Origin of the sequence: Mucilaginibacter aurantiaciroseus (genome assembly GCF_024055595.1) — a bacterium.
GTDB lineage: Bacteria > Bacteroidota > Bacteroidia > Sphingobacteriales > Sphingobacteriaceae > Mucilaginibacter > Mucilaginibacter aurantiaciroseus.
In genome coordinates this window covers 921,683-979,353 of sequence record NZ_JAMXOF010000001.1, presented here as the reverse complement: position 1 = coordinate 979,353, position 57,671 = coordinate 921,683, and the positions used below count along the sequence as shown (strand labels likewise).

The following is a 57,671-nucleotide window of genomic DNA, read 5'->3' as shown; positions in this document are numbered from 1 at the left end:
ACAAAAACGCAATCAGATAGATTCAAAATACCTTTTCAATTCCCAGTCGCTTACACTTTTAGCGTATTGGCGGTGCTCCCAAAGGCGGGTTTGGGTAAAGTGTTGTACAAAGCCTTCACCGAAGAGTTCTTTTGCAACAGATGAATTTTGCATGGCGGTAGCGGCATCCAAAAGGTTGGCATGCAGGCTGCCGTTAGTTTTGTTTTGATAACCGCTGCCTACAGTTGCGGCAACATCCAGCTTCATTTTGTTTTTTATACCATATAAACCAGATGCTAAAGCGGCCGCGATAGCAAGATATGGGTTCGTGTCCGATCCCGGAATGCGGGTTTCTAAACGGGTATGGGCTTTTGATGTATTGATAACGCGTAAGGCGGTTGTGCGGTTATCTACTCCCCACGTAATTGTAGTTGGCGCCCAGGCACCTTCTACAAGGCGTTTGTAGCTATTGATGGTTGGCGCATACATTGGCAATAAATGCGGCATACAATAAAGCTGACCGGCCAAATATTGCTTATGCAGTTCGCTCATTTTATTTACATCGTTACCATCGCAGAACAGGTTGTCGCTTTGATCTTTAGTCCACAGGCTTTGATGGATGTGGCCGCTGCAACCGGGCAGTTCCTGGTTCCATTTGGCCATAAATGTGGCGGTGATGCCATGTTTGTAGGCAATTTCTTTAACAGCGGTTTTGAACAATACGGCTTTATCTGCGGCGTCCAAAGTTTCGGAGTGCATAATGGCGGCTTCGTAAACTCCGGGCCCTGTTTCGGTATGGATGCCTTCTATCGGGATATTAAATTGCGTGAGTAAATTAAACAGATCGTAATAAAAGGCGCTGTTTTGTGAGGTACGTAATGTAGAGTAACCAAACATCCCCGGCGACAATGGCTCCATATTGGCAAATCCTTTTTGCTGTAACGATTGCGGGGTCTCCCTAAAATTAAACCACTCAAACTCTTGTGCAAACTCGGCATGGTAACCCATATCATCGCATTGCTTAACAATTTGCTTTAACAAACTGCGGGGGCATGCCGTTAATGCATCACCTTTTGGCCCGGTATAATCTGCCAAAAAGAACGGGATGTTATCCTCCCATGGCACATTGCGCATGGTTGACAGGTCTATATAACATTGTTTATCCGGGTAGCCGCTATGCCAACCGGTAAGTTCCACATTATCGTAGGTAACATCGCTGCTATCCCATCCAAAAACCACATCGCAAAAGCCGTAACCACCCTGCAAACCTTCTAAAAACTTTTGCGTGCTGATAACCTTGCCCCGCAAAATGCCGTCGATATCTGCAAACGCGAATTTTACTTTTTGGATATTGTTCTCTTTGATATAAGTAATAACCTGTTCAGTGTTCATGATAAGTAGTATAAAATGCCAATTTAAGATTATTTAACCACAGAGGACACAAAGAAAAAACACAAAGTTCAAAGAGAATTGATGCTTTGTATTTCTTCATGAAAACTTTGTGCTCTTAGTGCTTAAATTTTCAAAGAGTTTTATCTTTAAAGCATGATTGATTTGCTATTCGTTTACGGTACCCTGATACAACCCGGCAACCCAATTGCTGGTTACCTTAACCTAAACTGCACCTACCTGTTACGCGGTAAAATAAAAGGTATACTTTATGATATTGGTGAATATCCGGGGTTAATCATCAGCGACAATGCTCAAAATTACGTTTATGGCCACATCTACAAACTTCATCATACTAAACAAAACCTTTTCGTAATAGATGATTACGAAGGTGTTGGGCCAGATCAGGAGCAGCCGAATTTATATATCCGCAAAATAAGATCTGTTGAAACCGCCGACGGCATTGTTGATACCTGGATCTACCTATACAATCTGCCGGTTGATGGTTTGCCATTGATTACATCCGGCAACTATGCCGAATTTACGGCACAAAAAAAATCCCCCGGTAATTAAACACGGGGGACTTGTAAAGAAGTATAGGGTATTAAACTTTTGCTGTTTTTACAGTTTTGATGATAACCGCTGCTACTTTGTATGGATCTGCAGCCGAGTTAGGGCGACGATCTTCTAAATAACCACTCCAGTTGTGATCTACAGTATACAATGGTATACGGATTGATGCACCACGATCAGAAACACCGTAGCTAAAATCGTTAATCGAAGCTGTTTCGTGTTTTCCGGTTAAACGTAACTCGTTGTAAGCACCATATACGGCAACACACTCAGCAACTGCAGGGCGGAAAGCTTCGCAGATAGCGGTAAAGGTTTCTTTGCTGTTTGCAGTACGTAAGATAGTGTTTGAGAAGTTAGCATGCATACCAGAGCCGTTCCAGTCTAATTCACCTAACGGTTTGCAATGCCAGTTGATTGACACGCCGTAGCTTTCGCCAATTCTTTCTAATAAATAACGTGCAACCCAAATTTGGTCACCAGCTTCTTTAGCGCCTTTAGCGAATATCTGGAATTCCCATTGGCCTGCAGCAACCTCAGCGTTAATACCTTCAACGTTTAAGCCTGCTTCTAAACAAGCGTCTAAGTGTTCTTCAACAATATCGCGGCCGTAAGCATTGTTAGCACCTACCGAACAGTAGTAAGGGCCTTGCGGGCCGGGGTAACCACCTTTAGGGAAACCAAGTGGTTTGTTGGTTTCAGGGTCCCATAAAAAGTACTCCTGCTCAAAACCAAACCAAAAATCGTTATCATCATCCTGGATAAGCGCACGGCCATTTGACTCGTGTGGTTGTCCTTTCGAATCCAAAACTTCGCACATTACAAGGTGTGCATCTTTACGCTGTGGATCCGGACAAGTAAATACCGGCTTTAAAATACAATCTGAAGAACCACCCGGTGCTTGCTCAGTTGACGATCCATCAAAGCTCCAGTTCTCTAAATCTTCTACTTTACCGCTAAAAGATTTAACAATTTTTGTTTTACTACGCAGGCTTTGGGTTGGTTTGTAGCCATCAAGCCAGATGTACTCAAGTTTAGTTGCCATTTTAATGATTAATTTGTAATTTTTAAGTTTAAATATTAGTTACCTATAAGATGAGTTATAGTTTACAGTGCGAATTTAAATTATTTTTATAAATTTCATAGCAATATTTATAAATTTTATAAATATTGACAATAAATCACTTAAAATATTCAGAAATCCATTATGAGACCATCATTTAGTAACACTAATAAGTTATGCGTACATAATAATCACACATAAAACAAAAGCGGCGCAACCAATTTATTGATTGAGCCGCTTTTTAGAATAATTTTACTATTTACTTGATGCCACACCCCAAAAACATTTATTTCTTATTGTTTTAAGGTCTGGCTCGCTAATTTTTTCGTCAATTACGGTATCATCAGACATAAAAGATAGTTTTGAGAGTTTATTATTATAATTAAACGACGCCAATTTGTTTTTTACAGTTGTATTTTCAACAACATCTATTTTAAGGCTGTTTATTGGGGTGTGTTTGGTATTAATACGATCATTTGCCTTGCCCCCATTATCCCAATTAACCACATAACTTATTTTATCAGTCGCTTTATTGGCGACTATCTTTTTATAATCCGGAGTGGTTTGTATAACCTTTATTAAGCACTTTACGCAAGGCTCGGCAACGGTGGCGTTACCGTAGTTCTTTTCGGGGTTATTAAGTACGCTGTCTTTTTTACCATTTATGGTTACAGCAGTTTTACCATCTGCCGACGTTGGCTTAGGCTTATTGTTTTGGCACGATGCCATAAGAATAATAATTACAGGTACTAATAATTGCAAGCTTAGCTTTTTCATACATATTATAATTGTATTGCTACAACAAGCCCGGCCTTAATTTGTGTTATACTAAAGTATTACAGGCAGTTACAAAAACCTGCCTGCATCATGACGCTTTTTATATAAATTTTAGTAAAATTGCCTTTTGAATTTCATGTAGTAATTACACCGCAATGTCGCGACTCCATTGCAAAGAGTGTAAACTTTATATCATTTAATCAGTTTACAAGAGGTATAACCTATCAAATAATTTATTTGAATGTATCTTTAGCATTCAATAGTAATATGAATAACGGCAAATTTTATAACACAACGGTTGATGTAGTTTTGGTTGGCGCGGGCATTATGAGCGCAACACTTGGAGTAATGCTTAAACAGCTGCAGCCAGATCTTACAATAGAGATATTTGAACGACTTGACACCGTTGCCGCCGAAAGTTCTGACGCGATGAACAATGCCGGCACAGGGCACTCTGCATTTTGCGAATTAAACTACACCCCTCAACGTAATGACGGCTCGATAGAGATTGTTAAAGCCATTAAAATAGCCGAGCAATTTGAGATCACCAAAGAGTTTTGGTCGTTTTTGATTGAGAATGGCTATGTAGATTCGCCACAAAGCTTCATCAGCAAAATACCACATATGAGTTTTGTTTGGGGCGATGATAATGTTGATTACCTTAAAAAACGCCGTGATGCATTAGTGCAACACCATTTTTTTAAAGGCATGCAATATTCAGAAGACCATGCACAAATAAAAAAATGGGCTCCGCTTATAATGGATGGCCGCGACGGAGGCCATAATGTATCAGCCACGTTTATGGATATTGGCACCGATGTTAACTTTGGCTCGCTAACCCGCAGCTTAATTAGCAAACTGCAACTAAAGCCCGGCGTTACTTTAAGCCTTAACCACGACGTTGACGATATTAAACGTAATAAAGATAACACCTGGCAGGTAAAAGTGAGCGACCGTGTAAGCGGTAACAAACGCAAACTGAACGCCAAATTTATATTTGTGGGTGCAGGTGGTGGCGCCTTGCCCCTGCTACAAAAATCGGGCATACCGGAGAGTAAGGGTTTTGGCGGCTTCCCGGTAAGCGGGCAATGGCTGGTTTGTACCAATCCTGAGATTATCAAACAACACGATGCAAAAGTATATGGTAAGGCATCGGTAGGTTCGCCGCCAATGTCGGTACCGCACTTGGATACGAGGATGATAGACGGTAAAAAGTCTTTACTTTTTGGCCCTTATGCAGGTTTTTCAACCCGCTTCTTAAAAAAGGGTTCGTTGCTTGATCTGTTCAGATCTATCAAATTAAATAATATATTGCCATTGCTGGCTGTAGGACGCGATAATATGGCATTGACTAAATACCTTATAAGCCAGGTACTGCAATCTCCCACCGACAGGCTTAAAGCTTTACAGGAATATTTCCCGGGAGCTAAAGACCAGGACTGGACTTTAGACATTGCAGGCCAGCGTGTACAAATCATTAAAAAAGATGTTAAACGTACAGGCGTACTCGAATTTGGTACAGAGGTGGTTACTGCCGCAGATGGCAGCATCTCAGCCCTTTTGGGTGCATCGCCGGGTGCATCAACATCAGTACCCATTATGGTTGAGTTGATAACCCGTTGTTTTAAAGACAAAGCCCAAACAGCCGAATGGCAGGCTACGTTTAAGAAGATGATCCCATCCTACGGGCAATCGTTAACTAATGATGAAGCTTTGGCTGATGCTACAAGGACGCGTACAAGTAGAGTGTTGGGGTTAGTTTAAGTTTTGCTGATTACCCAATATAATACTGCTACCTGTTGAAGTATCAAAACTTACTGGAATACTTACGAGTGCTTTGTCAAAACGCCCATCTTTTGTGCCTGGTTTCCACTTCGGGGAACGTTTTATCGCTCGCATAACTTCGGCATCAATGGTCGCACTCACTCCTCTAATTATTTTCGCATCCTTAACACTACCGTCTTTGTCAATAGCAAATGCTAAAATCACTTTACCTGAATTTTTTTGTTCGCGATCGATCGAGGGGTATTTAATTGTGGAGGCAAGAAATTTAAAAAACTTTTCTTCTCCCCCCGGAAATTGCGGATCTGCTATAATATGTGCAAAAGGATCTTTGTTATTTATAAACTCTTTGCCAGAAGTGATTTCTCCTTTTTTGTAAACTATAGTGTAAGTAGTATCTGAAATATGTTTTTCCCAAACTCCATCCTCTTTCCCATTAATTACAGGTCCAACTAAAAAAATCTTTACACTATCATTTTTCGTTTTGAACCAAATTCCATTTCCGTTTTCGGCAAGGATTTTACCTGTAGAATCTAAACAGGATTTTAGGTACATGCCGTTCTTATTTTTTTCGGTTATATTGTACATAGTACCACTAGGATAATAAGTTATACCTTCACCAACTAATTGTCCTTTATTATAATTGTTAATACTCTTCCTTTTCCCGTTCATATAGTATTCTATACAATAACCTTGCAATCCCGGCCTGAAATCAATATCCAAAGCAAACGTTTTTCCTATAAGTTTAGGTTTATTGTTCATATAAAACTCCTCTACCTTTAACATACCCGAATCGGCCCGGGTATATAACCTTATAAATTTGGCGTCTTTTGAATCTTTTGCTAATTGATTATCGCTAACCATATAATAAAAATCAGAACCTGGTTTAGCCTGTTCTTTTATGTCTTGAGCAATTATTGGGCAAGAAATTAAAGCAAGTAAAATAACAGTAAGTATGTTTTTGAGCATTTAGTACAAGGTTTTATTATAATGCTAATATAATACATAATTATGTCATTGCCATTTCCGCATAAACCATTCCTTATTTTTTATATTTTTGCAGATAGAACGGGTGGCTGATTTGAGCACCCCGGGCATCTTTCCCTATAAATGGATATATCAGTAGTAATACCACTTTACGATGAAGTAGAATCGTTACCCGAACTTACCTCCTGGATAAGCCGGGTAATGGCCGATAATAATTACACCTACGAAATTATCCTGGTTGACGACGGCAGTAAGGATGGATCGTGGGACATGATCGTGAAACTTAAAGCGAACAGCCCTTTTATAAAAGCCTTTAAGTTTAGGCGTAATTATGGTAAATCCGCCGCTTTAAACATTGGCTTTGAGGCCGCCCATGGCGATGTAGTGATTACCATGGATGCCGACCTGCAGGACAGCCCGGATGAGATCCCCGTACTTTATCGCCGTATCACCGAAGATAAATATGACCTGGTATCTGGCTGGAAAGCTAAACGTTACGATCCGTTAACTAAAACTATACCTACCAAGCTTTTTAACGCTGCAACCCGCAAAATGAGCGGTATTGATAACCTGCATGATTTTAATTGTGGCCTTAAAGCCTACCGCAAAGCTGTGGTAAAAAACATTGAGGTTTACGGCGAGATGCACCGTTATATTCCTGTAATAGCCAAATGGGCGGGCTTTACCAAAATTGGCGAGCAAGTGGTAGAGCACCGCGCCCGCAAATACGGCAAAACTAAATTTGGGTGGACGAGGTTTATAAACGGCTTTTTAGATCTGCTATCGATATTTTTTGTAGGCAAGTTTGGCAAGCGCCCTATGCACTTTTTTGGCGCCATGGGTACGCTTAGCTTCTTCGCAGGTATCGTAATTACCATTTGGATGCTGAGCGAAAAGCTTTACCTGATAGCACATAAATTACCCTATCGTAACGTTACAGAAAACCCGCTGTTTTATATTGCGCTGGTAGCTATGATACTGGGTTCGCAGCTATTCCTGACAGGTTTTGTGGCTGAACTGGTTTCGCGTAATTCACACGACAGGAACAATTACCAAATAGAAGACACAATTTAGATATGCAAATACGAGGGTGTGTAGATACGCAGATTAAATCCTTGTACAACATCGTTACATCATACACCCAAATAATTCATTTGCACATCTGCATATTTGCATATCTGCACATTTGAGAATATGTTTTTTTCCATCATCATACCTTTATATAACCGCCCACAGGAGATTGCCGAACTACTGGCTACCCTAACGTTGCAAACTTATAAGCAGTTTGAGGTTTTGATAATTGAGGATGGCTCTATTAACCGCGCTGAGGATGTTGTAAAGGGTTATGAAGGAAAATTAGACATCCATTACTTCGAAAAAGCGAACGAAGGCCAGGGTTTTACCCGCAATTTTGGTTTTGAACGCGCTAAAGGCGACTACTTTGTAATATTTGATTCGGATTGTTTGATCCCTGCAGATTATTTGCAGATCGTAAACGACTCGCTTAGCAAGAACTGGCTGGATGCCTACGGTGGGCCTGATGGCGCGCATGCATCATTCACGCCGCTACAAAAGGCCATTAGCTACTCCATGACCTCCCCTTTCACTACCGGCGGCATCCGTGGCAGTAAAAAAGGGATTGGGCAATTCCATCCACGTAGTTTTAACATGGGTATCTCTCGCCGGGTTTGGGAAAAGGCAGGCGGCTTTATCATTACCCGTTTGGGCGAAGATATTGAGTACAGCATCCGTATCCATTCATTAGGATACAAGATCGGATTGATACCCGATGCCATTGTTTACCACAAGCGCCGAACCGATTTTTTGAAGTTTTACAAACAAATCCACTTTTTTGGGCGGGCACGAATCAACATCTATAAATTCTTTCCGTCGCAGCTAAAGTTGGTGCATTTTTTCCCCGCGATTGCCACGCTTGGCTTTATGTTTATCATTATCGCCAATATAGCGCAATGGCCATTTGCCGCGCTATTAAACATAATGTTAGGGGTTTACATTTTGTTAATATTTTTTCACTCTCTTATTAAGAATAAATCAGCAAAAATCGCATTTTTGAGCATTATAGCTGCCTTCACTCAACTCACTGCCTACGGGTTAGGATTTATGCAGGATTTTTGGAAGCGTGTAGTGTTAAAAGGATCTTAAAAACGTAGTATGTATCACCCTTTCTCTGTTGCAGATACCGTAAAGGCTGCGTGGGATATCTTCAGGAAAAACTTTGTAACTATTATAGTATACTCCGTTATTACGTTTTTTTTATTAGGCGTACTTGGTCTTATTATAGGGTTTATCTACTCTCCCAATGATTTTTGGGGTTCTACGATCGTAACATTTATTCTTATTTGGTTGCAGGCTTACACAACCCTGGGGCTTTATAAACTAATTTTTACAGTTATTGATAGCGAATATTACGACTTTGAGTTTATACAGGTTATACCCAAAGCTAAAATGGTTTGGAGCTACCTTGCAGTAGTTTTCATATTTGCCTTTTTTATAACCAACATGGGTATACTGATAGATTATTTAGATGAAAGCCCAAGCATCCAGTTTGCGGTAGAACTAATTGCAAGTGTGTTGGGGCTTTACCTTGCTTTACGTATTATGTTTTTTAACACATTTGTGGTTGATGATGCATCCGGCCCGATAGAATCACTAAAACAAAGTTTTGAGTTAACCAAAGGGTATATATTAAAGGTGGTTTTAATATTGGGCATCATTATTTTATTAATTGCCTTACCAGCCAAATTGGCCCAATACTATCCTGTTATATCCATAGCAATATTGTTCACCTACCCTTTTGTAAATATTATATTAGCGGTTACCTATCGCAAGTTAATTTACAGCCACCAGGATGTAGATGACGATATTGCGGAAACCAACTAATTATGGGTTTAAAAGTAGCATTAAGCAAGATATTTGCCTGGTATGTAAACAAGCAATTAAATACCATAAGGCAAAATGCCGAAGCGCTTCAGCAAAAAACATTTAGCAACCTAATTTATAATGCTAAAAATACCGTCTTTGGTGCCGATCACAATTTTGCTGGAATTGAAAGCTACGAAGATTTTAAAAAGCAAGTACCTGTACGCGATTATGAAGAACTACGACCGTACATAGACCGCGTTGTAAACGGCGAACCCAATGTGATGTGGCCTGGCAAACCTGCATATCTTGCCAAAACATCGGGTACAACATCAGGAGTAAAATATATCCCTATCTCTGCCGAAAGCATGCCCGAACATATTAAAGCTGCACGTAATGCCCTGCTAAGCTACATCCACGAAACTGGCAAGGCCGATTTTGTGGATGGCAAAATGATATTCCTGCAAGGCAGCCCAATATTAGATGAAAAGCACGGCGTTCAAACCGGTCGCTTATCGGGCATTGTAGCGCACCACGTGCCGGCTTATTTACAAAAGAACCGCCTGCCATCCTACGAAACCAATTGTATCGACGATTGGGAAGAAAAGATAGATGCTATTGTGCAGGAAACGGCCAAGGAGGATATGCAACTGATATCAGGTATCCCCCCATGGTGCCAAATGTATTTCGACAGGCTTTCTGCCGTTTCGGGTGGCAAAAAGATCAAAGACATCTTCCCTAATTTTAAGCTGTACGTGCATGGCGGTGTAAACTACGAGCCCTACCGTGCCCGTATGGAAGAAAGCATTGGCTTTAAAATAGATAGCATTGAAACCTACCCTGCTTCCGAAGGTTTTATCGCCTTCCAGGACTCGCAAAAAGAAAAAGGTTTATTGCTGATGGTAGATGCGGGCATTTTCTACGAGTTTATCCCGTCCGACGAGTATTTTAACGATAACCCTACGCGTATCAACCTAAAGGACGTAGAGCTGGATAAAAACTATGCCCTCATCATGAACACCAGCGCAGGTTTATGGGGATATAGTTTAGGTGATACGATTAAGTTCGTGTCGAAAAACCCTTATAAAATTGTGGTAAGCGGCCGTATAAAACATTATATCTCCGCCTTTGGAGAGCATGTTATTGGCGAGGAGGTTGAGCAATCCCTTATGGGTGTTGCTACCGAAGAAGGTGTTGATGTAATCGAATTTACCGTTGCGCCACAGGTTGCCCCGGCCAATAATTTGCTGCCATACCACGAATGGTTTATCGAATTTGGTAAAGAGCCTAAAAACCTGGAAGCCTTTGCTTTAAAAGTTGACAAGGCGCTTCAGCAAAAAAATATTTACTATTTCGACCTTATTGTGGGTAACATATTGCAACCTTTAATAGTCAGAAGTTTAAAAAAGGATACTTTTATAAACTATATGCGCAGCCAGGGCAAACTGGGCGGCCAAAATAAAGTGCCGCGCCTGTCAAACGACAGGAAGATAGCGAATGAGTTAACAACTTATATATCACTTAAATGAGAAAAGCCTTTTACATTTTAGGGTTACTTGCACTGGTAAGTTCATCATTATTTGCCCAGCAAAAAGTAGAAAAACTCACCTTTCCGCTACCTGCAGAATATAAGTTTAAGGTAGGTTCTGACCAGGAAAACGCCCAAACTCATTTTATTGAGATGATTCCCCAAAATGAAACTTTTGACAATTGGAGCATCATATTTTCAAGCACTCTTGCAAAAGGTGTAAAAGGATTAGGAATGGATAAAGCTGTTGATTACATGTATACTACTGCAAAAAATACAGCCATTGATCCTAAATTAACAATTATAGAGAAAAATGAAAGCGGCCACTGGGCGTTGTTCACTATAGAAACCGCAAAATACAAAGTAAGCCCTAAACCCGAGTCGCAACTCTTTTATGTGATAGAAGGTAGCAGTGGTTTATTTATTAATAGCATCGCGCTAAAACAAAAAAAAATCCCTTGCCGAATTTGTAACGAAATGGAGCGCGATATTTAAACAGGGTAAATTTGCCGAAGAATAACACTACGCAATTATAATTGATTAGCATTTGAGTATAGATAATAAAAAGAACATAGCCATACTTGGCTCAACAGGCAGTATTGGCACACAAACACTTGAGGTTATCCGGGATAATGGTCAACTTTTCAAGGCTTTTATGCTTACTGCGCATTCAAATGCTTATCTGCTTATTGAGCAGGCTATAGCGTTTATGCCCAAATACGCCATCATTTGCGATGAAACCAAATACGCCCAGGTAAAGGAAGCCCTCGCCCATTTACCCATCAAAGTTTTGGGCGGATACGAGGCTATTAAAGAAACCGTAACCCATCCGGATATCGACGTGGTACTTACCGCAATGGTAGGCTTTGCCGGTTTAGAGCCTACTATAAATGCTATTACAGCGGGCAAAGACATTGCGTTAGCAAACAAAGAAACGTTGGTTGTTGCGGGCGAGATCATCACCAGCCTTGCCAAAAAGCATTGTGTAAATATTTTACCTGTAGATAGCGAACATTCGGCCATCTTTCAATGCCTTGCCGGCGAGCAGGATAATAAGATAGAAAAGATAATCCTGACTGCTTCCGGCGGGCCGTTCCGTGGAAGATCTGCAGAGTTTTTGGCTAACGTTACCCGCGAACATGCGCTTAAGCATCCCAACTGGGTAATGGGCGCCAAGATCACTATCGATTCGGCATCGTTAATGAACAAAGGACTGGAAGTTATTGAGGCGAAATGGTTGTTTGATTTAGAGGCCGACCAGATAGATGTTATTGTTCATCCGCAATCTGTAGTGCATTCGCTGGTACAGTTTGAAGATGGATCGATAAAAGCGCAGCTGGGTTTACCGGATATGAAGTTGCCTATACAATATGCCCTTACCTACCCCAACCGTATTAAAACAAACTTTAAACGTTTTAATTTTATTGATTACCCAAATTTGACATTCGAACAGCCGGATATGGCTACCTTTCGTAACCTAAAGCTGGCTTTTGATGCATTAGAACAGGGCGGCAATATGCCTTGTATTATCAATGCGGCAAACGAAGTTGCAGTGGCGGCATTCCTTAAAAACGAAACAGGCTTTTTAGCGATGAGCGATATAATTGAAACCTGCATGCAGCAAATTACTTATATACAGGCGCCATCATTAGATGACTATTTGAATACTGATAAAGAAACACGCATATTTGCGCAAAATTTAATACAACAAATGCCGTTAAAGGCAGTACGATCTTAATACATAAATACTACGGATGAGCTTTTTAATAATGGCCGGCCAATTAATACTTGGTCTTTCAATTTTAGTGATACTACACGAGTTTGGGCACTTTTTAGCCGCCCGCGCTTTCGGGATAAAGGTTGAGAAATTTTACTTATTTTTTGATGCCTGGGGTGTAAGTCTTTTTAAATTCAACTACAAAGGTGTTGAGTACGGCATTGGCTGGTTACCTTTAGGTGGCTACGTAAAAATTGCCGGTATGATAGATGAATCTATGGATACCGACCAATTGGCGGGCCCGCCGCAACCCTGGGAGTTTCGTTCTAAACCGGCCTGGCAGCGTCTAATTGTAATGCTGGGCGGCATCATCGTTAACATTATAGTAGGTATTTTCATATTTTGGGTGTTAACCATCCGCTACGGCGAAACCTACACCCCTAACGCTAATATCAAATATGGTATTGTTCCGGGCAAGATCGGTACAAAAATGGGCTTAAAGGCCGGGGATAAGATTAACTCGGTAAACAGCAAACCCATTGTGAGATTCGAGGACCTGATCAGTTCCAAAGTATTACTTGATAAAACGGTACTTAACGTTCAGCGTGGTAATGATACCCTTGATATTAAGGTACCTCCAACTATACTCAATGACCTATCTGATTTTGGTATCGAAGAATTTATTAACCGTGTCCCGCGTATAAAATTTGCAATTGATACAATTGCTCATAAAAGCGGTGCCGAACAGGCGGGTTTAAAAAAGGGGGATAGTATACTTACTGTAAATGGTAATGCTGTGGCCTATTTTGACCAGGTGCAGGCTCAATTACGGGCAAATAAAAATAAAAAGGTGCAGCTTACCATAAAACGTGGTGATTCACTACAACAGGTTGCCGCGCAAATTAATGCTGAAGGAGTATTGGGTTTTAAACCTAAAGTCCAATTACCGCAAGACACTACCATAAAATATGGTTTTCTGGGTTCATTACCAATTGGGGCTACAAAAGCCTGGAGCATGTTTACCGATAATGCCAAAGGCATAGGTAAAATATTCACCGGCCAGGTTAAGGCGCGTAAAGCCATATCAAGCCCTATAGGCATAGCGGTGATGTTTGGTAGCCATGTAGACTGGATTCGCTTTTGGAGCCTTGTGGGCTTCCTTTCGATGGTATTAGCGCTAACAAACCTATTGCCGATACCGGGATTAGATGGCGGGCACACCGTATTTCTTTTAATAGAGATGATAAAGGGCAAACCGTTAAGCGACAAGTTCCTGGAACGTGCGCAGATCGTAGGTTTTGTGCTACTGATCTCACTAATGGTATTTGCTTTTGGTAACGATATTGTGAAACAGGTGATGAAAAAATAATTTGTTCGCATATCGAAAAAATAAAAAAAGCCGCTCCAGTTTTGGAGCGGCTTTTTTGTGGTAAAATTTCACTTTTTTTCGTCTTTTATTCGCCCGTGGTTCGCCCTAAAAGGGTTTGCTTTTGACCTGAAAACGTGGTGTCAAACCTTTGCCACCATTTATCCGGGAATTATAATTCTGAAATTGCTGATCGGGTACCTTAATATACGCAAATTATCTCAAATAAAAAAGCCCGACTAAACTAATAGCCGGGCTTGTATTTTGTGTCAACCGAAAACTAAACTGTTGGCTCGCTTTCTAATTCGTCATTCAGATTGAAGGTATGATTTTCTTTTTTTAGGAATGCTGCAAGTATCAGCGCTAATACAAACAAAAATATAGTATTAATAGCTACTGCCTGTACCTGCTTGCCAATTGTAGGGTTTTTTTGTTCATCAAAACTCTTTTGGATTTTGTCGATCTGTTTATCAATATCTTCCTGGCTAACTTTACTTTTTTCAAGCATTAGAGTAACTGATGCAACCATCGTGGTCTCCATTTTAGATACCATGTCCGGCTCAATAACCTTAGCGAACACCATATCCCTTACAACAAATTGTACTGCAAACGATATCAGCAGCATAATAAATATGCCGGAGGTTGCTTGCCTGAAATTCCAGAAACCACCAATTTTGGTTCTTAATTGTTTGCTATAAATAACAGCTAATATTATTGGAATAATAACCGATAATACAATTGGAGCGGCAGAGATAAGTATAGTAGATGTTGTAGACGTCATCACGTAAAACGAAAGGATACTTATTACCGTAACTATTATCCCCATGATCAACCCCACCGGAACAGCATTCTTTTTTATTGATTTATCTAATTCTTCACTCATGATAATTTAGGTTTAATATTAGGATTATTTAAAGCTATACAAAATTTCTACAACAGCCATATCAAACGGCTTGTTTACGGCATTTTCTGCTATGGCTGCTTTATCGGCATCGCCTGCTTCGGGGTTTTGGAAGAAACAGATCATCGGGTAAAACAACTCCTTCACTTCAGAATCTTCTGCTAGGGTTTGGGCAACTTTGGCTACTTCGCTAACCGGGCTTTCTACCAGTATTTGGTGCGCTATTACCGGCTCGTAAATGCGGTATTCATCCTGGAACTCGTCTTCATCTACCAGCAAAAATTCTTTCAGGTAATCTTCCAGTTCAGGGTCAATGTCTTCGTCCTCGCACTCGTTAAGGTATAAAAGCAGGTTCAACAACTCGGTTCCACGGTCAAGGGTTTGTTCTTCAATGTCTTCCCACTCCGGGGTTTCCAGGTAATCGTCTTCCAGTTTCTTAACGTCTTCGCTAAAGAAGTTGATCATTAACAGGTCAAAGAAAACCTCGCGAAGTTCTTCTAACTGTGGTTCATCGTCAAATACGCCGTCAAGCAAATCAACCTTGGTTAAAAAATCATCATCTGAAGAAAATACCGCTTCGAATTTTGCTGTAAGTGCTGTGGCATCAAAGCCACCGTATTGTGTAAAAGCCTGTAATGCGCCGGTAACGGCTAAGCTTACTTTTGGGTCGGTCATGTTTGGTAGGTGTTAGTTTTTTGAGATTTGGTTGTTATTACAGGTTAACAATACTTTTCCTTTTAAGTTCGCCCCTAAAAACGGCGAATTATAACTTTTTGAGCGGTTAACCGCGCGGCTGTACGCCCACTCGCCTTCGGTGCTGAATACAACGAGGTTGGCGGTCGCGTTTTCGCTTAGCGCCGGCACCGCAACATTTAATATTTTACGTGGGTTGATGGATAGCTTCTGTACGATCTGCTCTGCAGTCAACCCGGCTTGTAAGGCCAGCGAGAAAGCCGTTTGCAGGCCGATGATGCCATATTCGGCAACCTCAAACTCTACATCTTTAAATTCTATCTCGTGCGGGGTGTGCTGACTTACAATGGCATCGATAGTGCCATCTTTTAGCCCGGCTATCAGCGCGTCTACATCCTTTTGGGTGCGTAGTGGCGGCTTTACTTTATATAGGCTGTCAAAGCCCATCAAGGCTTCATCGGTAAGTACCAGGTTATGCGCGGCAACGTCGCAGGTAACTTTAACCCCTTTGCGTTTCGCTTCGCGGATGAGTTCTACGGCGTGCTCGGTAGATATGGTAGTGAAGTGGATTTCGGAGTTCGTATCCTGGGCCAGGTAAAGGTCGCGGGCTATCATCAATTCTTCGGCAAGCGCGGGGATGCCTTTCATGCCCAGCATGGTGCTTACCACACCTTCGTTCACTTTCGCCTTCCCGGCTATCGAAGTATCTTCGGGGTACGAGATCACCTTGGCGCCAAAGTTTTGCACGTAAAGCAACGCGCGTTCCATCAGTCCGGCATCCTGCACGGGGCGGTTGCCATCTGTAAAGGCTTTTGCACCGCTTTTAAACATATCAAACATCTCGGCCATATCTATGCCTTCACGTTTGTGGGAGATGGCCCCAAGGGGATATATATCTACCAAATTACCTTTCGCCCGGTTTATCAGGTATTCTACCTCGGCTTTTGAATGTACAGGCGGCTGGGTGTTAGGCATCAGTGCTATGCCGGTGAAACCACCTGCCGCTGCTGCTGCCGTACCAGTATGCAGGTCTTCCTTTACTTCTAAGCCAAGCTCGCCAACGTTACAATTCAGGTCAAAAAATCCCGGCGAAACGTAATAGCCTTTGGCGTCAACCGATTTCACATCGCTATCTATCAATTTTGCTATTTTGGTAATGATGCCTTTCTCAATTAAAATATCGGCAACCTTGTTATGAAAAGGCGAAGCGGGGTCTACAACAGTGGCGGATTTGATTAGCAAATTCATTTGCGCTGTTTTATGATGGGTTAGTTGATATCTGCAGATTGCGTAACGTTTGATTTGCCGGTTTTATAGTACCGGATCAGCAGCGTTTCGGCAGCCAGAAATATCAGCACCAAAATTATACAAAGTTTCCATAATTGAAGACCCGAATTTGCAGCTCCTGTAAGGCTTTCTGCATTTAATTTATTCGCGTTTAACAAAAACGCGTTTTTTGGGAACAGTTTTTCCAATTCTGCCGATGTCAGATAGCTCAGGTCGCTTTCGCTGCGGTTATCGTTAAAAGCCAAAACCGCGGCTGTGCTGTCCTGCTTTTTAAGATCATAGATCCCGGTTTCGGTCAGTTGATCGGGCAGGTAAAGCACGGTGCTGCCCTCCTGCTGTTTTACTTCGGGGATGATGGTTTGCTTATCCTTCACCAGTTTCACCAGCTGTTTCTCAGTAGATTGTAGCGGAACGGTTTCAATAGGTTCGTTATTGCCCGCGGTATAAAACAGCGGTTGGTCGTGGCCGCTCAGCAAGGCTATCCTTAACATCACCGGCACAAACAACGCGTGTACCGGCAGGTTGCTATAAACTTCATCCAAGGCTACGGCGGCTACGTAAACCCTGCCCCTGCCCAATGCTGAGCCCTGCCATAGGGTTGCGCCATCTTTCAGCTTCATCAGGTATTCGCCTTGGCGTGTACCATTGTTTAATGCATAATATTTATATACGATTGGCAAATCGGGGTTTTGTGGCGATGTTTCGAAAATGCTTTTAAAGATGCGGCTTTGCAGGTTGATGGCTGATACTTTGGTTAAGGCTTCCACCAAACCTGTTGGGTAAGCGGCACCCATCGGCTGTAAAAATGCTTTATAACTATTAAGATCCGCACCTACGGACGGGAACACCATCAGGGTGCCACCCTTGCTTACATACGTTTTTAATTGCTGCGCCAAACCTGCCGACACGGTTTTAATATCACTCAGTACGATTATCGGATAAGCATTCAGCCCCGCATAATCTACATTACCATCCGGCACCTGTTTAGGCGCAAAGAAGGCATCCGTAGCAAAAACAGCGCTTAAATATTTATTGGGCGCGCCGCCGTTTATCAGCAATACGGGCAGTTGTTTGGTAACGTTAAAAGTAAAATAGAACTTATTATCGAACGTGATAGGGTTATCCTGCAGTTGGATCTCGGCACGCTGCCAGCCATCCTGCAAACCAGAGAACGATAAGGTATCTGTTTGTGCCGATCGCTCTTTTACCGTAAAACTGCCAATGGCTTTTTGTACACCGTTTATGATCAGTTTCAGCGGGATCTTCTCTGCCGCTTTATCGGCGTAGTTGCGCAGCCTCACCACCATCTTCTCACTTTCGCCGGGGCGATGCGTGGCGTTCAGCATCCAAACCGAATCTACCGCTACATTGGGCAGCGGGTTAGCTTTTAGCTGAATGAGGCTGACCGGGAGGCCAGAATCCGTGATAGCAGAATTTCCCGCCATATTCTTTTGAAAATCTGACAGGACATATACGTTTTTTACCGCGCCTGCCTGCATGTCCAGCAAGCTATTTTGCCTTGCCAAAACCTGATTTAGCTGCCTGCTTTGCGGGCTGATCTTTACGGCGTCCACCGCGTCGTTAAACTCGGCTCGGTTGAGCAGTCGCTGGTGTTTACCTTCAAAATCCTGGGTGATTAGTTGGAAACGGTCGTTAATGTGATATGCCGCTGCTATTTGTTTGGCTTTTTGTTTGGCCTCGTCCAAAAGGCTGCCCTCGCGGTTAAGGGTTTGCATCGAATAGGAATTATCTACAAATATGCTCACTACCTGCTGCTTGCCTGCATTAGCATCGTCTTTACCGAGGATGTATGGCCGGGCGAATGCCAGCACTAAAAATAACAGGGCTAACAATCGCGAAGCTAATATCAGCCGCTCTTTAATGTTACGGCGACTCGCCTGCTGCTCCTGCACCTCCTTAAGGAACTGCACATTACTGAACAACACCTTTTTGTACCGCCTAAAATTGAACAGATGAATGATGACCGGGATGGCCAGCGTTAAACATGCAAATAAAAAAGCGGGATACAAAAAGTGCATTACGCAAATGTGCAAATTATTGAGCAGATGCAGGAACGATATCAGGTCAACTTATTTTAGGACGAGTAAACTTTGCAGATCCTTTACTGTAACCCAAATCAAAACATTAATGGAAACGCAGAGTATTGCGCCTCTACGGGGTGAACCAAATCACATTTGCACTTAACAGAACATTACTGTAAATTAGGATTCAACTCTAACACTAAAAATGAAACACTTCACCTTAAAATTAACCTTAGCCGCGGGTTTGCTTGGCGGCATACCGGCATTTGCACAAGGGCCGGATACCGCTGTTTTTAGCCGCATCCGCCGTGCCGAAATGAGCAGCTCGCAGATCCCCAAGATAGCGCATTACTTAACCGACGTGGCCGGGCCGAGGCTTACCGCTTCGCCGGGTTATAAACGTGCTGCCAACTGGGCGGTAGAAACCATGACCAAATGGGGATTGGTGAACGCCAAGCTTGAACCATGGGGCAATTTTGGTAAACAGTGGGACTTGCAGGGTTTCAGCATTATTATGAAAGCGCCTTATGTGCAGCCTGTTATGGCTTACCCCAACCCCTGGAGCGCAGCTACCAATGGCACAGAACAAGGGCAGGTTGCCTTAATAACCCCGGCACAGGCAATGGATACCACTTACATTGCGGCGCATCTTAATGATTTTAAAGGTAAATTTATCCTGATAGCCGTTGCCGGCAATCAAATGAAAGACGTAAACTTTAAACCTTTGGCCGAACGCTTAACCGACATGGAACTGGCAAACATGAAAGATACCTACATGGTAACTCGTGAGCAGATGGCGCAGTACGGAGGATATTTTAAAATAATTAGTAAGGTTGATGTGCTGATGAAAAGCTCGGGGGCATTAGGATTGATAGGCGCAGGGGAAAGCAACAACAATGGTACCGTATTTGTGCAGGGTAATGCCGAACATAAGCTTACCGCACCTGCGGCCATCCCTCAGCTAAGCATGGCTTACGAGGACGGACAAAAAATTAAACGCCTGATCCAAAGCGGTCATCCTGTAGAACTTGCCGTTAATATACAGGCAAAAGCCTCAACCGATGACATTAAGGGCTATAACGTAGTTGGCGAGATCCCGGGTACCGATCCTAAACTCAAATCGCAACTGGTGATGCTTGGCGGTCACCTGGATTCGTGGCAGTCGGCTACCGGCGCTACCGATAACGCCGCGGGTTGTATTGTGATGATGGAAGTTGTGAGGCTAATTGATTCATTAGGCCTTAAACCAAAACGTACCATCCGCATTGCCTTATGGGATGGCGAAGAACAGGGTATATACGGCTCATATAATTATGCCAAAAACCATTTTATGGGGATGGATTATAAGCTAAAACCAGAACAATCAAAGGTATCGGCCTATTATAATTTGGACAACGGCACAGGTAAGATCCGCGGGATCTTCACCCAAAGCAACAAAGCCATTATGCCGATCTTCCAAAAATGGTTTGAGCCCTTTGCCAACCTCGGTGCAAAAACAGTTACCGATAAAAACACCGGCTCAACAGATCATTTGTCGTTTGACTGGGCGGGTATCCCGGGTTTCCAGTTCATCCAGGATCCGATAGATTACGAAACCAAAACCCACCACAGCAACCAGGATAATTACGAACACCTGCAGATTGAAGACCTTAAACAGGCCGCCATCATCGTAGCATCGTTTGTATACCAAACCAGTATAGAAAAGGATATGATGCCACGCAAACCGCTGGTTAAAGAGCCGTATGTGTTTGATGAGTTTTAAGGAACTTGTTTTATAAAAAGGGGGCTTAGCGAATGCTAAGCCCCCTTTTTATTCCCTCCCGGCATTGCGAGGAGCGATAGCGACAAAGCAATCTCTTTAGGACACTTGTACACCTTGCATATTGGACTTGCCTAAAGAGATTGCTTCGTACCTCGCAAAGAAGTGCGTTTTTAGTTAGTATATTTACTCCTCAATCTTATTTATCAAAATCGCCAACCCCGTCTTCACTTTCTTAACCAGCACCGCCAAATCCTCTGCAGACATATCCTGCTGCAGGTCATCCTCGTTGATATCGTTCATTTTGTCGAGAATGGCGTCTAAGCCCAGGTCGTGTTCTTCGTTCAGGTTATCGCCATCAAGTTCTAACACTACAAACAAGCTCGAGAGGCGCTGGTAATAGGTTTCTTGTGTAAGTTTATCCACCGTATGGTGTTCAACTTTTAAGCGGTGTAAAAACTCTTCTAATATCATTTATGCTGAAAATAAAACAGGTGGTTTAGTAATATTCAGCTAAACCACCTGCGGTGAAATATCATATTTTGTTGCCTATGCCCTATGCCTGCGGCGTTTCTTTCTGGTTTCGGTTTGTTTGCGTTTTTTGCTTACCTTTTGTTTCTTTTGAGGTTCGGCTTTTTTCGCAATAATTAATGTCTTGCTATCTGTGGAATCCTTGCTTAACTGTGTAACCGTAAAGTTGTTGCTGCGCAGGCCATATTCTAACTGGCGTTTGGCACCGGTAGGTTTGGCGGTGGAATCGTTTTTGTCGTAGATCGGAAACTCGCGGATCAGCTTGCCATCTTTAATGTAAAAGTTATCGTTACCACGATAGCCTTTACGTTGCGAACTGGTCAGTTTTGGAAAATCCAACTTGTTGGCAGTGGTATTATTAAACTCGAACGCGTAGATCTTGGCGTAATTAACCGTGTCTTTCCCTTTGGATTGAATCAATATCTCGGGGTTGCCATCAACATCCATATCGGCATTAAACACATCGGTAATGGTGCCGTCGAGGTCGCCCGTGGTGGTGTTATATTTCATAGCCGCCGAATCGGAATGCAGTATAGCAAACGAACCGGTTTGTGTAGACCCCCTGCCCCAGCTAACCACATCGTACGTTTGCCCCGGCGATACTTCTATCGCTTTATGGAAACGGAACGGTGCCATAACAGCCGGTTTAGCCACCACATTATTGTTAACGGCAGGCTTTTTATCCTCGCTGCTGCAGGCCGCGATAGATAAGCAAGCAGCTGATATGAATAAATAGTTTCTAAAATTCATACGTGAAGATAGCAATTAATTGAACATCATATCTGGTGATACCTCGCCTTTTGGCTTACCGGGAATGGTCATGTAAACCCGTAAACCACTTCCCGAGGAGTTTGCATCCACATATTTTATGGTGATCTTATGATAACCCTTCTGCAAAGGGATCACACCCTGCTGCTCTACCGGGCCGGTGCGGCCGTCTTTATCAACAATGGCTACATCATCAATCAATAAAACCGAACCATTTGATGAAGCGGTTGAAAAGCCATAGTTACCGTCAACATCAGCCTTTAAATAACCATTAAATACTACACCATACTTATTAAACGCCTTTTTGAACGCGCTTAATGCGGTGCTAAAGCTTTTTGCCACGCCGGTATCAATTACCGCGGCCGGGTTAATTTGCGTAGTATTTATATAAGTACCTGCCGATGCCTGGTATTTTAGGCCCGGTGTGTTGCCTGCATATTGCACCGGCGCTAATGGTGCTTTGTTAAATACTTTAGCCGCCGTGATAACGCTGCGTTTGCCCGATGGGGTAACCACAATCGTTTTTAGATCACGGTACTCATTTAAAGGTACAGGGTACGACATTGGCGTGGTGTAAAGTAACTCCGTTTCGCGCGGGGTGTAGCCGTCAATGGTGTAGTAGATCTTAGCACCCTTCACCGGCGATTTCAGGTTTACTGTAATGGTCGAGCCTATCATCACCGTATCCGCATTGCCAATAGCTGCCGGTACACGGAAGTTGTAACCGTTTTTATCAAACCAGGCTAAGTGCGCGGGTAAACGTGTTTCAGAAAAGTCCTTATAGTTTTTATTGGCGATTGGTGACCAGGCGACTTCTGATAGGGCCAGCATTCGCGGCAATACCATATATTCAACCTTGTTTTCGGTGGTGATGTATTCTGTCCAAAGGTTGGCTTGTACGCCTTTGATGTATTTCTGTTGATCTGGTGTTAGGGCCGCCGGTGTAGGGTTATAAGCGTACGTTTTCTGGATAGTTGCGCTACCGCCGATGCCTACGGGCTCCTGGTTTATTTTACCTTGGGCGTGGTCAAAATATAAGCCCTGACTGCTCGGGGTCATGATCACATCGTGGCTTTGTTTGGCCGCTTCGATGCCGCCTTCTTCGCCCCTCCAGCTCATTACGGTAGCGTTTGGTGCAAGCCCGCCTTCCAGTATCTCGTCCCAGCCGATGATGCTGCGGCCTTTGCTATTCACAAATTTCTCCATCCGTTGAATGAAGTAGCTTTGCAAACCATGTTCGTCTTTAAGCTTGAGGCGTTTGATCAAGTCCTGGCAAAATTTGGTTTCCTTCCAGATGTCTTTTGGTGCTTCGTCGCCCCCAATGTGGATGTATTTACTCGGGAACAGGTCTATCACCTCGGTCAGCACATCCTGCAAAAAGCCGAATGTTTTTTCTGTTGGGCAAAAGATATTATTGAACACGCCCCACTTGCCCGATACCTGGTAGGTTTGGCTTGGGTTACAGCTTAACTCCGGGTATGCGGTTAGGGCAGCTAAAGCGTGGCCCGGCATTTCAATTTCGGGTACAATGGTGATGTACCTGTCAGACGCATATTTAATTACCTCACGAATTTGGTCTTGGGTATAAAAGCCTGTAACCGGCACACCATCATATTGCAGCGGGGTGCGGTCTTTAAAGTTACCGATAACGCTTTCGGCGCGGCGGCTACCTACGGTGGTTAGTTTCGGGTATTTTTTGATCTCGATGCGCCATCCCTGGTCGTCAGTTAAGTGCCAGTGGAAGGTGTTTAATTTGTATGCAGCCATCAGGTCGATATACCTTTTCACAAACTCTACCGAGAAAAAGTGGCGGCAAACATCAAGCATCATACCCCTGTAACCAAAACGGGGATAATCCTCAATAGTTACAGCAGGCAATTTCGCAGTTGCCGATCTTTCGAGCGGCATTAATTGCATCAGCGTTTGGATGCCGTAAAACAAACCTGCGCCTTTACCTGCTACGGTAATTTGCTGTGGGGTAATGGTTAAACGATAACCTTCGGCAGGCAGGCCTTCGGTACCTGTTGATGTTAAATATATGGCGGTAGTACTAACACGGGCATTTCTTAAACCTACCTGTTTGTTGTAGGCCATGTTATTGGCTAAAAATGCAGAGAAGAACTGCACAGCCTTATTGTTCGGCGTATCTGCCTGGATCACCGTTTCCTGGCTTAAGATAAATTCGCCGGGTGTTTTTTTAACGGATACCGGTGCCGGGATAATACCGGCATAAGGGTCGGTATCCTGGGCTTTAACAATAACAGATGTAGTTAATAAAAAGGCAAGCAGTGCTGCAGAGATCATTTTCTTCATAGTAAAACTAAACAGGTAAATATTGAGGCCGTAATTTAGCATTATTTAAAAAAAGCGCACCATAATCATTCAAATATTACACTAACAGAAACAAAAAAGCCGTATTCTTATTAGGAATACGGCTTTTTAAAATATTTTAAATTGTCGTAAAAAGAGGCTAAGTATCTACTTTACGCTGTTACCACGTGCTCTTTGGCAGCAAGGTAACGCTCGGCATCAATGGCGGCCATACAACCTGTACCAGCGGCGGTAACTGCCTGGCGGTAAATATGATCTTGCGCATCGCCACAGCAAAACACACCTTCTACGTTAGTTTCGGTTGAACCCGGGCGGGTGATGATGTACCCGGTTTCATCCATGTGGATGCTATCGCGGAAAATATCGGTATTGGGTTTGTGACCGATGGCTACAAAGAAACCGGTAACGTCTAAGATCCTGCCTTCGTTGGTAACGTTATTACAAACTTTAACAGCGTTAACGCTTTGTCCGTCGCCTAAAATTTCGATGGTATCGGTATTATAAAGTATCTCGATGTTCGGGGTGTTCAGCACACGGTGAACCATTGCTTTTGAAGCACGGAACTCATCGCGGCGAACGATCATGTAAACTTTACGGGTTAATTTAGCCAGGTAGGTTGCTTCTTCGGCAGCGGTATCACCGGCACCAACAATGGCAACATCTTGCCCTTTAAAGAAAAAGCCATCACAAACGGCACAGGCAGAAACGCCAAAACCGCTGTATTTTTGCTCAGAATCCAAACCCAACCATTTTGCAGATGCACCGGTAGAAATAATAACGGTATCGGCCAGTATGGTTTTGTTTTCATCAACGGTAACCTTGTGGGGCAACGAGCTAAAATCAACCGAACTTACGTAACCAAAGCGAATATCGGTACCCAGGCGCTCGGCCTGTTTACGAAAATCTTCCATCATTTCGGGACCCATGACCCCATCAGGGTAACCCGGGAAATTCTCTACATCGGTAGTTTGGGTAAGCTGCCCGCCGGCAAGCATGCCTGTGTACATTACCGGGTGCAGGTCGGCACGTGAAGCATAAATTGCTGCGGTATATCCCGCCGGGCCCGAACCTATAATAAGGCATTTTACGTGTTCAATATCTTGTGACATTTGTATTTTTAATGAGATGCGAATTTAATATTTATACCTGATTGCGCCAATAGGTAATAGTCAACATTATGCCATACTTAAGCTTGCTTTTTTAATGCGATCAATAGATTATTTATGGCCTGATAATAAGTAGGAATCTCGCCAAATAAGGTATCGGCAAGTTTTTGATTATAGGTATCTACAGATGCGTTGCGCCTTAATGTTATAGCAGACCAAAGCATTTCATCATTTCTCGTCCGAAATAATCCGTCATAAAACTTCAATACTGCTTAACGCCATGTTTTTAAAAGTTTCATCAACATCGTAAAAGTCAACAACATCAACTTTAAAAAGCATTGGCAATTGCCGGATAGCCTCGTGGATACGAACGATCGTTTCGGTTGAGATATTTACATCGGCAATAATACCTACGTCAATAACCGAACGGCTTAAAATTTCCTTATTGGCCTGCGAACCAAAATTAAAGCGCGGTAAGTTATATCAGACAAATTCTTATCCAATATATTCTTTAACCATTGCAATATTTCTGCCCTTCTGTTCATTATTACAACTATACTTAATATATCATTTGCCTGTGTTTGCCTTTAATACCCTGATAAAATTACCACCCAGTATCTTATCGATATCTTTTTCGCTATAATGGAGTTTAACCAATTCGGCGGTTATTTTAGGATAATCTAAAATGCTATCCAATCCTAAGGGGTAGGATTCGGCGCCGTCAAAGTCCGAGCCGATGCCCACATGATCTGCACCGATCAACTTCACCATGTAATGGATATGCTTGATAAGCATGCTTAGCGGCGGTCGGAACTGGTCGGCCTCGGTTTTATTAATAACATTGAGGCGAATGCTGGCGAGGTCGTAGTCATTATAGATTTTGATCAGCGAATCCAGCTCCGTTTTGTGTTTGGCAAGATAAACCTCATGCTTCGCATTATAGGCACTATCGATAAACCCGCTGTAAAAGTTAAGAAAAACCACACCTCCGTTTTTGGCGATTGCTTTAAGCTGATAATCCTTAAGATTTCGGCGGTGCGGGTTTAAGGCGTAAACACAACTGTGCGACGCAATAACCGGCTTGGTAGTTATTGCCATTACATCGTTAAAGGTTTGTTCGCCGGGGTGCGACAGGTCTATCATCACTCCTAATTTATTAAGGCGTTGTACTACCTGTTTACCAAAATCCGTTAGGCCTTTATGCTTTAAAGTGTCTGCATGTAAAACTTCGTCGCGGGCGGATGATGCCCAACTGGTACTGTTGTTCCACGTTAGGGTTAGGTAGGCCATGCCGCGTTTGTGCAGGCTATCTATATAATCCAGCCTGTCCTCAATCATGTGGCCGCCCTCTACCCCTATCATGGCCGCCAATTTTTTCTGCGCGACGGTTTTTTGCAGATCGGCAGCGGTGCGGACTAACTTAATTTTATTGGGATAACGTTTGATAAGCGCGTCTAACGAATCTATCTCGCGGTTGGCAAAAGCGTATGCCGTCCCGTTGCCGTACTGGTCGCCGCACCAAACAGAGAAAACCTGTACATCTAACCCGGCCTGCTTTGCCCTCGGCATGTCAAAATTACCAATGGTTTGCAGTTTGCCTAAATCAACTTTGGTTATAAGTTGATTGGATAAAGCATCGTTATGGGTATCTACTAAAATTGCACGCTGATGGATCTGCTTAACGTTTTGGGCAGATGCGGTTAATGCTAATAAGAGAAAAATTGGTAGCAGGAGGCGTTTCATATTTTGAAGGTAGTAAAAACTTTTAAACACCCTGTCATTGCGAGCGATAGCGTGGCAATCTCATAGGACAAGCGGATATGCTGAGATTGCCACGTCGCTACGCTCCTGAATGACAGGTTGAGTAATTACGTCTGTATTATCCCCACATTAAAAGGTTTTTCTATCGGAGCATGGTTGGCGGCCTCGATGCCCATGGAGATCACCTTGCGGGTTTCCAACGGGTCGATAATGCCATCTACCCAAAGCCTTGCGGCGGCATAGTATGGGGTTGTTTGGGCGTTGTAACGGTCGGTAGTTTGTTTGAGCAGTTCGGCTTCTTTTACCTCATCCACCTCTTCGCCTTTTGCTTTTAGGCCTGCGGCCTGCATTTGCACCAATACTTTTGCTGCCTGTGCGCCGCCCATCACGGCTATTTTGGCTGATGGCCACGCGTAGATCAACCTTGGGTCGTAAGCCTTACCGCACATAGCGTAGTTGCCTGCACCGTAAGAATTACCTATCACGATGGTAAATTTTGGCACGACTGAATTGGCTACCGCATTCACCATTTTAGCACCGTCTTTTATGATACCGCCATGCTCGCTACGGCTGCCAACCATAAAGCCGGTAACATCCTGCAAGAAAACCAAGGGGATCTTCTTTTGGTTACAGTTCATGATAAAACGGGTTGCCTTATCAGCCGAGTCGGAATAAATAACCCCGCCAAACTGCATCTCGCCTTTTTTTGACTTAATCACCTTACGCTGATTAGCCACAATGCCAACCGCCCAGCCATCCACACGGCCAAGGCCGCAAATGATAGATTGACCGTAACCCGCCTTGTATTCCTCAAATTCCGAATCATCTATCAGCCGTTTGATGATCTCATACATATCATAGGCCTTATCTCGGGTTTCGGGCAGGATGCCATAAATATCTTTCTCGTTTAGTTTTGGTGCCGATGGTTTAATTCGGTCGAAACCGGCCTTGTTATAATCGCCCACCTTGTTCATGATGTTACGGATAGAATCCAGGCAGGCTTTATCGTTAGGATGTTTATAATCTGTTACGCCCGAGATCTCGCACTGCGTGGTTGCGCCGCCAAGGGTTTCGTTATCTACGTTCTCGCCTATGGCTGATTTTACCAGATAGGATCCCGCCAGAAAAACCGAGCCAGTACCTTCTACAATCATGGCCTCATCGCTCATGATGGGCAAATATGCGCCACCCGCTACGCACGAACCCATAATAGCCGCGATCTGGATGATACCCATGCTGCTCATTTGCGCGTTGTTGCGAAAGATGCGGCCAAAGTGTTCTTTATCGGGAAAGATCTCGTCCTGCAATGGCAAATACACACCTGCCGAATCTACCAGATAGATGATGGGAAGGCGGTTTTCCATCGCTATTTCCTGCGCACGTAAATTTTTCTTGGCTGTTATAGGGAACCATGCACCGGCTTTAACGGTAGCATCATTAGCCACAATTACGCATTGCCTGCCGCTTACATAGCCAATACCGCAAACCACGCCACCACTTGGGCAGCCGCCATGCTCGGCATACATGCCATCGGCAGTAAAAGCGCCAACTTCCAGCCAGGGCTTATCGTCGTCTATAAGGTAGGCAACGCGCTCGCGGGCAAGCATTTTGCCTTTTTCTTTTTGTTTGGCAGCGGCCTTTTCGCCACCCCCCATGAATATTTTTTTAAGCCTTGTATTAAATTCGTAAACGAGTTGTTTGTTAACATCCTCATTCTTATTGAATTCCAGATTCATATGTGTTTATTGTAGGTTATGTAATTTTAGGAAAATTACTTGGGAATAACCCAAACACATTGTATTTTATTATGCATGCATAGTAATTGCTGCAATTGCTGACTCTTACATGCCACCTGCTACGTCAAATTCCTGTCCCTAAACCAAACCTCATCGGGGTTTATATCGATCTTTTCCATCAGGTCAACCAGTTCTATTGGGTCTACAGATGTTAGTACCAGTTCGCGGTTTGCGGGTTTAAGATAGCGCTGCGCTACCATTACATCCATCTGCGTTAGCAGGGCATCGTAAAAACCGCCAACATTCAAAATGCCAACCGGGTGTTTGTGTAAGCCTAATTGCAGCCAGGTAAGCACTTCAAAAAATTCCTCCAAAGTACCAAAGCCGCCGGGAAGCATGATGATACCATCGCAAAGATCGTTCATCATTTGCTTGCGCTGGTGCATGTTATCTACAATGTGTAGTTTGGTAATGCCTTTGTGGCCTACTTCCTTATCCATCAAAAACTGTGGAATAATGCCAATAACCTCTCCACCCCTGGCCAATACTGCATCGGCCAGTAAACCCATTACGCCCACATTACCGCCACCGTATACCAAACTAATATGTTTGCTTACCATTACTTCGGCTAATAATTCAACCGCTTGTTTAAGTGCAGGGTCGCCATTAAAATTGGCACCACAGAATACGCAGATGCTTCGCATAGAGATTGTTGATTAGTTAATTAGAGAATAGGCTTGCATGTTTTTAGAGGTTAGAGATTAACATTTCATCCTAATCTCTAACCTCTAATCACTACCTTGTATAATTGGGTGCTTCTTTAGTAATGGTTATATCATGCGGATGGCTTTCGCGCATACCGGCAGCGGTGATCCGTACAAATTTGGCTTTCTGTAAATCTTCGATATTGGCGGCACCGCAGTAGTGCATACCGGCGCGTAAACCGCCAATATATTGGTAAACTACCTCGGCCATGTTACCTTTAAATGGTACGCGGCCAACTATACCTTCTGGAACCAGTTTGGTTACTACGTCGGTTTCGTCCTGGAAGTATCGATCTTTAGAACCTTTAGCCATCGCCTCGATAGAACCCATACCACGGTATGATTTAAATTTACGGCCTTCGTAAATGATGGTTTCGCCCGGTGATTCTTCCACACCTGCAAATAATGAACCTGCCATGATTGAGCTTGCACCTGCCGCAATAGCCTTAACAATATCTCCCGTTTGTTTGATACCCCCATCGGCAATAACCGGGATGCCTGTACCTTCAAGCGCTTTAGCACATTCATAAATGGCATACAATTGCGGTACACCCACACCTGCAATGATACGGGTAGTACAAATAGAACCAGGGCCAATACCTACTTTAACAGCATCGGCACCAGCATCGGCAAGGGCCCTTGCGGCATCGCCTGTAGCAATGTTACCTGCAATAACCTGAAGATCCGGGTAAAGCTGTTTAACGGCCTTAACCATGTCTATAACGCCCTTTGAGTGGCCGTGAGCGGTATCAACCGTAATCACATCCACGCCTGCCTTAACCAATGCGGTAACACGGTCAATATTATCTGAAGCAACACCAACGGCAGCGCCTACACGCAGGCGGCCAAACTCATCTTTACAAGCGTTGGGGAAGTTTTTAACTTTCTGGATATCCTTATATGTAATTAAACCTACCAGTACACCATCCTTGTTTACTACGGGTAGTTTTTCAATTTTATTGGCTTGCAGTATGGCGGCGGCATCGGTAAGGTTGGTGCCTTGCGGGGCTATGATCAGGTTAGTTTTGGTCATAATATCGCTCACCGGTACAGTAAGGTCTTTCTGGAAACGAAGATCGCGGTTGGTGATGATGCCTTTCAATTTGCCATCGGCATCAATAACCGGAATACCACCAATGCTGTTTTCGCGCATGATGTTAACGGCGTCTGATAACAATGCATTTTCGAGCAGGGTAACCGGTTCCTGGATCATGCCACTTTCCGAACGTTTTACTTTACGTACCTCGTCGGCCTGTTGCTGAATGGTCATGTTTTTGTGCAGCATACCAATACCACCTGCCTGGGCAATGGCAATAGCCAAACCAGCTTCGGTTACGGTATCCATTGCGGCCGAAATGATCGGGATGTTTAAACGGATCTTTTTTGTTAAAAAGGTGCTCGTGTTAACTTCGCGCGGTAATACTTCTGAATAAGCGGGGAGTAATAGTACGTCGTCATAGGTTAATCCTTCGGCGACAAATTTGGATGGGTCTAACTGCATAGCAAATAATTATTTGGAGTTATTATTTGCCGGGCAAAGCTAACAAAATATATGGAATTTAAGAATTTGAAATAAGAATCAAGAGCCAAGAGCCAAGAATTTTACATTTCGCAGAATAATTACCCACAAAAACAATACTGGCTTGTCTTGTTTCTTGACTCTTAATTTCTTGTTTTTCTCATTAATATTTCCCTACTATCACTTTATAAAAATTCTCAAAGTCGAAATACTTATTGGCAAGGGCCTTCAGGTCTTCAGGAGTGATATTTTTTACGGTTTGGGTGTAGCGTTCGTAATAATCATAATCCAGGCCGGCAAAGTAAAGGTTCTTAAATTTATCGGCATGGGATAGCACATTCTCCAGGCTGCCCAAAAGTGAGCCAAGCATAAAGTTACGCACCAGCGAAAGTTCTTCGTCGGGGATCAGGTTTGTTTTTAACAGGTTCACCTCTTTCTCGATCTCTGCAACCGCGGCTTTACAAACATCGGCCCCAACTTCTGATGCGATGAAGAATGAACCCGTTTGTTTGAACGACGACATCCCCGAGCCAATGCCATAGGTGTAGCCTTTATCCTCGCGGATATTGGTCATTAATCTCGAACCAAAGTATCCGCCCAAAACCGTATTCAACACCTGTAACGCATGAAAATCGGGATGCGTACGGTTTACAAAAGGTGTACCTATCCGGATAGCCGATTGAATGGCGTCCGCATTTTCCACGTAAATAAAACGTTCTACAGAAGGGTTCAAGTCTGGTTGGGTAGTATCAGCTGGTACAGTTACTTCGCCCCATGCACCTTCAAAGGTTTTGGTAACGGCCTCCAATATCTGCGGGTCGGCTTTACCTGCAATAATGATATTACAATTATCCGGCTGGTACATTTCCTTGTATTTCTCCAGCAGGTCTTCCCTTTTTAATGACTGAAAATCCTCGGGCTGGGCAGCCAGTCCGTAGATAGTTTCGCCGTACAGGGCTTTATTAAAGGCCCTGCGGGCAACAAAATCATTCTTTTGCAGGCTCACCTGTAGCTTCTGCTGCTGGTTACGCACAAAGGTTTCCAACTCCTTTTGCGGGAAGATAGAATCCGTAAGGATATCCTTGATCACCGGCAGGGTCAAGTTTAAATGCTTGGTAAGCGTGTACAGCGTTACCTGCGAGTGATCGTAACTAAAATCAACCTGCAAAAAAGCGCCGTAAAAATCAATCTTGTCGGCAATCTGCGCGGCGGTTAGTTTGCTTGTACCCTCGGTAAGCATGGTGTTAACGGCTACGTTCAGCAAAGGCTTCGCAGGGTCGAACCGCAGATTATGGAAGATCCATTCTATACGCACCAGGTCAAGGTCGCCCGAGTTAAAGGTGAAGATATTGGCACCATTGGCAAGTTTAGTAGCCTCCGGGCGGATGAGTGTTATATTTTCTACCCCGTTAAATTGCGGGGGTGTTTTTCTGTCTAATTCAGTCATTGAGTCATTGCGTCATTTAGTCATTACCGTAATGCTTTACATTTGCGGCTTAGACGATTCAATTAATCTGTTATTCGCTAATTAGCTGTACCGGCTCATTTACAGCCTGCGCCAGGTAAACCAGCGTTGATGAGTTTTCTTTAGTGAAGATGGTGTTGGCATGCGCCTTTATCTCTCCTGCCGTAACCGCCAAAAACTTAGCCGTCTCGTGGTTAAAACCATCTGCATCGCCCATCAACTCATAAAAAGCCAAATTCATGGCCTTATCTAAAAGCGACATCTCCGAAAACACCATCGTACTCTCGGTTTTATTCTTAACCTTGGTTAGTTCATCGGCAGGCACTTCTTCGTTCTTTAGTTTCTCTACTTCGTCCCAAAGCGCCTGTTCGGCTTGTTCAATACTCACATGTTCAAGCGGTTTGCCTTCCAGCACAAACATGCCTTTATCAAGGCTGCCTGTGATATAAGCATGCACCTCGCTAAACAGCTGTTTATCCTTTATCAGGCTACGGTGCAAGCGTGATGAGTTTCCTCTTGATAGAATGTCAGACATCAGCTCCACCGCATAATAACTATCATCCAAACGCCCCCCCATCTGGAAAGCGATATATACGTCGTTCAACGGCACTTTCGCGGTAAACGTTTCGCGGCGCTCTTCGTTCTGTGGTTGCTCTTGTGGCAAGTTGCGGTTGTATTTTTCACCGGCAGGGATCGGGCCAAACCATTTTTCGGCCATGGCTTTTATCTCTTCGGTCTTTACATCGCCCCCAACTACCATAATGGCGTTTTGCGGGTTGTAATGCTTTTTAAAAAAGGCTTTTACATCCTCTATTTTGGCATCCTCGATGTGTTTAATAGTTTTACCGATAGTTGCCCATTGGTATGGGTGGCTTTTATATACCATTGGCCTAAGCTTTAACCAAACATCGCCGTAAGGCTGGTTAAGATAACGCTGCTTAAACTCCTCTATCACCACGTTACGCTGCACCTCCAGGCTTTTCTCGCTAAAGGCAAGGTTTAGCATGCGGTCGCTTTCCAGCCAAAAGGCGGTCTCTAAATTGGCCGATGGCAGGGTGATGTAATAGTTGGTAATATCATTGCTGGTGAAGGCGTTATTTTCGCCCCCCACCCTTTGCAGCGGGCCATCATAATTAGGGATATTTACCGAGCCGCCAAACATCAGGTGCTCAAATAAATGCGCGAAACCGGTTTGCCCGGGGTTTTCATCGCGCGCACCAACATCGTATAAAATGTTAAGCACAGCCATCGGGGTAGTACTATCTTCGTGAACAATTACGCGCAGGCCATTGTCTAGTATAAAACGATTAAATTTAACCATGTAATCACAATTAATTAGCAGTAGGCAAATGTATAATTTTTACCTTCTGTTAGGTTTATTTGTTGTATGGGCATTGTCAAAAAACAAACACTAAGCCCATACTTATCAAACATAAAAAACAATATTATTAGTACGCTATATTAAACAAATAAACAACTAATGGTTGTGGTGTTTTACAACAATTACATATCTGTTATATTACCAGCTTGTTATGATATTATTAAAACGGGTTTTTATAAATTTACATATTGATTGCTATAATGCTTACCAAAGAACAGCTAATGATAGAACTAACAGTAGACCCCACCAAAGGGTTTATTGAGCGACTGGCTGTTTTATTACCCGATCAAAATTTTGAACTGAACGAATTGATAGGCCTTACATTCTATACTGATAAACAAATAGGTTTCCGTGCCGCATGGTTACTGGATACGATGATGTTGGCCCACCCCGAACGTTATATAGAGCACCTGGAATATTTTGCAAAACGCATGGCCGGTGTAACCAACGAAAGCTGCAAACGGCACTAAGCCCGCATCATGATGTATTTAACTATGCCTGATGCACCGGCAACCATCCGCCAAAAATTAGCAGCTATAGATATGGAAAACGTAGTTGAAAAATATTTCGACTGGCTGATAGACCCAAAAGTAAAAGTAGCGGTTAAGGTTTTCGCGGCAGATACTTTATTCAATTTACATAGGCGGTACGATTGGATCAAAGAAGAACTGGCGAACCAGATGCAGTTTATCATGCGCACCGGCGGCCCGGCCATACAATCAAGAGGAAAAAAATTACTTGCTGCGATGGAGAGTAAAAATTAAAAAGTCAAAATTCAAAAAAATAGCCTGTCGCCAGCAACATCTTCAAATTCTGACTTTTATATTTTCAGTTTACTCTGTCGGTCTATCCGCGCCGTGCAGGTTATCGCTAACCTGGTGGTGGTGCAGCTTGGCAGATATTGCTGATGAACTATCATCTGCATAAGTACCGTAAGCATTTATTAAAATACCTTTAAGGTTATATTTTGGCGAGTTGATGGCGTAAACGATAGACATATCCGACGGGTTACTTTGTCCCTCGAAACGGTAAAATTCGTCTATCTCAAAATCATCGGCAGTCATGTGTACGTCCTGCGATTTGTCGTCTATGGTATCACCTCCGAAGCTTAAGTTTGCTGTATATCCTCTCTTCGTAAGGTCATTAGTGGCATCCACTAAGGTTTCAAAATTTTTCATGGCAGTAGCGTTTATTTTGGTGTGATAACAATTGAACCTAAATAACCATTAATGCGAAAGGTTTGTTTTGAAATAGTTAATGCTGATAAAATTATATTTAAAAAAAAGCAGCAATAGGTTTACCCCATTGCTGCCTAAATCAGATTAAAAACTATTACTGCGCTTTAGCCGCCCACAGTGCCGCATTTAAATGCAACGCCGGGTGCGATGTAAAACCTGATGGCGAATCGCCCGACCATCCGTTAAACAAGCTATCGCCGGTATCACCTGTACCGTCATCAGATGGTGAACTATCACCAATAAAGAAAACCCTGCCGCTACCATATGTTGAAAGCAATGCCATTACATTGGCATTACCGCCGTTGGTGGCGCTATTACGCCAGAACAGACCCTGTACATTGGCATTATTGGCAGGTGTTAAAGTTGCTGTAGAGCCATTGTAAAATGCAAGTTTGGAAGCCGCGCCCGCTGCACCGTTTAAAACTACTTGCGCGTTGGCATTTGTACCTGTATATACATTGGTAGACGGCCCTTCGCTGATATCAACGTAGTTAATTGTAAAGCCAAAAGGGTTGTTATTATTGATGCCGTTATTGGTCATCAGATCATTCCAAACACGGGGCGAATCATAACCATCGCCATCACGATCTGATGGGTTGTAACCATTTGAATCTGTACCTGCTGTAGTGGCGGCTGTATGGTCGGCAACCATTACCAACCCACCACCATTGCTTACAAAGTTCATAATAGCTGTTTTTTCGGCAGCAGTAAATAAACGGTTAGGTTCTACAACCACAAACACATCGTAATTGCTTAGATCCTGCACATTTGAGCTGTTACCATAAGTAATTGCCGTACCGGAAGGTAACGATTCTACCAACTCGCCTTTTTTAACCAGTTCAACCGCCCAGGCCGACATAGCACCTTTCCAATAGCTTTCGCTGGTTGATGCAGTAATACCTGTATAAGATGGCGTAGGGAAACGCTGAGCTTTGGTTTCTACAGTTGTACCGCCGGTATATATCGATACATTTTCGGTACCATCAGCATCAATTTGCCAATCGGCACTGCCTGCGTTTTCTAAATGGCTGGCATCAAATAAAAATTTCTTCCCGGCAATAACTGTACCGCCGCCTGTGCCACCACCACCGGCGTTATCGTTTACGGTGATATCATCAATGTTGACACGGTTAGTACCACCGCTTAACTTGCGGATCTCTAAACGTACATTCCCGGTTTGGGTAATGGTAAAGGTTGTTAAAGTTAGAGACGCCGTTGTAGTAACCGCCGCACCCGATTGTGCCCAGGTACTTCCGCCGTTTACCGAATAAAACAAGCCCCAGGTGCTCGCTACATCGCCGCTATAAGTTGCCGACTTTAACGTTACCGTACTCATACCGGTGGTAACATCAAAAAGCATGGTTATTTTACCCGTGTTACGAATGCGCGCCGACCATGACCCCACTTTTTGATCGGCCGCTAAATTACCTATCAGCGCGTCATATAAATTCCATGTACTGCCGGATAAAATAACGTCATCGCCGCCCGATGAACCGGTTGGCGATACATCATACGCTGTTTTTGGGCTGGTAGCACCAACTTCAAACCCCTGCGTTAAGGATACAGCTTCTGTTTTTAAAGATGCTGATGGCTTAACCCCGGCTGCTAATGATGTTGCATCTGTTTTAACACTTTCGCTTTTCTGGCAACCTGCTGCCAATAAACCCGCCGCAAATAATGCGATAAACGATAATTTCAGTTTAGTAAAATGAGACATGTTTTATTTTTTAGTTAAATTTTGATTTCGTTTGACTTAATTATACAAACAAATCTCTATAATTTCTTTCAACAAGTTATACACTTATTATTAACTTATTATTAAGTTATTTACAAGTTTAATTTAACCAAAAAACATCTAAAAACATCTAAAAACAAAAAGGCCGCCCTAAGGCAGCCCGCTTGTATGATTAGTTAATTAATAGTTCGAGATTGCAATCACTCTCACAAACCTATTTCATATCTCGTCTCAAATCTTACTCACCCGCATTCACAAATACAAAGTTATTATCAAACATATCCAGCTTAATCTTGCTATCACGATCCACCTTGCCGGCCAGGATCTGTTTTGATAGCTCGTTCAGTATTTTCTTTTGGATAACCCTTTTTAACGGACGGGCACCAAACTGCGGGTCGTAACCCAATTGCGCCAGCCAATCTAAGGCTTCTTCAGTCGCATCTATGGTTACCCCCATTTCGGCAAGTGTTTGTTGTACCTGCCTAAACTGCAGTTTCACAATATCTCCTATCTCGTCCCTGCTTAGCGGGGTAAACATAATGATCTCGTCTATCCGGTTTAAAAACTCGGGGCGGATGGTTGCACGTAACACCGTAAACAATTCATTTTTGGTTTTGGCGATCACTTCATCACGGTTATTATCCTCCAACTCAGAGAAGTTCTCCTGAATGATGTTTGAACCTATGTTGGATGTCATGATGATGATGGTGTTCTTAAAGTTAACCACGCGGCCTTTGTTATCGGTTAAGTGACCATCATCAAGCACCTGTAGCAATATGTTAAATACATCCGGGTGCGCTTTCTCTATCTCATCCAGCAATACCACGCTGTACGGTTTACGGCGAACGGCTTCGGTTAACTGGCCGCCTTCATCATAACCCACGTATCCCGGAGGGGCACCTATCAATCTTGAAACAGAGTGGCGCTCCTGGTACTCGCTCATGTCGATCCGCACCAATGAGTTTTCATCATTAAACAAGTATTCTGCAAGGGCTTTGGCAAGCTCGGTTTTACCCACACCTGTTGTACCTAAAAAGATAAACGAGCCGATTGGCTTACGCTTATCCTGCAAACCTGCACGGCTTCGGCGGATAGCATCGCTTATTGCTTCAATAGCTTCCTCTTGCCCTGCCACACGTTTGTGCAGTTCGGCTTCCAGGCTCAGTAATTTCTCGCGTTCGCTTTGGATCATTTTACTCACCGGGATGCCTGTCCATCGGCTTACCACACCGGCAATATCGTCGGCGGTAACTTCCTCTTTCAGCATGCGGTTATCGTCCTTATTTTCGGCCAGGGCCTCTTTAAGCTTATCCACTTCACGCTGTGCATCAACGATGGTACCATAGCGTAATTCGGCTACTTTACCGTAATCTCCGGCGCGTTCGGCTTGTTCGGCTTCCAGTTTATAATTTTCGATCTGCACAACCTTTTGGTTTATGCCGTCTACAATATCTTTTTCGCCCTGCCATTTAGCACGTAACGAATCACGGTCGGCAGATAAGTTAGCGATCTCTTCGCTAAGTTCTTTTACTTTGTGGTCGTTCTTTTCGCGTTTGATAGCTTCGCGCTCAATTTCCAGCTGCATAATACGGCGTTCCAGCTCATCTACCACTTCAGGTACCGAATCCATTTCTAAACGCAATTTAGAAGCGGCCTCATCCATCAGGTCAATTGCCTTATCCGGCAGGAACCTGTCAGAAATATAGCGCTGCGACATTTCTACCGCGGCAATAATAGCCTCGTCCTTAATGCGTACTTTATGGTGTGCTTCATAACGTTCCTTCAATCCCCGTAATATAGAGATTGCATCAGCAGTATCCGGCTCGCCAACCATCACCTTTTGGAAACGGCGTTCGAGCGCTTTATCCTTCTCTACGTATTTCTGGTACTCGTTAAGCGTGGTTGCACCAATAGCGCGTAATTCGCCACGGGCCAGGGCCGGTTTCAGGATGTTTGCGGCATCCATAGCACCTTCGCCACCACCTGCACCAACCAGGGTGTGGATCTCATCGATAAACAATACAATCTCGCCATCGCCCTGGATAACTTCTTTAATAACGGCTTTAAGGCGTTCTTCAAACTCACCTTTATATTTGGCACCGGCTATCAGTGCGCCCATATCCAGCGAGTAAACGGTTTTGGTTTTTAGGCTCTCGGGCACGTCACCTTTGATGATCCTGAAGGCGATACCTTCGGCAATAGCGGTTTTACCTACACCAGGCTCGCCAACCAATATCGGGTTGTTTTTGGTACGGCGCGACAGGATCTGGATCACCCGACGGATTTCCTCATCACGACCTATCACCGGGTCGAGTTTACCGCTTTCGGCATAATCGTTAAGGTTACGGGCGTATTTGTTAAGGGCGTTGTAAGATGCTTCGGCGTTTTGGTCGGTAACCTTGCTGTCGCCGCGTAAACTGGTAATTGCTTTTTTAAGGTCTTTTTCATTTACGCCTGCATCCTTTAAGTCACCGGCAGCTTTGTTGCTGCCACTTAAGATGCCTAATAGTATATGTTCTACAGATACAAACTCATCCTTAAATTCTTTAAGGTAAGCATTCGCTTTTTGTAATGCTGAATTTACGCCTGATGCAAGGTAAACATCGCTCCCGCTCACTTTTGGGAAGGATGCGATTTGGGTATCAAGCGTTTCGTTTAACCTGTTTAGGTTAACGTTTAGTTTTTTCAGGAGGTAGGTAATAACGTTCTCGTCAACCAATAAAAGCCCTTTTAAGAGGTGCGCTGGCTCAATAGCTTGTTGCTGGTTGCCTGTCGCAATTTCGGATGCCTTTTGTACGGCTTCCTGGGCTTTTATGGTAAAGTTGTTAAAATTCATAGTATTAAGATATGCTCAAAACAATTGCCACATCCGTATTTATGAACAAATGGCATTCAATTTTAAACTGAGCAGACAATTTGTCAATACAGTTTACGATTTGGTGGATGATTTGTCGCATTTTTGAGTAAGGGATTAAATAAATTGATATTTTTGGGCAACCCCTAAATTAAACCGAATTGGAAACGCACTTTTTCACCAAACTATCTCTTAAGTACAGTGCTGCTTACCGCAACTATTATACTTATCAGAACCTGCAGGGTGTGCGTACCGCCAGCTTTATCTTCCTAACGCTGAACATCATCATCAGGATCCTTTACCACGTTTTCCCGGAGAGTTTAACCAAGGCGCAAAACTTCCCCGAGTTTAATCTGATCAACTGGATATTTATTATTGTAACCCCATTTTTTTACCTCATAAGCCATTTACTGGCGGTAAATATGCGCCGCACCAAACACGCCACAGCAGGCATGGCTCTGTTTGTTTTCATATTCTCGCTGTACATTATCTGCTGCGGAATGTACTCCAGCTTTATCTCCACATCCGACCCAAGTAACGCGCTTACCCTTTACCTGATAGCCCTGAGTATTGTAAGCGTGCTTTTTGTGTTCGAATACTATGAAACTATTGTGCTGCTTATAGGCATCGAGATGTTGTTTACCATGATGCTTTTTCACGCGCAGGTAAGCGCAACTGAAATGACTTACAACCAAATGATCTCGGCCATATTACTTGCCGGTTTCTATTTAACATCAAGATACTTTTTCTCGTACAAAGCCAGCTATTACGGGCAGATAGTAGAGATTCGCCAGAAGAACGAGGAGATCAACAAGGCTAACCAGTTCAAGAACCAGGTTTTAGGAACAGTAGCGCACGACCTGCGCAACCCCATAGCAGCGGTAGAATCATTAGCGATGATGATGGAACTGGAAGATATTGACGAGGACACCCAGGACAGCCTGAACATGATGCGCCAATCGTGCGTAAAGGCCCGTACTATTATCGACGACCTGTTGGATGCCGCCCGTAACGAGAACCTGAACTCGTTTGAAACCACCCGCACAGAGATGAACAAGTGCCTGCAAAACATTGTAAACACCTGGAAGGTACAGATCATCAGCGGCAATAAAGTGGTTTTTACCAGCGACGTGAAAGATATTTACGCACAGATAAGCCTCGAAAAATTTCCGAGAGTGATAGATAACCTCATCAGCAACGCGCTAAAATTCTCTAAGGATACCGATAACGTGGAGCTATCACTCAACCGCCTAAAAAACAACATCGTTATTAAGGTTAAAGATCGAGGAATGGGTATCCCCAAAGAGATGCTGCCAAACCTGTTCGAGCGTTTTAGCGGTGCCGGCCGTACCGGGCTCAAGGGCGAGCAATCTACCGGCATAGGTTTGAGTATTGTAAAGGATATTGTAGAAAGCCACGGCGGTAAAATCGCGGTAGAAAGTGTTGAGGGAAAAGGCAGTACGTTCACAATTATGCTGCCAATGGTGGAGTAGTCAGTTGGCAGAGTGTCCCACTATATATTACACAAAGCAATATGATTTATAAGTAATTAAAAATCAGATGATTGCATAATATTAAATTTATTCCTAATTAAAGTAAAACTTTTTAATAATAAACTTAACTAATTATAAATTAAATATTTATAATTTTCAGTCAGGTGTCTCATCGCTTTCTAAATGGGACGGAATGAGACACCTCAAATCAACGATTTTAACAGGATTTAAAACACTTTATTTCGACTTTAAAACGCCGAACTTTCTACCCGTTTTGTCTTAGCAGGGTATCACAACGTGCCGCGTTAATGATTGGCAGAACCCTCTGTCGAGAGCCCCCTGCGAAGACGGGCAATTTGCGAAGACGGGCAATTTTAAAAATCCGAAACCGTACATCTAAAATCCGAAATACTAATTTTCCTCCTCGCTCCCTCCAACAAAAAATTTCTTGTTAAAATTCACCAAATAAAGCTCATTAGTAGCACGGGTGCAGGCGGTATAAAACCAACGGAGAAAATCGGTATTCACCATTTCATCCGTAAGGTAGCCCTGGTCAACAAATACGGCTTCCCATTGGCCGCCCTGGGCTTTGTGGCAGGTAATGGCGTAGGCAAACTTAACCTGCAGGGCATTGTAATATGGGTTTAACTTAAGCTCGTTATGTTTGGCTCGTTTGTTTGGGATATGGTCGTAATCCTTCATCGCCTCCAGGTAAAAGCGCTTTTGGTCGATAGATTGTAGGGCGGGCGCTTCAGAATACAGGGTATCCAGCAATATCTTACAATCCAGCACAGGGTCTTCGGCGTAATCAATAAACTCCAATTGCACATCGGCAAATCTAAAGCCATACATTTCCTCTATTCGGCGCACCTTTTTCACCCGGGCAATATCACCATTGGCAATAAAACCCGTACTGCCCTCCTCCTGGCCTTCCAGCCAAAAGTAATTGTTCTTAACCACCATCAGCTGGTCGCCGCCGGTAAGTTCCTCTTCGCGCATTAATATACGCCCACGAATTTGCCGGTTGTACAGGTTGGCGTTCTTATTACTGCGGCAAATAATAAGCGTACTATCGTACCCGTATTTGCTGTAGGCATAGTTAAGGCCGTCCTCCAGCAACTCGCTGCTCATGCGGTAAACATCTTTATAGCCTTTGGTTACAATCTGCGGCATTACTTCTTTACCCTGCCTTATAATGTCCCTCACCTTGGTTACATTATATAATATGCCCGAATCCTTTTGCTGCCTTAGCACATCCGTAAGTTCGTAAGTATGAATGGTGAGGCCGTAATCGGCCTTCATCAGGTTAGCATCCAGCGCGGGGCTATCGTCTGCACCAACGGGCGGTAACTGGGCGGTATCGCCTACCAGCATCAGCTTACAATTCTTTTCGTTGTAAACGTAGGTAACCAGGTCATGCAGCAGGGTTTCGCGGTTGTTGCCGGTTAGCTCGTCAGATATCATGGAGGCCTCGTCAATAATAAAAAGCGTATTGGTGCTCATATTATCGGCTATCATAAAAGATTCGTCCACATTCAATGCCGACTTTTTACGATAAATACGCTTGTGTATAGTAAACGCCTTGCGGCCGCTGTAATTGGTGATCACTTTGGCTGCACGGCCTGTTGGCGCCAGCAGTACTGCCTTTAAATTATAGTTGGGCAGGGCTTTTACCAGCGCGCCAAGTACCGTTGTTTTACCTGTACCGGCGTAACCCTTCAGGATAAAGCAGTCGTTCTGCTCGTCGCTGCCCAGAAATTTATCCAGTTTGGAAAAAAGTTCCAGTTGTTGCGGTGTAGGCTCATGCGGGAAACCCTGGCGGATATGATCAATTATTGGCACACACAAAAATAGCCAACTATTTAAGAAGAACTTCCATATGTTCGTTTTTTAAACTACTATCCATTTTACAGGCCATTTCGTAATAATTTTTAGCAACATCTTTCAGTTTCTTATCACTAGAGATTTAGAGGGGGCTTCTTTAAAGGGGCGATATAATATTCACCCTATTCGTAAACATGGGCGTGGTAAGGTTGTTAATTACATGATCCGGAAAAAATATTATCTTGATTCCAAATTAAAAAGCGCCTTATTTTAATTTAAACGCACTTTTTATTTTCTGGAAATTGGTGTTTTGTCCCTTTTTGTCCCCGCAAAAATCCCCGCAAAAAGGGACTGAAATCTGCACAAAAAACATCAAAAACGGCGTTTTTGAACAAAAGCAAATTCTTTTTAGTGAACGGATTAACAGAAAAAATTATGATTTATTTTTACTTTATTATTCTAAAATCTCTTGCCTGATAGTTTGTAGTTACCGTAAAATCTAAATCAAACTCACGTTTTCTTACCCTGTTAATGCTTGTTAAAATCGCTTCATGTAGTAGCCTATAGTCAGATTCAAAAACAGCATCAGCTAATAAGGTAATCACAAACTTACCATCCGTTAACCTTATCAGGTTCTTATAGCGTTCTGGCAGTTCTTGTTTGAGGTAGATAAGTACCCGGTTTAAATAGTCTTTCATTTTATAGTTATAATATCTTGTAACCGGGTGGTATACTTAGGGCTTAGATGTTCCTGCTTCATTTTCCATTCTCTTAAAAAACCCTGCTGCGCTGACCTAACCGTATCCCTGCCGTTAAGACGGTTTATCTTATCAACCTTTTTGATTATCTCGATCTCTTTATTTCGGGCGTTCGCATGAAAGAGGTTTTGAGTACCGTCTGAATTATCACGAAGGTCTGTCAGCATAACCCCAACACGTTTATAAAGGTAACCTTTACGGTAAATAACCTTAAGACCTTCTACAGCCCGTTTAATAAGGTACGGTGTATAATCAGTAGGTACGTCACACACGGTAGTAATTTCAGGAAAGTACTGAGCATCCGTCTTAGAGAAATTATTTGTTCCTAACCAAACACGTATGCCCCCGGCAACAAAGTTCTGTTTACGTAGCTTTTCGGCAACCCGTGCAGTGTAGTTTGCTAAAGCCTCCGCAATAGGTTCAAATTCTGTTTGGTAGATACCAAAGCTTTTTTGTGATGCTATGTTCTGCTTATCCGGTTGTATTAATTCCAAGGGAATGCAACTTAACCCCTGCAACTCATAAACGGTACGCTGCAAAACAACGCTGAAATTAGCTTTCGCCCAGGCCGGGTCAATTAACGATAAATCATAAGCAGTAACAATCCCTTTCTTATTCAGCTTTGCGGTGATACGCCCCCCTACACCCCAAACGTCATTTACGTTGGTAGCCTTCAAGGCAGCAACACGCTTTTCTTCTGTATCGATGATGTACACCCCAATTTCACGGTACTTCTTTTTTGCTATACGGTTAGCAAGTTTAGCAAGTGTCTTAGTTTCCGCTATGCCAATTGATACTGGAACACCTGACCAGTGAGATATCTTATCTCTGGCATCCTTAACATAGTTGAACAGGTTGCGGTAAATAAAGCCCTTACAGCTTACAAATGATTCATCTATGCTGTAGTCTTCAACGTCTTTAAAGAAGCCCCGTATAATTGATTTAATGCGCTTCGACATATCGCCGTAAAGGGTGTAGTTACTGCTAAAGCCACGTATGTTATGCTGCTTCATCAACCTCTTAATTTCAAAGATGGGTACAGCCATATCTATACCTAATACTTTAGCTTCTTCTGACCGGGCTATTATTGCACCGTCGTTGTTGGAGAATACAACCACTGGTAACCCTTTCAGTGAAGAGTCAAAATTGCGCTCACACGAAGCGTAGAAATTGTTGCAATCAATAATTCCAATCACGGCTTCTGTTCTTTATATCCTGCATCACGAATGTGATTACACCCCAAATCCTGAAATCAGTTAATTCTTGAATTATGATAGGTTTATAATCAGGGTTAGCGGATAATAGCCGTATACCCTGCAAGTCATCTATGTGTAGGATTTTGGCGTTAAACTCACCATCAATAGCACATACAACTAAATCCCGGTGTTCCGGTTTAAGGCTCTTATCAATGACAGCAATGTCACCTTCATAAATACAAACATCCTTTAAGGAATGCCCGGTTATCCTACCTAAGAACGTACTTGCGGCATTAGCTATGCAAACGTCATCAAGGCTTAAACATTCTTCTAAGTAATCATCAGCAGGGCTGGGAAATCCTGCCTGAATAGAAGAAAGAAATAACGGCAGTTCCGTTTCCGACTTTTTAAATTTATAAATCTGAAGATTCGTTGAACTTTTCACAATTACAAAAATGCTAATATTATTAGTACAAAACCAAGTAATGTTAAAAGATTATATTTTGAAGACACACCTACACGATGAAAAAATAGTTTTGTTATTCTTACAACGATTAGCCGTATATGATTTTTTTAAAATGAGTGAGCAGATAGTTTGAATTAGTTAACTGGTATTTTTACTTAGGAAAAAAAAGTCTTCCCTACCGGGGGAGATTTAGAGGGGGCTTCTTTTAAAGGAGCGATATAATATTCACCCTATTCGTAAACATGGGCGCGGTAAGGATGTTAATTACATAATCGGGAAAAAATATTACTTTTGTTAACCCGCATGAGCGAACACAGACACCACTATACCAGCGACGACCTAAGCCTTACACAGGCCCACAGCTACACCCTGTTGTTACAGGTTGATGTAAACAGCTTTTGTTATGCCGTTATTAACGGTAAGCAACTACTGTCATGGGGCGAAAATTATTCGCTTAATGAACTGCGCGACCCGCAGCAGCTGCGCGATATTTTAACCGCCAAATATAACCTGGTAGTTACCGGCTTGCAAGCCACGGGTTTCACCCTGTTGCCCGAAGTCCTTTTTGAGAAAGGCCGCCTTGCCGATATTGCCCGCCTGCTTGACGTTACCGATACCGAAAAGGTAAAATGCGAAAAGATAGACAGCACAAACATCATTATTTACAAAGTTGACGAAGTTTTAACCTACGCTATAAAAGACCTGGATAACCAAAACGTTATCCACAATGATGCAGGGTTTATTAAAGCTATATCCCAAAACTACCCGCTAAGTACCGATCTGTATCTGAACATTGGTAATGATACCGTATCGTTTGTAAATTTCACCAATAGCAGCCTTCGTTTTTACAATACCTTTAAATTTAAAAGCCACGAAGATCTGGCTTATTTCAGCGCGTTGGTAACCACCGAATTAGGCATCCAGCCCGATAAGATTAATTTGATCATCAGCGGCGACATTAACGATACCGACCGTTACTTTTTATACCTGAAAGGCTTTTTTGGCGAAGTAAAACTGAATAATATTTCGGTTTTAGACCTGCCACACCGCACCGAATCTCATAAAATTTTAGGCCTTGCCGCTCTATCGCTATGCGCATCATCGGTGGAAAATTAAAGGGTTTGAGGCTTAACCCGCCAAAAAACCTACCCGTACGCCCCACTACCGATCTTGCAAAGGAAGCGCTTTTCAACATCCTGCAAAACCAGATAGAATTTGAGGACATTAAAGTGCTGGACCTGTTTAGCGGTACCGGCAACATTGCCATGGAATTTGCATCCCGCGGAGCGGAAAAAGTTACCGGGGTTGACCGCGCCATACAATGCGTACATTACCTTAAAGATGCATCGCGCCAGCACGGATTGGATAACATTGAGGTTTTTAAAGCCGATGTTTTTAAATACCTGGCTATGGAAACCGAGCAGTACGACCTCATCTTCGCCGACCCACCTTACGACCTGAACCAGATTCCCGAGATCCCCAAAATAGTGTTTGAGAAAAACCTGCTTGTAGTGGGCGGTATGCTGATAGTTGAGCATCAAAGCATGCAAAACCTAAGCAACCACCCGGCTTTTACAGAGCAGCGCAAATACGGGCACTCGTCGTTCTCGTTCTTTAAAGCCTAAACCTAATATGCCCGTCATGAATAATAGAATAAGAAACCTTGAGGTATCCATCTTATCTAATAACTGGTACATTTTAAAAAAAGCCACTTTTGATTATTTAGGGAACGACGGCACGTGGGGAAGTTTCGCGCGCGAGGTTTACGACCGCGGCAACGGCGCTACCATTTTGCTTTATAACAAGGCCAATAAAACAGTAATACTTACCAGCCAGTTTAGGATGCCAACTTATTTGAACGGCAATGCAGATGGCTACATGATAGAGGCCTGCGCAGGTTTGCTTGACCTTGATAACCCGGAAGACTGTATAAGGCGCGAAACCGAGGAAGAAACCGGCTACAAGATAACATCGGTACAAAAAGCATTTGAGGCGTACATGTCGCCCGGCTCTGTTACCGAAATATTATACTTTTTTACCGCCGAATACACCAATGATATGAAGGTGAGCGATGGCGGCGGCCTTGCAGAAGAAACCGAGAATATTGAAGTGATGGAAATACCCTTCGCCAAAGCACTGGAGATGGTAAAAACCGGCGGGATAAAAGATGCGAAGACCATTATGCTGCTGCAATACGCGCAGATAAATGGGTTGGTGTAATTTGTTGGTAACAACACCAGTGCGGACGAAACGAGAATATCATAAATCCGCGGGTCATTGCGCGGTTAATGATCGCAAATGTGCGGAGTTTGTTATCACAATTATTAATTACTTTTGAATAAGCAACAGCAGTATCACCTATATGAAAATAGCACTTTTCCCCGGCTCGTTTGACCCGGTTACCAAAGCCCACGTTGATATTGTAAAACGAAGTGTAAGTTTGTTTGATAAGGTTTATATAGGCATCGGGGTAAACAGTACCAAGCAAGGCCTGCTTAGCGTTGGCAAACGCGAGGATATGCTGCGGGCAGTGTTCGCACATGACGACCGCATCCACATTGTAGCTTACGAAGGCCTAACCGTTGAGTTTTGTAAAAGTATCGGTGCCGATTACATGATCCGGGGCATCCGTACCGTATCCGATTTTGAATATGAGAAAGCTATAGCCCAGATGAACCATGCGCTTGAGCCCGAAATTGAAAGTATATTTATTGTAAGCAAACCGGGGTATTCCAGCATCAGCTCGAGCATTGTACGCGAGATCATTCGCTACAATGGTGATGTTGCTCAGTTTATTCCGAAAGAAGCCCTACCGTATTTGTAATCAGCTCCTCTTTCTCCAGCACATCAATTATTGACGGGAAAGTATTGTTTACGATAGTCTGTACGTCTTCCTTTTTAAACCAGCGTACATCGGTAATGCCTTCTTCTAACTGGGGTACCAGTTTAGCCTTACCTTTATAGGTCATTTTAAACCAATGGGTTTTCTTTAGCACTACCTCGCCTTTGTAAATATAAGTGTGGTAAGTTTTGCAGATCTTTTCTTCCAGCTTATTAACCTTAATGCCACACTCCTCTTCCACTTCGCGTACGGCGGCAATTTTGGTTTTTTCTTTCTTCTCTATCTTACCCTTTGGCAGGTCCCATTTATCGTTACGGTAAATAAAAAGGTGTTCGCCGTGTTGGTTGGTCACCAATCCGCCCGCTGCTTCTATCAAATAATTTGCTTTGATCACCTTTTTCAGGAAAGCCGTGGCATCATCGCAAAGCACATAAAATAATTTGCAGGGCTGTTTATCTACCCAGTGGTAAACAATTTTCAGATCAAAGTGCTCAGCATCAATCTTTTGATAATGAGATGAAACTTTGGGTGTTTTCACGGTTAGCAAAATCACTTTTTCGTTAATATAAATTCTGTATTTTTGAGCCATGTATACCAATAGTGAGACCGAACAGCAGGTCGCGGAATTCCTGCTGCAAATTAAAGCAATAAAATTACAACCTAATAATCCTTTTACATGGGCTTCGGGCTGGAAATCACCCATATATTGCGATAACCGGGTAACACTATCACATCCTACCATCCGTACTTACATCCGCCAGCAACTAACATCAGCCATCCAGGAGCAATTTGGTTCGGTTGGTTGTATTGCAGGCGTTGCTACTGCGGGCATCCCGCAGGGCACGTTAGTAGCGCAGGAAATGGGCTTACCATTCATTTACGTACGTGCGAAAGCAAAAGAGCACGGCACGGGCAGCCTTATCGAGGGAGAGATTTCTCCGGGCCAGCGTGTGGTGGTTATCGAGGACCTGATATCGACAGGTAAAAGCAGCTTACAAGCCGTTAACGCTTTGCGCGATGCCGGCTATACCGTTGCAGGCCTTGCCGCTATTTTCAGCTATGGCTTTGATATAGCTGCCGATAACTTTAAAGAAGCTAAATGCCCGTTTATTACATTATCTAACTACAACGCGCTTTTAAAATACGCCGAAGAGCACAGCTATATATCTGCTGCTGATACCGCGGTATTAAAAGAATGGCGCGCACAACCCTCCACCTGGGGACAATAATATTTTACTATGAGTGTTTTTGAAAGTACCGTTACCGTAAATAAACCGGTAGCACAGGTATATGCTTTTTTGGCTGATATGAACAATCATCGCCAACTGATGCCCGATAACATCGAGGATTGGGAGTCAACTGCCGATGTAGCCAGTTTTAACATCCAAAACATTACAAAACTTTCGATAAAGATTGAGGAGCGTGTGGCTAATAGCCTGGTGAAAATAATCCCGGCAGAAAAACCACCGTTTGATATGGAACTAATATGGGAATTAAGCGAGGTTGATGGGGATACCCAAGCCGCTTTTACCATTACCGCCGACCTGAATATGTTAATGAAGATGCTTGCCTCGGGGCCGCTGCAAAAGCTTGTTGATGAGGAAACAACTAACTTAGCAAAGCTGCTAAGTTAGTTGAACCACACTTTCGGGGGTGGGTATGATCTTTTCACCTTTAAGTGCTGCACTACTACTAATGCATTCACGATAAACAGACTTATTACTACAATAATCATAAAGTTTAAATTAGGGTTTAAATACTTTTACGTGTAATATTAATCAATTGTTACTCCGGAAATTTAATCTATGCATTTTGAAGGCTGTAATAAAAAAACACGTGGGGAATTGTGTAGAATGGCATCCTCATCCCCTGTCGCACTTTGTGCATTTTTATCTCAAAGAAATTATTCTACAGCCAAATTACGCGCGGGTTTAAATAAATTAAGTATTTACCGTATTTTTGCGCAAAATAAAAGTACAGCATGATAACGGTATCTAATCTATCCCTTCGTTACGGAAAACGCACCCTTTTTGAAGATGTTAACCTTAAGTTTAGCCAGGGCAATTGCTATGGCGTAATTGGGGCTAACGGCGCGGGTAAGTCTACGTTTATGAAGATCCTTTCGGGCGAGATAGACCCAAGCAGCGGAACGGTTAGCTTTACCCCCGGCGAGCGTATGGCCGTGTTAAGCCAGGACCATTACGCTTACGATGAATTTACCGTGTTAGAAACCGTAATGATGGGCCACAAAGAAATGTACGCCATCATGAAGGAGAAAGATGCTATTTACCTGAAAGAAGATTTTAGCGATGCCGATGGCGAACGTGCAGGCGATCTGGAAAACCTTTTTGCCGAAATGGATGGGTGGAATGCCGAGAGCAATGCCGCTACCCTGCTAAGCAACTTAGGCATTAAAGAAGAGTTCCATTATAGCTTGATTAAAAACCTTGACAACACCCAAAAGGTACGTGTGTTATTAGCACAGGCCCTTTTTGGCAAACCCGATATTTTGTTACTGGATGAGCCTACGAATGACCTGGACATCCACACCATTACCTGGCTGGAAGATTTCCTGGCAACGTATGAAGCTATTGTACTTGTAGTATCTCACGACAGGCACTTTTTAGATACCGTTTGTACCCACGTGGTGGATATTGATTTTGCCAAGATGAGCATCTACACTGGTAACTACACGTTTTGGTACGAAAGCAGCCAGCTGGCCTTGAAACAACGCAGCGATCAGAACAAGAAAACCGAAGAACGTGTAAAAGAGTTGCAGGAATTTATCCGCAGGTTTAGCGCGAATGCTTCAAAATCTAAACAGGCAACCAGCCGTAAAAAGGCTTTGGATAAGATCAACCTTGACGAGATCCAGCCATCGAACCGTAAATATCCCGGAATTATATTTAACAATCAAGGCCGCGAAATTGGCGACCAGGTTTTACAAACCGAAAAACTGGGTAAATCGCTTAACGGTGAAGTGCTTTTTGCCAATATTGATTTTATGGCCAATAAGGGTGATAAAATTGCCGTGCTGTCTCAGAATAGTTTGGCAACATCGGCCTTCTATGATATTTTAACCGGCCGCGATAAAGATTATAAAGGCAGCTTTAAGTGGGGCGTTACCGTAAACCTTGCGGATATCCCTATCGATAACTCATCATACTTTAAAGGTAAAGATGATAATCTTATAGACTGGCTGCGCGAATATTCGGCAGGCGAGAAAGATGATCAGTTTATCCGTGGCTTCTTAGGCCGTATGTTATTTAGCGGCGAGGAAGTGCTGAAGAAAAGCAATGTACTATCTGGTGGCGAAAAAATGCGCTGTATGTTTAGCCGCATGATGTTGCAATCGGCCAATATGCTGATACTGGACGAGCCAACCAATCACCTCGACCTGGAATCTATCACCGCGCTAAACAACGGCATGAAAGATTTTAGGGGCAACATCATCTTCACCTCGCGAGATCATGAATTGATTCAAACGGTTGCAACCCGCATCATCGAATTAACCCCCGGCGGTATAATTGATAAGCTGATGACTTACGACGAGTACATCAACAGCGACGTTGTACAAAAACAACGCGAAGAATTTTACGCTATGGCGTAACTAATTGGGCAACAAACCCGTCTTACTGTTATGAAACGGATCTTGTTTGTTGCCCTCCTTATCCTCCCATCCCTATTTGCAAACGCACAGGTTTTTGAAGGCCTTGTTAAAGATGCGAAAACCAACCTCCCTATCCCCTACGTTAACGTGGGTATAATAGGCAAAAGCGTTGGTACCGTAACCGATACCGCCGGCCGCTACAAACTAAACCTTGCAGGCCACGATGCCGATACGCTAAAACTTTCTATAATAGGCTATGCGCCTGTTACTTACAAAGTAGCATTATTTGTAAGTGATACGCATAAAACGGTATTATTGCAGCCATCCACAACGCAGCTTAAGGAGGTACGAGTAAGTAACCGCAAGTGGAAAGAAGGCATCCTGGGTAACGATTCAAGATCTGACAATAGTAACGTGGGTTTTTCTGACAACATACTTGGCCATGAAATAGGCTCGGTTATCAAAATCAAAAAATCGCCAACTTTTCTTAAAAAGTTCAACGTACACATTACTAATGCGCCGCTGTACCCGGTAAAGCTTCGCATTAATTTTTACACGGTGAAGCAAGGCATGCCAGATCAGCTCCTGCAAAACCAAAATATATACATAGATGTATTACCGGGGCAAAAAGACATCCAGGTTGATCTGCAACCCTATAGCATTTATGTTGATGATAACTTTTTTGCGGGCCTGGAGTGGGTAGCAAACTCAAAAGGCCGTGGCCTGATGTTTTCTGCGTACCTAAGCATCTTTGGCAGCGGTGCTGTTATCACCCGCGAAACCAGCCAGGCTACCTGGGAAAAGGTGAACATTGCAGGCATCGCCTTTAATGTGCTGGCCGAATATTAACCAGCCTTATTTTTCGGCTACCGCGATCCTGAATTTATTATGATAAACCACATGCCCGTTAGTTTGGGTGTGGGGTTTAATAGCTTTGGCAATAGCTTCGTACACTTTATTGAAACCGCTATGTGCAATGGCCTTGGCAACCGGCCCGGTTGCAAGCAAACCTTTAATAGCGGTTTCAACGCTTGCATAGTCCCATATGGATATCACATCCTCTACTTGCAAAGTTTTGAAACCTACTTGTTCTAATGTGGTTTCTAATAACCTGTTTTCGGTAAGTGTAAAAGGGCCACTTGCGCCGGCGGCAGGTGGAGGCAACAGATCACCAACTGCCTTTAAGTAGGTTGCAGCCTCGCAATCTTCCTTGTTGCCCCATATCATAGTTACCAGTTTACCGCCGGGCTGCAGCACACGTTTGGCCTCGATCAAAGCATTTTCTACATTTGCGGCGTATTGAAAGGAATTAAAACCACAAACGATGTTAAAAGCATCACAAGCAAAAGGTAGTTCCTCCATTTCGCCGCTAACAAAACGGATGATTGGGTTGCGTTTTTTTGCCCTGTCAATCAATCGCTCGCTGGCATCAATACCGGTAACTTTAGCCCCGGTTAAATTAACCAAGTCGCTAAATAAGCCCGAACCGCAACCTATATCCAACAATTTATCGGCAGCTGTAGGCTTCAAATAATTTATCACATAATTACAACCGGTAATACCGGTTTGTTCCTGAATGTTTGCCCAATCTTCGGCACGCTCCCCCAAAGTTTACCCTGAATATCACTTGAACCCATAATTTACTATTGATAGTATGTATTGCGATAAAATTACAAAACCGTTGTCGAATAAATAATTAGCTCAGTTATAAACTATGCATAGGGAAACTACGATTAATTGTCGGGTTAATACATGTTACAATCATTAATAATATTAAATTCTAAATATTATTTTTCAACATTTATTTGTAATACATCAGTAATGATTATATTAGCTTCCCCAATGTAAATGCAACTTTATCATTTAATTATGAGCTTATTTTCCCTATTCTGCGTCGTATTACTGGCTATATCTATCACCCTTATACTTTGCATTGCATTTTTCAGCCTTCTTAAATATATCAAGAAACGTTATTACCCAACCTGGAAATTTCCCGATTACATTAGCGTAGGCTATGCAGAATACTTGTACCATAAATTTATTAAGAAGGACCTGCCAAGGTAAATCCTACCTTTAAACCCTTACCGTACTGTACTGTATAACCTGCACAAAACGTTCGTTGCTGTGCGCATCAATCGTATATTTGCAGCCCGTGTAAAATATCAGCACGACTTGGTAGCTCAGCTGGTAGAGCAACTGACTCTTAATCAGTGGGTCGAGGGTTCGAACCCCTCTCAGGTCACCAATCAATTGCAAAACAGCCTTTAAACGTATTTAAAGGACGTTTTTATGTTTCATAAAAGTGATTTTTTACATAAAATCTACCTAATAATTGATCTTTGTTTCATAATGGCTTCACAAGAATGCAGTAGACAGAATTTAACCAGGGAACATCGAACTCACTATATGCATTTTTACTCTGAATCAGCACTTTGATAGATTTTTGGTAATCTTGATAAATTCTTTAATGCCACATCCAACAAGGGCTAATACCGGCTTTTTTACAGAAGAATTAACAATTTTTCCTTCCAAAATTGTTAACTGGCGTTAACTATCGCTCTTGATCTTCTTATAATCAGCGCCATCCAAACCACCGGTAACGAGCAAATCTCTTGCCCTTACAATTTTATCATGGTATTCGCTAAGTTGCTTTTTAAAGATAACGCGCACGGTGTTAATTTGATGTAATAAAGGTATTGATCAATTTTAATGAGCCATCCTTGTTATGATTTAGTTCGGTTACTTTAATATTACGCAGATGCGTTTTGCTCGATAATTCGGTGTCATGGTAAAAAACATACCATTTGCCTTTTATCTGCAAAATAGAATGATGGGTTGTCCAGCCTTGCACGGGATTCATAAATACGCCTTTATAGGTAAAAGGGCCTAACGGACTGTTCCCTGTTGCATACGCAAGATAATGCGTGTCACCAGTAGAATAGGTGAAATAATAAAGATTATTATATTTATGCATCCATGATCCTTCAAAAAAGCGCCTGTTATGGTCTTTACCCAATAACGGTATACCTAAACTGTCATTGATTACTACATCTTTAACGGCACCGTCAAATTCCAGCATATTATCTTTCAGTTTGGCAACCTTACAGGTTATGGCTGGCGTATCATCCTGCTGAAGATCGGTTTTTGAGCCATTGCTATCATATTTGCCATTCTTCCATCTTTACAATTCAACCAAATAATGTAAATCAGTTTCAGACACAAACTGCATTTGAACAGGAGGTGCTAAATGATTATATTAATTGCATCCAAACAAATATGACGCTTAATAATAAGAAAGCGACTTACCTGATCAAGTCCAGAAAGGCTTAAATTAAAGATATTTATTTGACAGCGTTTTTTACAGTATTTCTTGTCGCCTATATCACATTCTTAGCTAAGGTTAAACTTCATGCTCTAAAAATTTTCTTTAAAAACCAAAAACTAAATCTCCACGCCAAAAGTTGCATGCTGGTCGATGTCGCCACGCGCCGTATTTATACAATTGCAGACGTCAACGATAGCGAAGCTAATTGCTAAAAGCCTGTCGACTCCGCATTAACATCCAATTCCACCATAATATTTTAAGTATTATCAGTACTTAAACAAAAGTAGCGATAGAAGCCATTTTTTTCAAATCTTCAAAAAAAGAGTTCGGAAATTGTGTACTAAGGGTCACTTAGAAGGGGTTCATTATAGAACGCCTTCTTTTTCAGCATAATAAACCCCTCATTTACAAGTCCTTGAACCACTCTTTTATTTACAATAAAAGAGTTCGAGATTTAGCAAAGTTATACTCTCTTAAGATAATTTAATAAAAAGTTTACTCTATTCTCTTGGGAAGGCTGTTTTAGAGTTCGGTAACGTTTTAAGGCTACAATATTGTTATAACACGAATGACGTCAATTACAAATCGAAACTCTTTTATTCTTTATTATAGTTCGGTTTAGTAACTAAAGGGTATGGGTATCTTTATTAACAAAAAAGCAATGTCAAATGCTGAAAAAAGGAGAACATATTGAAGGAACCCGTACCGAATTGCGAGTACTAATCGACCAAGAGCCCGAACGAATTCATTTTTTGAAGCCTATCAAAATCTTATAAACAAGGCTACCGCGATTGGGTGGGATCAGCCAAACAGAAAGAAACCAGAAAAGCTAGGGCCGACAAAGCAATAATTATGCTCCGCAACGAACAAAAACCATTGAAGACCTAATCACTCTTTATCTAAGGGATAACCTTTGCTAATCCAATTCGTTTGCAAATTAACCGGCAGATTCAGCAGTTTAATGTTTGTAAACCCCATTTTTTTTAGAATCAGAAATGCAGGTTTAATATTCGGGCACTTAGTAAAAGGGCAACAACCGCAATAAATAATGACCATCGTGTTTTTTGACAGCGCAGCTAATGAACTTTTTAATACTTTTAAATTTTTATCTTGACTTACCGCGCCAATGTGTTTTGCGCCTTTGATATCTTCGACCGCGCCAATATTTAATACAAGCGGCCATTTAGATGGTGCTTGCTTTAGAGTGGCCGCTAAAAACGCAGGCTCCAACAATTCACTTTCCGTCCAGGGGTAATTGTTCAGGATAGATGGTACAACAACCGGGGATGTCTGCGCTTTTGCCAATGAAGACGATAAGCTGCCAATTAACAGGCAGCAAATGATTAAGCGTATTTTATTGCTCATTTGGTTGAAATTATGATGACCTTTATTACAAAGATCAAATTTTATACATGAAGGTAATGAAAAATCACATTGGGATGATTTTTATTTTTATAAAACTTTTGATCAGGTAAGCTGGACGCAAGCAGTTCTGCAGACATCCCTGGATTTCATTCCCCAGATTGCCTTATCCAAAAACGCAAGAATCATCGACATCGATGGGGCGATAGTATGCTGGTAGATTTTCTTTTACAGAAAGGCTTTCAGAACATTACCGTTTTGGATATTTTAGCAGCTGCAATTGATAGGGCGAAAGCCTTACTTGGCGAAAAAAGCAAACTGGTTAAATGGGTGGTCTCTGACATAACCGAATTTAAAACGGACGATCATTTTGACCTTTGGCATGACCGCGCGACTTTTCATTTCCTAATCCGTAACAGCCAGATAGCTGCTTATCTGCAAATTGCGGGCAGATCAATCAATAACCATATGGTGGTTGGCACTTTTTCTAAAAATGGGCCGGACAAATGCAGCGGTTTGCCGATCAAACAATACACCGAAGGAAAATTGCAAAACCAGTTGAAAAAATATTTTGAAAAGATCAGTTGTATCAATCAAGATCATATCACCCATCTTCAAACCAAACAAAACTTTCTATTCTCCAGCTTTTAAAGCAAAGCATCAATTAAGACGTTAAATTACCGTTATCAGCGCATCGTTATCCGGCACCTTTAACCAACCAATAGGTGCTAAACTGTGCCCCAGGCTTTGTAGTGTTGCTTCAAATGCCGCAGCACCTTCTTCCGCAACGGCTACCAAAAGGCCGCCACTTGTTTGCGGGTCAGCCAGTATATATTGCTGTTCTTCGGTCAGCGCGCCTATTTTACTTCCGTAACTATTCCAGTTA

Annotated in this window: 54 protein-coding genes, 1 tRNA gene and 2 pseudogenes (1 of these 57 cut by a window edge); 25 read left to right on the top strand and 32 right to left on the bottom strand. The window is 42.8% G+C overall.

Going from position 1 to position 57,671, the window contains the following annotated elements; translation table 11 throughout:
* Nucleotides 1-12: 12 nt before the first annotated feature.
* A complete protein-coding gene (locus tag NAF17_RS04510) occupies nt 13-1,371 on the bottom strand; it encodes a glutamine synthetase family protein (RefSeq protein ID WP_252756787.1) in 1,359 nt (452 codons plus the stop codon).
* Nucleotides 1,372-1,524: 153 nt separating this feature from the next.
* Here NAF17_RS04510 and NAF17_RS04505 point away from each other — a divergent pair, with 153 nt between their 5' ends.
* Nucleotides 1,525-1,941 (top strand): gamma-glutamylcyclotransferase family protein, encoded by a 417-nt coding sequence (locus tag NAF17_RS04505; RefSeq protein ID WP_252756786.1) that lies wholly within the window; start codon nt 1,525-1,527, stop codon nt 1,939-1,941.
* 31 nt (nt 1,942-1,972) lie between these two features.
* Here the strand turns inward: NAF17_RS04505 and NAF17_RS04500 are convergent, their stop codons facing one another.
* Nucleotides 1,973-2,983: a glutamine synthetase beta-grasp domain-containing protein gene (locus NAF17_RS04500; RefSeq protein WP_252756785.1), complete on the bottom strand. Its 1,011-nt coding sequence runs from the start codon at nt 2,981-2,983 to the stop codon at nt 1,973-1,975.
* Nucleotides 2,984-3,256: 273 nt separating this feature from the next.
* On the bottom strand, nt 3,257-3,778 hold the full coding sequence (locus NAF17_RS04495) for a hypothetical protein (protein ID WP_252756784.1): 522 nt from the start codon (nt 3,776-3,778) through the stop codon (nt 3,257-3,259).
* 267 nt (nt 3,779-4,045) lie between these two features.
* On the opposite strand from NAF17_RS04495, the gene NAF17_RS04490 reads away from it, so the two are divergent.
* Complete coding sequence (locus NAF17_RS04490; RefSeq protein WP_252756783.1) at nt 4,046-5,542, top strand: malate:quinone oxidoreductase; 1,497 nt, start codon at nt 4,046-4,048, stop codon at nt 5,540-5,542.
* On the opposite strand, the gene NAF17_RS04485 is transcribed toward NAF17_RS04490, so the two are convergent.
* Nucleotides 5,534-6,529: an energy transducer TonB gene (locus NAF17_RS04485; RefSeq protein WP_252756782.1), complete on the bottom strand. Its 996-nt coding sequence runs from the start codon at nt 6,527-6,529 to the stop codon at nt 5,534-5,536. The two genes, NAF17_RS04490 and NAF17_RS04485, sit on opposite strands and share 9 nt — an antisense overlap.
* 141 nt (nt 6,530-6,670) lie before the next feature.
* Between NAF17_RS04485 and NAF17_RS04480 the strand changes: the two genes are divergently transcribed.
* The 7 genes from NAF17_RS04480 to rseP all read left to right on the top strand — a co-directional run bounded on the left by NAF17_RS04480 (nt 6,671) and on the right by rseP (nt 14,041).
* Nucleotides 6,671-7,621 (top strand): glycosyltransferase family 2 protein, encoded by a 951-nt coding sequence (locus NAF17_RS04480; RefSeq protein WP_252756781.1) that lies wholly within the window; start codon nt 6,671-6,673, stop codon nt 7,619-7,621.
* Nucleotides 7,622-7,741: 120 nt separating this feature from the next.
* On the top strand, nt 7,742-8,710 hold the full coding sequence (locus NAF17_RS04475; protein ID WP_252756780.1) for a glycosyltransferase family 2 protein: 969 nt from the start codon (nt 7,742-7,744) through the stop codon (nt 8,708-8,710).
* Between the two features lie 9 nt (nt 8,711-8,719).
* Nucleotides 8,720-9,448 carry a hypothetical protein gene (locus tag NAF17_RS04470; protein WP_252756779.1) on the top strand — a complete coding sequence of 243 codons (729 nt, stop codon included), beginning with the start codon at nt 8,720-8,722 and terminating at the stop codon, nt 9,446-9,448.
* A 2-nt stretch (nt 9,449-9,450) separates the two neighbouring features.
* Nucleotides 9,451-10,956, top strand: coding sequence for a GH3 auxin-responsive promoter family protein (locus NAF17_RS04465; RefSeq protein WP_252756778.1), 1,506 nt, complete (start codon nt 9,451-9,453; stop codon nt 10,954-10,956).
* Nucleotides 10,953-11,450, top strand: coding sequence for a hypothetical protein (locus tag NAF17_RS04460; protein ID WP_252756777.1), 498 nt, complete (start codon nt 10,953-10,955; stop codon nt 11,448-11,450). Before NAF17_RS04465 ends, NAF17_RS04460 begins: the two co-directional genes overlap by 4 nt.
* Before the next feature lie 52 nt (nt 11,451-11,502).
* Nucleotides 11,503-12,693, top strand: coding sequence for a 1-deoxy-D-xylulose-5-phosphate reductoisomerase (locus NAF17_RS04455; RefSeq protein ID WP_252756776.1), 1,191 nt, complete (start codon nt 11,503-11,505; stop codon nt 12,691-12,693).
* Nucleotides 12,694-12,709: 16 nt separating this feature from the next.
* Nucleotides 12,710-14,041: an RIP metalloprotease RseP gene (gene rseP, locus NAF17_RS04450; protein ID WP_252756775.1), complete on the top strand. Its 1,332-nt coding sequence runs from the start codon at nt 12,710-12,712 to the stop codon at nt 14,039-14,041.
* Between the two features lie 277 nt (nt 14,042-14,318).
* Here rseP and NAF17_RS04445 read toward each other — a convergent pair whose 3' ends face one another.
* Genes NAF17_RS04445 through NAF17_RS04430 form a run of 4 tightly spaced genes read right to left on the bottom strand, consistent with a single transcriptional unit; the run spans nt 14,319 to nt 18,958 of the window.
* Complete coding sequence (locus NAF17_RS04445; protein ID WP_252756774.1) at nt 14,319-14,921, bottom strand: DUF4199 domain-containing protein; 603 nt, start codon at nt 14,919-14,921, stop codon at nt 14,319-14,321.
* 24 nt (nt 14,922-14,945) lie between these two features.
* A complete protein-coding gene (locus NAF17_RS04440; protein WP_252756773.1) occupies nt 14,946-15,614 on the bottom strand; it encodes a hypothetical protein in 669 nt (222 codons plus the stop codon).
* 12 nt (nt 15,615-15,626) lie between these two features.
* Nucleotides 15,627-16,880, bottom strand: coding sequence for a dihydroorotase (locus tag NAF17_RS04435; protein WP_252756772.1), 1,254 nt, complete (start codon nt 16,878-16,880; stop codon nt 15,627-15,629).
* A 20-nt stretch (nt 16,881-16,900) separates the two neighbouring features.
* Nucleotides 16,901-18,958 carry a BatA domain-containing protein gene (locus NAF17_RS04430; RefSeq protein WP_252756771.1) on the bottom strand — a complete coding sequence of 686 codons (2,058 nt, stop codon included), beginning with the start codon at nt 18,956-18,958 and terminating at the stop codon, nt 16,901-16,903.
* Nucleotides 18,959-19,166: 208 nt separating this feature from the next.
* Here NAF17_RS04430 and NAF17_RS04425 point away from each other — a divergent pair, with 208 nt between their 5' ends.
* Nucleotides 19,167-20,723, top strand: a complete 1,557-nt coding sequence (locus NAF17_RS04425) for a M20/M25/M40 family metallo-hydrolase (RefSeq protein WP_252756770.1) — start codon at nt 19,167-19,169, stop codon at nt 20,721-20,723.
* 183 nt (nt 20,724-20,906) lie between these two features.
* Here NAF17_RS04425 and NAF17_RS04420 read toward each other — a convergent pair whose 3' ends face one another.
* The 11 genes and pseudogenes from NAF17_RS04420 to NAF17_RS04375 all read right to left on the bottom strand — a co-directional run bounded on the left by NAF17_RS04420 (nt 20,907) and on the right by NAF17_RS04375 (nt 34,022).
* Nucleotides 20,907-21,194 carry a hypothetical protein gene (locus NAF17_RS04420; protein WP_252756769.1) on the bottom strand — a complete coding sequence of 96 codons (288 nt, stop codon included), beginning with the start codon at nt 21,192-21,194 and terminating at the stop codon, nt 20,907-20,909.
* Nucleotides 21,195-21,269: 75 nt separating this feature from the next.
* Nucleotides 21,270-22,001, bottom strand: a complete 732-nt coding sequence (locus NAF17_RS04415; protein WP_252756768.1) for a PliI family lysozyme inhibitor of I-type lysozyme — start codon at nt 21,999-22,001, stop codon at nt 21,270-21,272.
* 15 nt (nt 22,002-22,016) lie between these two features.
* A complete protein-coding gene (locus tag NAF17_RS04410) occupies nt 22,017-24,374 on the bottom strand; it encodes a family 20 glycosylhydrolase (protein WP_252756767.1) in 2,358 nt (785 codons plus the stop codon).
* A 128-nt stretch (nt 24,375-24,502) separates the two neighbouring features.
* Nucleotides 24,503-25,459: a thioredoxin-disulfide reductase gene (trxB, locus tag NAF17_RS04405; RefSeq protein ID WP_252756766.1), complete on the bottom strand. Its 957-nt coding sequence runs from the start codon at nt 25,457-25,459 to the stop codon at nt 24,503-24,505.
* A 249-nt stretch (nt 25,460-25,708) separates the two neighbouring features.
* Nucleotides 25,709-25,906 (bottom strand): annotated as a pseudogene (locus NAF17_RS18265) (hypothetical protein); the annotation flags it as partial.
* A gap of 117 nt (nt 25,907-26,023) precedes the next feature.
* Entirely contained in the window at nt 26,024-27,199 is a 1,176-nt protein-coding gene (locus NAF17_RS04400; RefSeq protein WP_252756765.1) for a dipeptidase, read from the bottom strand.
* 125 nt (nt 27,200-27,324) lie between these two features.
* Nucleotides 27,325-28,953, bottom strand: a complete 1,629-nt coding sequence (locus tag NAF17_RS04395) for an acyl-CoA carboxylase subunit beta (protein ID WP_252756764.1) — start codon at nt 28,951-28,953, stop codon at nt 27,325-27,327.
* Nucleotides 28,954-29,072: 119 nt separating this feature from the next.
* The gene (locus tag NAF17_RS04390) at nt 29,073-29,657 is read right to left on the bottom strand and encodes an LOG family protein (protein ID WP_252756763.1); all 585 of its coding nucleotides are present in this window, start codon (nt 29,655-29,657) and stop codon (nt 29,073-29,075) included.
* Nucleotides 29,658-29,748: 91 nt separating this feature from the next.
* Nucleotides 29,749-31,218 carry an IMP dehydrogenase gene (gene guaB, locus NAF17_RS04385; RefSeq protein WP_252756762.1) on the bottom strand — a complete coding sequence of 490 codons (1,470 nt, stop codon included), beginning with the start codon at nt 31,216-31,218 and terminating at the stop codon, nt 29,749-29,751.
* 181 nt (nt 31,219-31,399) lie between these two features.
* Nucleotides 31,400-32,683, bottom strand: coding sequence for a M16 family metallopeptidase (locus tag NAF17_RS04380; RefSeq protein WP_252756761.1), 1,284 nt, complete (start codon nt 32,681-32,683; stop codon nt 31,400-31,402).
* Between the two features lie 70 nt (nt 32,684-32,753).
* On the bottom strand, nt 32,754-34,022 hold the full coding sequence (locus tag NAF17_RS04375; protein ID WP_252756760.1) for a M16 family metallopeptidase: 1,269 nt from the start codon (nt 34,020-34,022) through the stop codon (nt 32,754-32,756).
* A 260-nt stretch (nt 34,023-34,282) separates the two neighbouring features.
* Here NAF17_RS04375 and NAF17_RS04370 point away from each other — a divergent pair, with 260 nt between their 5' ends.
* Together NAF17_RS04370 and NAF17_RS04365 are read left to right on the top strand one after the other, a co-directional pair.
* Complete coding sequence (locus NAF17_RS04370) at nt 34,283-34,552, top strand: hypothetical protein (RefSeq protein ID WP_252756759.1); 270 nt, start codon at nt 34,283-34,285, stop codon at nt 34,550-34,552.
* Between the two features lie 9 nt (nt 34,553-34,561).
* Entirely contained in the window at nt 34,562-34,846 is a 285-nt protein-coding gene (locus tag NAF17_RS04365) for a hypothetical protein (RefSeq protein WP_252756758.1), read from the top strand.
* 69 nt (nt 34,847-34,915) lie between these two features.
* On the opposite strand, the gene NAF17_RS04360 is transcribed toward NAF17_RS04365, so the two are convergent.
* The 3 genes from NAF17_RS04360 to clpB all read right to left on the bottom strand — a co-directional run bounded on the left by NAF17_RS04360 (nt 34,916) and on the right by clpB (nt 39,891).
* On the bottom strand, nt 34,916-35,260 hold the full coding sequence (locus NAF17_RS04360) for a phosphoribosylpyrophosphate synthetase (RefSeq protein WP_252756757.1): 345 nt from the start codon (nt 35,258-35,260) through the stop codon (nt 34,916-34,918).
* Nucleotides 35,261-35,414: 154 nt separating this feature from the next.
* On the bottom strand, nt 35,415-37,037 hold the full coding sequence (locus NAF17_RS04355) for a hypothetical protein (RefSeq protein ID WP_252756756.1): 1,623 nt from the start codon (nt 37,035-37,037) through the stop codon (nt 35,415-35,417).
* Between the two features lie 256 nt (nt 37,038-37,293).
* Nucleotides 37,294-39,891, bottom strand: coding sequence for an ATP-dependent chaperone ClpB (gene clpB, locus NAF17_RS04350; RefSeq protein ID WP_252756755.1), 2,598 nt, complete (start codon nt 39,889-39,891; stop codon nt 37,294-37,296).
* 179 nt (nt 39,892-40,070) lie between these two features.
* Between clpB and NAF17_RS04345 the strand changes: the two genes are divergently transcribed.
* Nucleotides 40,071-41,402, top strand: coding sequence for a sensor histidine kinase (locus NAF17_RS04345; RefSeq protein ID WP_252756754.1), 1,332 nt, complete (start codon nt 40,071-40,073; stop codon nt 41,400-41,402).
* A 411-nt stretch (nt 41,403-41,813) separates the two neighbouring features.
* Here the strand turns inward: NAF17_RS04345 and NAF17_RS04340 are convergent, their stop codons facing one another.
* The 4 genes from NAF17_RS04340 to NAF17_RS04325 all read right to left on the bottom strand — a co-directional run bounded on the left by NAF17_RS04340 (nt 41,814) and on the right by NAF17_RS04325 (nt 45,625).
* A complete protein-coding gene (locus NAF17_RS04340) occupies nt 41,814-43,244 on the bottom strand; it encodes an ATP-dependent DNA helicase (protein ID WP_252756753.1) in 1,431 nt (476 codons plus the stop codon).
* A gap of 428 nt (nt 43,245-43,672) precedes the next feature.
* Entirely contained in the window at nt 43,673-43,924 is a 252-nt protein-coding gene (locus NAF17_RS04335; protein WP_252756752.1) for a hypothetical protein, read from the bottom strand.
* Nucleotides 43,921-45,180 (bottom strand): Y-family DNA polymerase, encoded by a 1,260-nt coding sequence (locus NAF17_RS04330; protein WP_252756751.1) that lies wholly within the window; start codon nt 45,178-45,180, stop codon nt 43,921-43,923. The genes NAF17_RS04335 and NAF17_RS04330 overlap by 4 nt, the downstream gene beginning before the upstream one ends.
* A complete protein-coding gene (locus tag NAF17_RS04325) occupies nt 45,164-45,625 on the bottom strand; it encodes a LexA family protein (protein WP_252756750.1) in 462 nt (153 codons plus the stop codon). The genes NAF17_RS04330 and NAF17_RS04325 overlap by 17 nt, the downstream gene beginning before the upstream one ends.
* A 324-nt stretch (nt 45,626-45,949) precedes the next feature.
* Here NAF17_RS04325 and NAF17_RS04320 point away from each other — a divergent pair, with 324 nt between their 5' ends.
* From NAF17_RS04320 to coaD, 4 genes are all read left to right on the top strand, one after another.
* Entirely contained in the window at nt 45,950-46,762 is an 813-nt protein-coding gene (locus NAF17_RS04320; RefSeq protein ID WP_252756749.1) for a DUF3822 family protein, read from the top strand.
* On the top strand, nt 46,738-47,271 hold the full coding sequence (locus tag NAF17_RS04315) for an RsmD family RNA methyltransferase (protein ID WP_252756748.1): 534 nt from the start codon (nt 46,738-46,740) through the stop codon (nt 47,269-47,271). The genes NAF17_RS04320 and NAF17_RS04315 overlap by 25 nt, the downstream gene beginning before the upstream one ends.
* Before the next feature lie 16 nt (nt 47,272-47,287).
* A complete protein-coding gene (nudK, locus tag NAF17_RS04310) occupies nt 47,288-47,866 on the top strand; it encodes a GDP-mannose pyrophosphatase NudK (RefSeq protein ID WP_252756747.1) in 579 nt (192 codons plus the stop codon).
* Between the two features lie 142 nt (nt 47,867-48,008).
* Nucleotides 48,009-48,470, top strand: coding sequence for a pantetheine-phosphate adenylyltransferase (coaD, locus tag NAF17_RS04305; RefSeq protein WP_252756746.1), 462 nt, complete (start codon nt 48,009-48,011; stop codon nt 48,468-48,470).
* Here the strand turns inward: coaD and NAF17_RS04300 are convergent.
* Nucleotides 48,439-49,077, bottom strand: coding sequence for an NUDIX hydrolase (locus NAF17_RS04300; RefSeq protein ID WP_252756745.1), 639 nt, complete (start codon nt 49,075-49,077; stop codon nt 48,439-48,441). The genes coaD and NAF17_RS04300 overlap by 32 nt on opposite strands.
* Between NAF17_RS04300 and pyrE the strand changes: the two genes are divergently transcribed.
* The 4 genes from pyrE to NAF17_RS04280 all read left to right on the top strand — a co-directional run bounded on the left by pyrE (nt 49,076) and on the right by NAF17_RS04280 (nt 52,947).
* Nucleotides 49,076-49,717 carry an orotate phosphoribosyltransferase gene (pyrE, locus tag NAF17_RS04295; RefSeq protein ID WP_252756744.1) on the top strand — a complete coding sequence of 214 codons (642 nt, stop codon included), beginning with the start codon at nt 49,076-49,078 and terminating at the stop codon, nt 49,715-49,717. The two genes, NAF17_RS04300 and pyrE, sit on opposite strands and share 2 nt — an antisense overlap.
* A 9-nt stretch (nt 49,718-49,726) precedes the next feature.
* Nucleotides 49,727-50,122, top strand: a complete 396-nt coding sequence (locus NAF17_RS04290) for an SRPBCC family protein (protein WP_252756743.1) — start codon at nt 49,727-49,729, stop codon at nt 50,120-50,122.
* A gap of 347 nt (nt 50,123-50,469) precedes the next feature.
* A complete protein-coding gene (locus tag NAF17_RS04285) occupies nt 50,470-52,098 on the top strand; it encodes an ABC-F family ATP-binding cassette domain-containing protein (RefSeq protein WP_252756742.1) in 1,629 nt (542 codons plus the stop codon).
* A gap of 30 nt (nt 52,099-52,128) precedes the next feature.
* The gene (locus NAF17_RS04280; RefSeq protein WP_252756741.1) at nt 52,129-52,947 is read left to right on the top strand and encodes a carboxypeptidase-like regulatory domain-containing protein; all 819 of its coding nucleotides are present in this window, start codon (nt 52,129-52,131) and stop codon (nt 52,945-52,947) included.
* Nucleotides 52,948-52,953: 6 nt separating this feature from the next.
* Here NAF17_RS04280 and NAF17_RS04275 read toward each other — a convergent pair whose 3' ends face one another.
* Entirely contained in the window at nt 52,954-53,706 is a 753-nt protein-coding gene (locus NAF17_RS04275) for a class I SAM-dependent methyltransferase (protein ID WP_252756740.1), read from the bottom strand.
* 261 nt (nt 53,707-53,967) lie between these two features.
* Between NAF17_RS04275 and NAF17_RS04270 the strand changes: the two genes are divergently transcribed.
* Both NAF17_RS04270 and NAF17_RS04265 read left to right on the top strand, forming a co-directional pair.
* Nucleotides 53,968-54,162: a hypothetical protein gene (locus NAF17_RS04270; protein ID WP_252756739.1), complete on the top strand. Its 195-nt coding sequence runs from the start codon at nt 53,968-53,970 to the stop codon at nt 54,160-54,162.
* 105 nt (nt 54,163-54,267) lie between these two features.
* Nucleotides 54,268-54,343, top strand: a tRNA-Lys gene (locus NAF17_RS04265).
* Between the two features lie 302 nt (nt 54,344-54,645).
* Here the strand turns inward: NAF17_RS04265 and NAF17_RS18045 are convergent.
* A complete protein-coding gene (locus NAF17_RS18045) occupies nt 54,646-54,768 on the bottom strand; it encodes a hypothetical protein (protein WP_256474417.1) in 123 nt (40 codons plus the stop codon).
* Nucleotides 54,769-54,772: 4 nt separating this feature from the next.
* Nucleotides 54,773-55,210, bottom strand: coding sequence for a family 43 glycosylhydrolase (locus NAF17_RS04260; RefSeq protein WP_370340874.1), 438 nt, complete (start codon nt 55,208-55,210; stop codon nt 54,773-54,775).
* Between the two features lie 981 nt (nt 55,211-56,191).
* On the opposite strand from NAF17_RS04260, the pseudogene NAF17_RS18260 reads away from it, so the two are divergent.
* A pseudogene (locus NAF17_RS18260) lies at nt 56,192-56,311 on the top strand (YdeI/OmpD-associated family protein); the annotation flags it as partial.
* Here NAF17_RS18260 and NAF17_RS04255 read toward each other — a convergent pair.
* Nucleotides 56,312-56,656, bottom strand: a complete 345-nt coding sequence (locus NAF17_RS04255) for a rhodanese-like domain-containing protein (protein WP_252756737.1) — start codon at nt 56,654-56,656, stop codon at nt 56,312-56,314.
* A gap of 339 nt (nt 56,657-56,995) precedes the next feature.
* Between NAF17_RS04255 and NAF17_RS04250 the strand changes: the two genes are divergently transcribed.
* Nucleotides 56,996-57,436: a class I SAM-dependent methyltransferase gene (locus NAF17_RS04250; RefSeq protein WP_252756736.1), complete on the top strand. Its 441-nt coding sequence runs from the start codon at nt 56,996-56,998 to the stop codon at nt 57,434-57,436.
* Nucleotides 57,437-57,457: 21 nt separating this feature from the next.
* Here NAF17_RS04250 and selD read toward each other — a convergent pair whose 3' ends face one another.
* Nucleotides 57,458-57,671, bottom strand: the end of a protein-coding gene (gene selD, locus NAF17_RS04245; protein WP_252756735.1) for a selenide, water dikinase SelD. Its footprint extends 827 nt past the window's final position; the window shows 214 of its 1,041 coding nt (coding positions 828-1,041); its start codon lies beyond the right edge, outside the window; the stop codon is at nt 57,458-57,460.

What these genes read in the sequence shown, in the direction of transcription:
- NAF17_RS04250 (WP_252756736.1), top strand. Translation starts at nt 56,996, where the DNA reads ATGCTGGTAGATTTTCTTTTACAGAAAGGCTTTCAGAACATTACCGTT.
- clpB (WP_252756755.1), bottom strand. Translation starts at nt 39,891, where the DNA reads ATGAATTTTAACAACTTTACCATAAAAGCCCAGGAAGCCGTACAAAAG.
- NAF17_RS04445 (WP_252756774.1), bottom strand. Translation starts at nt 14,921, where the DNA reads ATGAGTGAAGAATTAGATAAATCAATAAAAAAGAATGCTGTTCCGGTG.
- nudK (WP_252756747.1), top strand. Translation starts at nt 47,288, where the DNA reads ATGAATAATAGAATAAGAAACCTTGAGGTATCCATCTTATCTAATAAC.
- NAF17_RS04425 (WP_252756770.1), top strand. Translation starts at nt 19,167, where the DNA reads ATGAAACACTTCACCTTAAAATTAACCTTAGCCGCGGGTTTGCTTGGC.
- NAF17_RS04480 (WP_252756781.1), top strand. Translation starts at nt 6,671, where the DNA reads ATGGATATATCAGTAGTAATACCACTTTACGATGAAGTAGAATCGTTA.
- NAF17_RS04320 (WP_252756749.1), top strand. Translation starts at nt 45,950, where the DNA reads ATGAGCGAACACAGACACCACTATACCAGCGACGACCTAAGCCTTACA.
- guaB (WP_252756762.1), bottom strand. Translation starts at nt 31,218, where the DNA reads ATGCAGTTAGACCCATCCAAATTTGTCGCCGAAGGATTAACCTATGAC.
- NAF17_RS04400 (WP_252756765.1), bottom strand. Translation starts at nt 27,199, where the DNA reads ATGAAACGCCTCCTGCTACCAATTTTTCTCTTATTAGCATTAACCGCA.
- NAF17_RS04280 (WP_252756741.1), top strand. Translation starts at nt 52,129, where the DNA reads ATGAAACGGATCTTGTTTGTTGCCCTCCTTATCCTCCCATCCCTATTT.
- pyrE (WP_252756744.1), top strand. Translation starts at nt 49,076, where the DNA reads ATGTATACCAATAGTGAGACCGAACAGCAGGTCGCGGAATTCCTGCTG.
- NAF17_RS04290 (WP_252756743.1), top strand. Translation starts at nt 49,727, where the DNA reads ATGAGTGTTTTTGAAAGTACCGTTACCGTAAATAAACCGGTAGCACAG.
- rseP (WP_252756775.1), top strand. Translation starts at nt 12,710, where the DNA reads ATGAGCTTTTTAATAATGGCCGGCCAATTAATACTTGGTCTTTCAATT.
- NAF17_RS04270 (WP_252756739.1), top strand. Translation starts at nt 53,968, where the DNA reads ATGAGCTTATTTTCCCTATTCTGCGTCGTATTACTGGCTATATCTATC.
- NAF17_RS04395 (WP_252756764.1), bottom strand. Translation starts at nt 28,953, where the DNA reads ATGAATCTGGAATTCAATAAGAATGAGGATGTTAACAAACAACTCGTT.
- NAF17_RS04285 (WP_252756742.1), top strand. Translation starts at nt 50,470, where the DNA reads ATGATAACGGTATCTAATCTATCCCTTCGTTACGGAAAACGCACCCTT.
- coaD (WP_252756746.1), top strand. Translation starts at nt 48,009, where the DNA reads ATGAAAATAGCACTTTTCCCCGGCTCGTTTGACCCGGTTACCAAAGCC.
- NAF17_RS04460 (WP_252756777.1), top strand. Translation starts at nt 10,953, where the DNA reads ATGAGAAAAGCCTTTTACATTTTAGGGTTACTTGCACTGGTAAGTTCA.
- NAF17_RS04510 (WP_252756787.1), bottom strand. Translation starts at nt 1,371, where the DNA reads ATGAACACTGAACAGGTTATTACTTATATCAAAGAGAACAATATCCAA.
- NAF17_RS04435 (WP_252756772.1), bottom strand. Translation starts at nt 16,880, where the DNA reads ATGAATTTGCTAATCAAATCCGCCACTGTTGTAGACCCCGCTTCGCCT.
- NAF17_RS04475 (WP_252756780.1), top strand. Translation starts at nt 7,742, where the DNA reads ATGTTTTTTTCCATCATCATACCTTTATATAACCGCCCACAGGAGATT.
- NAF17_RS04420 (WP_252756769.1), bottom strand. Translation starts at nt 21,194, where the DNA reads ATGATATTAGAAGAGTTTTTACACCGCTTAAAAGTTGAACACCATACG.
- NAF17_RS04380 (WP_252756761.1), bottom strand. Translation starts at nt 32,683, where the DNA reads ATGACTGAATTAGACAGAAAAACACCCCCGCAATTTAACGGGGTAGAA.
- NAF17_RS04495 (WP_252756784.1), bottom strand. Translation starts at nt 3,778, where the DNA reads ATGAAAAAGCTAAGCTTGCAATTATTAGTACCTGTAATTATTATTCTT.
- NAF17_RS04370 (WP_252756759.1), top strand. Translation starts at nt 34,283, where the DNA reads ATGCTTACCAAAGAACAGCTAATGATAGAACTAACAGTAGACCCCACC.
- trxB (WP_252756766.1), bottom strand. Translation starts at nt 25,459, where the DNA reads ATGTCACAAGATATTGAACACGTAAAATGCCTTATTATAGGTTCGGGC.
- NAF17_RS04390 (WP_252756763.1), bottom strand. Translation starts at nt 29,657, where the DNA reads ATGCGAAGCATCTGCGTATTCTGTGGTGCCAATTTTAATGGCGACCCT.
- NAF17_RS04500 (WP_252756785.1), bottom strand. Translation starts at nt 2,983, where the DNA reads ATGGCAACTAAACTTGAGTACATCTGGCTTGATGGCTACAAACCAACC.
- NAF17_RS04410 (WP_252756767.1), bottom strand. Translation starts at nt 24,374, where the DNA reads ATGCTAAATTACGGCCTCAATATTTACCTGTTTAGTTTTACTATGAAG.
- NAF17_RS04355 (WP_252756756.1), bottom strand. Translation starts at nt 37,037, where the DNA reads ATGTCTCATTTTACTAAACTGAAATTATCGTTTATCGCATTATTTGCG.
- NAF17_RS04440 (WP_252756773.1), bottom strand. Translation starts at nt 15,614, where the DNA reads ATGACCGACCCAAAAGTAAGCTTAGCCGTTACCGGCGCATTACAGGCT.
- NAF17_RS04430 (WP_252756771.1), bottom strand. Translation starts at nt 18,958, where the DNA reads ATGCACTTTTTGTATCCCGCTTTTTTATTTGCATGTTTAACGCTGGCC.
- NAF17_RS04365 (WP_252756758.1), top strand. Translation starts at nt 34,562, where the DNA reads ATGATGTATTTAACTATGCCTGATGCACCGGCAACCATCCGCCAAAAA.
- NAF17_RS04490 (WP_252756783.1), top strand. Translation starts at nt 4,046, where the DNA reads ATGAATAACGGCAAATTTTATAACACAACGGTTGATGTAGTTTTGGTT.
- NAF17_RS04375 (WP_252756760.1), bottom strand. Translation starts at nt 34,022, where the DNA reads ATGGTTAAATTTAATCGTTTTATACTAGACAATGGCCTGCGCGTAATT.
- NAF17_RS04470 (WP_252756779.1), top strand. Translation starts at nt 8,720, where the DNA reads ATGTATCACCCTTTCTCTGTTGCAGATACCGTAAAGGCTGCGTGGGAT.
- NAF17_RS04485 (WP_252756782.1), bottom strand. Translation starts at nt 6,529, where the DNA reads ATGCTCAAAAACATACTTACTGTTATTTTACTTGCTTTAATTTCTTGC.
- NAF17_RS04415 (WP_252756768.1), bottom strand. Translation starts at nt 22,001, where the DNA reads ATGAATTTTAGAAACTATTTATTCATATCAGCTGCTTGCTTATCTATC.
- NAF17_RS04300 (WP_252756745.1), bottom strand. Translation starts at nt 49,077, where the DNA reads ATGGCTCAAAAATACAGAATTTATATTAACGAAAAAGTGATTTTGCTA.
- NAF17_RS04315 (WP_252756748.1), top strand. Translation starts at nt 46,738, where the DNA reads ATGCGCATCATCGGTGGAAAATTAAAGGGTTTGAGGCTTAACCCGCCA.
- NAF17_RS04465 (WP_252756778.1), top strand. Translation starts at nt 9,451, where the DNA reads ATGGGTTTAAAAGTAGCATTAAGCAAGATATTTGCCTGGTATGTAAAC.
- NAF17_RS04335 (WP_252756752.1), bottom strand. Translation starts at nt 43,924, where the DNA reads ATGAAAGACTATTTAAACCGGGTACTTATCTACCTCAAACAAGAACTG.
- NAF17_RS04505 (WP_252756786.1), top strand. Translation starts at nt 1,525, where the DNA reads ATGATTGATTTGCTATTCGTTTACGGTACCCTGATACAACCCGGCAAC.
- NAF17_RS04360 (WP_252756757.1), bottom strand. Translation starts at nt 35,260, where the DNA reads ATGAAAAATTTTGAAACCTTAGTGGATGCCACTAATGACCTTACGAAG.